A 56,306-nucleotide genomic window follows, 5' to 3' on the forward strand; every position below is an offset into this window, starting at 1 on the left:
GCATGGCGCCCAGCCAGACGATGGCGAGCAGGCTGGCAAGCAGGACTTTCAGGCGTGAGGCAGGCATGGGCGAACTTCGCAGGTGGGGCGCATAGCTTGCCACGCCACGCCGTACAGCTGAATATCAACGACCACCCCGCCGAACGCGCACAGAATCGATGACCAGCATGCCAAGCCCCACCTCAGAGCACTTCCAGGCCGAACGCCTGCGCAGCCACCTGCGACCCTTGGCCGCAGCATCGCAGCCGCTGAGTGCCGAGGAACAGGCCTACCAGCGTTATTACGGTCTCGACCTGGCCAGTAGCCGTACGGGGGTGCGCAGCCAGCTGGGTTGTTTCGAACTGGACGGCCTGCGTATCGTCACCCAGCTCTGGCTGCCCGCCGAGCCACAGGCCACGCTGGTGCTGCTGCACGGCTACTACGACCACATGGGTCTGTACCGGCATGTGATCGACTGGGCGCTGAGCCTGAACCTCGCCGTACTGGCATGCGACCTGCCCGGGCACGGGCTGTCCGCCGGGCCACGCGCCAGCATCGACGACTTCGCCACCTACCAGCACACCCTGCTTGGTCTGCTCGACCAGGCCGCCAGCCTCGACCTGCCGCAACCCTGGCACCTCTGCGGGCAAAGCACCGGCGGCGGCATCCTGCTCGACTACCTGCTCAACGGCACACCGCAACCACAACCCGGCGCCACCATCCTGCTGGCGCCACTGGTGCGGCCGCGCGCCTGGGGTCTGTCCAAGCTCAGCTACCACCTGCTCAGCCCGTTCAAGTCGGCCATTCCGCGACGTTTCTCGGACAATTCCAGCGACAGCGACTTCCTGCACTTCGTCGAGCACCGCGACCCGCTGCAGCCACGCACTCTGCCGACGGCCTGGGTCGGCGCCCTGGCCAAGTGGATTCCGCGCATCGAGTCGGCACCGCGCAGCACCCAGCGCCCGCTGATCGTGCAGGGCGAGAGCGACATGACGGTGGACTGGCAACACAACCTGGACGTGCTGCAGGACAAATTCGACCAGCCGGAGATCCTGCGCCTGTCGGGCGCGCGGCATCACCTGGTCAACGAAAGCGAAGCGCTGCGCCGGCAGTACTTCGCTTTTCTCGGCGAAAGGCTGCGCTAAAGATCCGATACTTGTAGGAGCCAGCTTGCTGGCGATTCCTGGCGTGAAGCGCATCGCCAGCAAGCTGGCTCCTACAAAAAATGCGTTCAGATGCCCTGCTGCGCCGGCTGCAGTTCAGCACCACTCTGCCCTACCGCCAACCCGGCCCGCAGGGCAGCCAGGGCCGCCTGGTAATAGGCCTGGCCTTCTGCGGACTGGGCGAAACCGACGAACTCATCCAGCTCCGGATCGGACAGCTCGCGGTAGACATGCAGCAGGGTGTTATCCAGATCGGCGCCGATCTGCTGCATCAGCTGTTCACGCTGGCTGCTGACCAGCGCCTCGGCCTGGCCGCCACCGAACAGGCCGGGCAGCATCTGGCTGAGGCTGTCGGCCGCCACGCCGGCCAGGGCCAGGCTGACTTCGGCACCGGCCTCCTTGGCCGGCAGGGCCTGGGCCAGGTGACGGATCAGCAGGCGACGGGTGGCGCTGGCCTCGCTGGGCGGCAGGCCGTTGGCGTGGGCGGCCAGTTGGTCGCGGCGGGTGGCCAGGGTCTCGGCGGCGATCACCTTGCGCCCCAGCGGCGATTCGAAGAACTGCAACGCCGGCTGCGGATTGGCCAGCTGCATGCGCAGGGCGGCCTGGGCGCGCTGATCCATGGCCTGTGGTTCGAAGCGCCGATTGCTGTTGTCGACCAGCGCCTGGTACACCGCCGGCGGCAGGGTATCGCGGTAACGTAGTTGCGCCGCCGCCAGGGCATCACTGAAATGCGCGCGCTGCTCCGGCCAGCCACCAGCCTGGTACAGGCGGGCATGCTCATCGGCAAGGGAAGTCAGGCTGCACAGCAGCAATACGAAGGCGAACACGACACGCATGGGGGGCTCCTAGTAGGGTCTGTTGACGTTTTGCCGCGGGACGCGTTGCTGCGCTAAATGGCGCCAGGCAAGGCGCGGGACGCAGGCAATGGTTATTCCCTTGCCAAGTCCCGCAACGCCGCATGGCGCCATTTGACGCGCAACCCGAAGGGACGGGCCGGTTTTTGCGCGGCGCGTCGTTACTCGTCGCTCATTTGGAATAACCAAACCTCACTCCTCGCGCCTAGCCCCGCGCAAAAACCGGCTCCGTCGCGGCCGTGGCAAAACGCCAACAGACCCTAAGCGCCGTCATTTTCCGGGGTGACGGCAAGCTTGTCGAGGCGCGACAGCAGCGCTGATAGAATCGCCGGCATGCCTACCGACCTCGATGTACAGCTGCTGCCCTCGATCATTGACGACCTCGCCCGCCAGGGTTGGTCGCGGCAGACCGCCGTCCTGCCAAACTCTCTGACCCGCGAACTGGCCGATGAGTGCCGTAGCCGTGGACAAAACGGCGCACTGAACCCGGCGGGCGTCGGCCGCGGTAGCGCCCTGGCGGTGCGCGAGGGCATCCGCGGTGACCAGATCCAGTGGCTGGAAGCCGGCCAGCAGCCGGCCTGTGATCGCTACTTGGCAGCCATGGACGAGCTGCGCCAGGCGCTCAACCAGGCCTTCTTCCTCGGTCTGGCCGACTACGAGAGCCACTTCGCCCTGTACCCGCCGGGCGCCTTCTACCAGAAGCATCTGGATCGTTTCCACGACGACGACCGCCGCACCCTGTCGGCGGTGTTCTACCTGAATGACGACTGGCAGCCCGAGCAGGGCGGCGCCCTGCGCATCTATCCGGCGGACGGTACCGCGCTCGACCTGCTGCCCGAGGCCGGCAGCCTGGTGCTGTTCATGTCTGCCGAGCTGCCCCACGAAGTCCTGCCCGCCAGCCGTGAGCGCCTGTCGCTGACCGGCTGGTTCCGCCGCCGATAAACATCCTCCCGGATTGCATCCGGGCTACGGGAGCCAGAGGAGGTGCCTGTGGAAAAACTGCTGGTCAGCCGCTGCCTGCTCGGCCACAAGGTGCGCTACGACGGTGGCGCCCACGGCCCGTTCGACCTGCTGCAGCGCTGGCAGGAGGAAGGCCGCATCGTCGCCCTGTGCCCGGAAGTGGCCGGCGGCCTGCCGACTCCGCGACCGCCGGCAGAGATCCCCGGAGGCCAGGGCGCCCAGGTGCTCGACGGCAGCCAACCGGTGCTGACCAACCTGGGCGAAGACGTTACTGCAGCCTTCGTCGCCGGCGCCGAGATCGCCCTGCAGCTGGTCCGCCAGCATGGCCTGCGGGTCGCCGTGCTTAAGGCGCGCAGCCCGTCCTGTGGCAACACGCACAACTACGACGGCAGCTTCAGCGGCACGCTGGTCGACGGCGAAGGCGTCACCGCCGCCCTGCTGCGCCGCGCCGGGGTCAGGGTGTTCAATGAAAGCCAACTGGCCGAGGCGGCTGCCGAGCTGACACGCCTGGAGCGGCACGACGGCTGACCGGGCAGAACCCGCCGCATCGCCTAAGGTCAGTGCTGGACACCCGCAAAAGGAGCATCCGCATGAATCCTTCCCTGCGCACCCTGGGCCTTGCCGCCCTGCTTTGCGCCAGCCCCCTGCCGACCCTGAGCGCAGCAGAAGCGCCGCAACTGCCAGCGCCCGATGGCGCCCAGGTGTACTTCATCGAGCCGGCCGATGGCGCTACCGTCGGCCAGACCTTCACCGTCAAGTTCGGCCTCAAGGGCATGGGCGTGGCCCCGGCCGGCGTCGACTTCCCGGCCACCGGCCATCACCACCTGCTGGTGGATGTCAGCAGCATGCCTCTACTGGACAGCGCACTGCCGATGAGCGAGCAGATCCGCCACTTCGGCAAGGGTCAGACCGAGACCGAGCTCACCTTACCGCCCGGCCAGCACAGCCTGCGCCTGCTGTTTGCCGACAAGAACCACGTACCCTTCGATCCGCCGGTGATATCCGAGCCGATCAGCATTACCGTGGAGTAAGCGGACGGAAACGAAAAAAGGGAGGCCGAAGCCTCCCTTTTTCTTGCAACGCACGACGCTTAGAAGAGCACGCGGCTGCGGATGGTGCCGGTGACGTGCTGCAGCTTTTCCAGGGCCAGGTCGGAGTAGTCGGCGTCGACGTCGATCACCACGTAGCCGACCTTCTCGTTGGTCTGCAGGAACTGGCCGGAGATGTTGATGCCGTTGTCGGCGAACACCTTGTTGATTTCGCTCATCACGCCCGGCACGTTCTCGTGGATGTGCAGCAGGCGATGCTTGCCAGGGTGAGCCGGCAAGGCCACTTCCGGGAAGTTGACGGACGAAACCGAAGTACCGTTGTCGCTGTACTTGACCAGCTTCTCGGCCACTTCCAGACCAATGTTGGCCTGCGCTTCGGCAGTCGAACCACCGATGTGCGGGGTGAGGATCACGCGATCCAGGCCACGCAGCGGGCTTTCGAACTCTTCGTCGTTGGACTTCGGCTCGACCGGGAATACGTCGATGGCGGCGCCGATCAGGTGCTCGTCCTTGATCGCCTCAGCCAGCGCTTCCAGCACCACCACGGTGCCACGGGCGGCGTTGATCAGGATGCCGCCCTTCTTCATGGCGCGGATTTCCTTCTCGCCGATCATCCACTGAGTGGAAGCCAGCTCCGGCACATGCAGGGAAACGATGTCGGCCATGCCCAGCAGCTCGTGCAGGTTGCCGACCTGAGTGGCGTTGCCCAGCGGCAGCTTGGTCACGGTGTCATAGAAGAACACCTGCATGCCGAGTGCTTCGGCGAGTACCGAGAGCTGGGTGCCGATCGAGCCGTAACCGACGATACCCAGCTTCTTGCCGCGGATTTCGAAGGAGTTGGCCGCCGACTTGATCCAGCCACCACGGTGGCAGGAGGCGTTCTTCTCGGGGATGCCGCGCAGCAGCAGGATGGCCTGGGCCAGCACCAGCTCGGCGACCGAGCGGGTGTTGGAGAACGGTGCGTTGAATACGGCAATGCCGCGCTCGCGGGCCGCGTTCAGGTCGACCTGGTTGGTGCCGATGCAGAAGCAACCGACGGCGACCAGGCGCTTGGCGCAGTCGAACACCTCGGCGGTCAGCTGGGTGCGCGAGCGGATGCCGATGAAGTGGGCGTCGGCGATCTTTTCTTTCAGCTCGTCGTCGGACAACGCGCCTTTGAGGTACTCGATGTTGCTGTAGCCGGCGGCCTTCAGGGTGTCGACGGCATTCTGGTGCACGCCTTCCAGCAGAAGGAACTTGATCTTGCTCTTGTCGAGAGAGGTCTTGCTCATCGGAGTACCTGTTGTCCCACGAATAGTGTCAGGAGAAGCGTCAGCAGCGTTGCTGACCGGGCCCGCAGATCGGCGCGGGGGCACGATTCACGGGGGGCGTATGCTAGCATACGAGCCCCGCGAAACACCCACCCCTGGCCGATGAAGCGTGCTCAGGGTGACCATGAATTGTTTGAGAGTTCCCCAGATGACCAATCCTGCCCTGATTGAAGCGCTGAAGACCCTGGTCGAGCCCGGCAAGGTGCTTACCGACGCCGACTCCCTCAATGCCTACGGCAAGGACTGGACCAAACATTTCGCCCCGGCACCCAGCGCCATCGTGTTCCCCAAGACCACCGAGCAGGTGCAGGCCATCGTCCGCTGGGCCAACGAGCACAAGGTCGCCCTGGTCCCGTCGGGCGGCCGCACCGGCCTGTCCGCTGCCGCCGTAGCGGCCAATGGCGAAGTGGTAGTGGCCTTCGACTACATGAACCAGATCGTCGATTTCAACGAATTCGACCGCACCGTGGTCTGCCAGCCGGGCGTGGTGACCAAGCAACTGCAGCTGTTCGCCGAGGACAAGGGCCTGTACTACCCGGTGGACTTCGCCTCCGCCGGTTCCAGCCAACTTGGCGGCAATATCGGCACCAATGCCGGCGGGATCAAGGTCATTCGCTACGGCATGACCCGCAACTGGGTGGCCGGCCTGAAAGTCGTCACCGGCACCGGCGAACTGCTCGAGCTGAACCGCGACCTGATCAAGAACGCCACCGGCTACGACATGCGCCAGCTGTTTATCGGCGCCGAGGGTACGCTCGGATTTGTCGTCGAAGCCACCATGCGCCTGGAACGCGCGCCGAAGAACCTCACCGCGATGGTCCTCGGCACCCCGGACTTCGACTCGATCATGCCGGTGCTGCACGCCTTCCAGAACAAGCTCGACCTGACCGCCTTCGAATTCTTCTCGGACAAGGCCCTGGCCAAGATCATGGCCCGCGGTGACGTGCCGCCGGCGTTCGACACCGATTGCCCGTTCTATGCCCTGCTGGAATTCGAAGCCAGCACCGAGGAAGTCGCCGAGCAGGCCCTGGCCACCTTCGAGCATTGCGTCGAGCAGGGTTGGGTGCTGGACGGCGTGATGAGCCAGAGCGAGCAGCAGCTGCAGAACCTGTGGAAGCTGCGCGAGTACATCTCCGAGACCATCAGCCACTGGACGCCGTACAAGAACGACATCTCGGTCACCGTCGGCAAAGTCCCGGCCTTCCTCCACGATATCGACCGTATCGTCGGGGAAAACTACCCGGACTTCGAAGTGATCTGGTTCGGCCATATCGGCGACGGCAACCTGCACCTGAACATCCTCAAGCCGGAGAGCCTGTCCAAGGACGAGTTCTTCGCCAAGTGCGCCATCGTCAACAAGTGGGTATTCGAGACCGTGCAGAAGTACAACGGCTCGATCAGCGCCGAACACGGCGTCGGCATGACCAAGCGCGACTACCTGCACTACAGCCGTTCGGAAGCCGAGATCGGCTACATGAAGGCGATCAAGGCGGTGTTTGATCCGAACGGGATCATGAACCCCGGCAAAATCTTCCCCGTCTGAAGCTACTGCGGGCTACGCGCGCCATGCTGCGTTGGCGAAGCCGGGAAAAATGCTCATTGGCACTAGCCAACTCCGCTTTTTCCCGACTCCGCCGCCTTGCCTGACCTTCGCTCGTGACGCTTCATAAGCATTTGATTCGGAGAAAAGCGGATGAGCTACCAGCACCAGTACACCGATGGCACGCCGATCCACTTCCCGCTGGGCAAGGTGGTCTGCGTCGGGCGCAACTACGCCGAGCATGCTGCCGAGCTGAACAACCCGATCCCGAGCGAGCCGCTGCTGTTCATCAAGCCGGGCAGCTGCACGGTGGCGCTGAACGACAGCTTCGCCATTCCGCAGGATCGCGGCGTGGTGCACTACGAGGCGGAAATCGCCGTGCTGATCGGCAAGCCGCTGTCGAAGAAACCCTCGGTAGAAGAAGTGCGCGACGCCATTTCCGGCTTCGCCCCGGCACTGGACCTGACCCTGCGCGACGTGCAGGCCAAGCTCAAGGAAAAGGGCCTGCCGTGGGAGCTGGCCAAGTCCTTCGACGGCGCCTATGTGCTGGCGCCGTTCGTTGCCGGTGACGCCTACCCGGATCTAGCCGATATCGGCATCCGCCTGTCGATCAATGGCGAGCTGCGCCAGGACGGCAACAGCAGCGCCATGCTCAACCCGATCATCGGCCTGATCCAGCACATCGCCGGGCATTTCAGCCTGCAGCCGGGTGACGTGATCTCCACTGGCACCCCCGCCGGCGTCGGCCCGTTGGCCAGCGGCAACCAGCTGGAAATAGCCCTGGGTGGGCACGCCGCCTTCAGTACGCGGGTACTCTGAAACCACGCACCGGTCTTGCCGGTGCAGCCAGGTGTAGGCGTACTGGCACGACTTTCACCTGCGCTTCACAGAACTTTCATCGCCACCGCGTAGTCTCAGGGGCTCGATCCAGTCGAGCAGCCCCCGATGCAGTCCCTCGCCCTTCCCCGCCGCCCCTGGCTGTCACTGGCCCTGGCCGGCAGCCTGGCCGCCACCGTTGCCGCCATCAATTTCCTGCACTGGGATGACCGCACCCTGCTCTGGCTCAAGGAGCACAACCTGCCCAGCGCCGAGCGCGCCGCCAGCATCTGGCTGCCCGGCTACCGCGCCACCCTGCAGGGCAAGGCACTGGCCGGCCTGGAAGCCGGAGAAACCTCGGACCTGGCCTACAACCCGGTCACCGGCACCCTGTTCACCGTTACCGGCAAGCAACCTACCCTGGTGGAGATCAGCCGCGAGGGCGAGGTGCTGCGACGCATCACCCTGAAGGGTTTTGCCAACCCAGAAGGCGTGGCAGTGCTGGAAAACGGCAACGTCGCGGTGATCGACGAGCGCCGGCGCAACCTGTCGATCTTCGAACTGAACCCGCTGACCCGCGAACTCGACCTGGCCGACGGCAAGCCGTTCGACCTCGGCTACCCGGACGCCGGCAACAAGGGCTTCGAAGGGATCGCCTGGGACCCGACCCAGCAGCGCCTGCTGCTGGGCAAGGAGCGCAACCCGATTGCCATGTTCAGCCTGGCCAGCAACGGCAAGCAGCTGCTGTCCTCGGTCCTGCAACTACTGCCCGACCATGGCCTGGACATGCGCAACCTTTCGGCCCTTAGCGTCGACCCGCAGACCGGGCACATCCTGGCGCTGTCGGCGCAGTCCAACCTGTTGCTGGAGCTGGACGAGCACGGCCAGGCACTCAGCTTCATCAGCCTGCTGGGCGGTATGAACGGCCTGGACCAGCGCATCCCGCGCGCCGAAGGGGTAGCCATGGACCAGGACGGCACCATCTATATGGTCAGTGAGCCGAACCTGTTCTATGTGTTCAACAAGGATGGCCAAGCCAAGGCCGACAAGGGCTAAGCCACGCCGCGCTGCCGGATTAGCCGTAGGGCGGGTGAAACCCGCGGGTTTCACCCGCCCTACGGCGTGACCTCAACGGGTCACTGGGTCGGTCAGACGGCAGTCACGCTGTCGAAGCCCTGCAACACGTTGATCGCATTGATGCCGATCTCTTCCACCGCATAGCCGCCTTCCATGACGAACAGGGTCTGCACGCCGAGCTTGCCGATGATTTCGCCCATGCGCAGGTAGTCCGGGCTATCGAGCTTGAACTGCGAGATCGGGTCTTCCTTGAAAGTGTCCACACCCAGCGACACCACCAGCACATCCGGCGCGTAGGCGGCGATCTGCCGGCAGGCGGCGGCCAGCGCCAGGCTCCATACGGCCCAGTCGCTGCCGGCGGCCAGCGGGTAGTTGAAGTTGAAGCCCTGGCCGACGCCCACGCCCTTCTCGTCGGCATAACCGAGGAAGAACGGGTACTCGAAGCGCGGGTCGCCGTGGATCGAGGTGAACAGCACGTCGGCGCGATCGTAGAAAATGTCCTGGGTGCCGTTGCCGTGGTGGTAGTCGACGTCGAGAATGGCCACCCGCGCGGCGCCCTGGTCCAGGCAGGCCTGGGCGGCGATGGCGGCATTGTTCAGGTAGCAGTAACCGCCCATGTAGTCGGCAGCGGCGTGGTGACCCGGCGGCCGGCACAGCGAGAACACCCCGCGCGCGCCCTTGGCCAGCTCGGCCTGGCCGGTCAGGGCGACGTTGGCCGAGGCGCTGATGGCCTGCCAGCTGCCAGCGGTGATCGGCACGCCGGCGTCGAAGCTGTAGTAGCCGAGCTTGCCGTCGATGCAGTCCGGAATGGTCTGGCGCAGGCGCCGGTTGGGCCAGGTGAAAGGCAGCATGTCGTGGCTGCGGCCGAGGGCCGACCACTCGCTCCAGGCGTTACGCAAAAAGTGCACGAAACCTTCGTCATGCACCCGCAACACCGGGTCCAGACCGAACTCGCGTGGCTTGGCCACTTCACCCAGCTGCACCGCCTGGGCGCGCGCGAGGACCATGTCGGCACGACTGGGCTTCTCGAAACAGGGGGTGAGCTGGCCATCGATCAGCTCGTATTTGCCGTGGTGCAGATGATGGTCGTCGCTGTAAATCGTCAGCATAAGAGGCTCCCCGGACTCGCAAGGGTCCGTTCTGTGGTGGGGATTTCGAGAGCGTCGCGAGCGCAGCTCAGGCAAGGCGGCGGGGGCGGGGAAAAGCGCAGTTGGCAACTGCCAATGAGCACTTTTCCCGTCACCGCCAACGCCGCATGAGCCAGCGCAGCAGCTATCGGCTTACTTCTTCAGCTTGGTCCACACCTTGCTGCGCAGGCTCAGCGCCTTCGGCGAGCAGAGCTGGAAGGAGCGTAGGCGGTCGAGCTTGTCGGCCGGGGTATTGATCGCCGGATCATCGAACAGCGCCTTGTCCATGAACTTCTCGGCGCCGGCCACGGCGTTGTTGTACTTGGCGAAGTTGGAGGCGGCGGCGATGTTCTCTGGCTGCATCATCCAGTTGATGAACACATGGGCCTCGGCGACGTTGGTGGCGCCCTTGGGAATCACGAAATTGTCGATGAAGGTGGCGATGCCTTCCTTCGGGTAGACGTAGGTCAGGCTGGCGCGCTGCTCCTTGGCGCGGTGGAAGGCACCGTTCCATTGCTGGTGCATGGCCACTTCGCCGGCGGCCATGCGCTCGATGGTGCCATCGCTGTTGTACATGGCCAGCATGGGTTTCTGCTTGAGCAGCAGCTCCATCACCTTCTTCACGTCTTCGGGGTTCTCGGTGCAGCGGTCGACGCCCAGGTAGAAGGCCGCCGGCGGAAACAGGTCGTCCATCGAGTTGAGCGCCACCACTTTGCCCTTCAGCTCGGCCGGCGGCTCGAAGAACGGCCCCCAGCTTTCGTCGAGCTTGCCGCCCGGCACCTGGGCGCTGTCGTAGCTGTAGCCGGTGGTGCCCCACAGGTACGGCACGCTGTAGTCATGGGCCGGGTCGAAGTCGAGCTTCTGGAAGGTCGGCGCCAGGTTCGCCAGGTTGGGCAGCTTGCTCTTGTCGAACTTCTGCAGCAGGTCTTCCTGCACCATGATCTGGATGAAGCTGTCCGACGGCACCACCACGTCGTAGTTGCCACCGCCGGCCTTGAGCTTGGCCAGCAGGGTTTCGTTGGAGTCGTAGGCGTCGAGAGTGGCCTTGATGCCGGTGTCGGCCTCGAACTTCTTCAGCAGCTCCGGCGGGTAGTAGTCCGACCAGTTGGCGAAGTTCAGCGTGCCGGCGGCCTGGGCGGCGCCGGACAGGCCCATGGCGAACACAACGGAAAGCGCGAGCGGGGTGCGACGGATCATTCTTGTTGCTCCTTGCGACAGTTGTGGGCTCAGCGCTTGCGCTGGCCGATGTAGTACGACAGTGCGACGAAAAGAATGGAAAGCACGAGCATGATCGAAGAAATCGCATTGATCTTCGGCGATATGCCCATGCGAATGGAGCTGAAGATGTACACCGGCAGGGTGGTCGAGCCGGCCCCGGCGACGAAGTAGGTGATGACGAAGTCGTCCATCGAAATGATGAAGGCCAGCATCGCCCCGGAGAGGATGCCCGGCAGCAGCAGCGGGAAGCTGACCCGCCAGAACACCCGCCACGGCGAGGCGTACAGGTCGGCGGCAGCCTCCAGCAGCTGCGGATTCATGCCCTGCAGGCGAGCGCGGATCGGCAGATAGGCGAACGGCGTGCAGAACACCACATGGGCGATGAGGATGGTCAGCAGTGACAGCTTGAGGCCGATAAAGGCGAAGAACATCAGGATCGCCACGGCACAGACGATATCCGGCACCAGCAACGGCAGGCCGAGTACCCCATGGATCACGCCCTGGCCGCGAAAGCGCCGGCCGTGCATGCCCAGCGCCGCCAGGGTCGCCAGGCTGGTGGAGATCAGCGTGGCGCAGGTCGCGACGATCAGCGAGTTCTTCGCCGCGCGGAGGATTTCCGCATCCGCCGCCACCACGCCGTACCACTTCAGGCTGAAACCCTGCCACAGGGTGGCCGACTGACCGGCGTTGAAGCTCAGCAGCACCAGCACGATGATCGGGATATACAGGAAGGCGAAGAACACCCAGGCGGCCGGCCGCACACCGCTGAAGCGCCACAGCGGACCCTGCAGGTTCATGCGCGCACCTCCCCGCCACGCTGGCGCAAGCCGTTGAACAGCAGGGCCAGCAGCACCAGGCTGAACAGGGCGAAGGCCAGCGCCGAACCCAGCGGCCAGTTGTGTCCGGATCCGAACTGCAGCTGGATCAGGTTGCCGATCATCAGCGCCTTACCGCCACCGAGCAGCTCGGGAATGATGTAGTTGCCCAGCGCCGGGATGAACACCAGGGTGGCGCCGGCCAGCATGCCCGGCAGGGCCAGCGGCAGGATCACCCGCCTGAGCGCCTGCCAACGGTTGGCACCCAGGTCGAAGGCGGCTTCCACCAGGCGCCAGTCGAGCTTCTCCAGGCTGGTGTAGATCGGCAGCACCATGAACGGCAGGAAGGTGTAGAGCAGGCCGATCATCACCGCCACATCGCTGTACAGCAGGCTGACCGTGCCTTCCGGGATACCGAAGAAACCGAGCAGGCCATCCACCAGGCCGCCGTTGCGCAGCAGCAGGATCCAGGCGTAGACGCGCACCAGCAGGTTGGTCCAGAACGGCACGGTGACCAGGAACAGCAGCAGGTTGCGCTTCTTCTCGCTCTGCAGCGCCAGGTACAACGCGGTGGGAAAACCGATCAGCAGGCAACCCAGGGTGGTGGTCACGGCCAGCCAGAAGGAGCGCTGGAAGATGCCCAGGTAATCGGTGTTGAACACCAGGCTGTCGTCGAAGTCGCGCTCGTAGAGGAAGTTGACGTAGGCGTCGACCGAATACTGCCCCCACTTCACCCCGCCGTAGTCGCCGGACTGCAGGAACGACACCAGCAGCATGATCGCCAGCGGCGCGACCAGGAACACCGCCAGCACCAGCATGCTCGGGCTGATCAGCCCCAACCGACGCAGCAGTTGGCGGCGATCAGCCAGTTCGCGCGGGGTACTCATTCGACCAGCACCCGCACCGCGGCGGCCGGCACATCAAGGCGCACCTGGGCGCCACGCGCCAGGCTCTGCAGGGCCCCGCCGCGGTTCTGCTGGCGCACGCGGAAGCCTGACTGGCCGGCGACCTTGAGCAGGTACAGGGTGTCGGTGCCGATATACACCACCTCCTCCACCTCGGCGGTGAGATTGCCCGACTCGCTCAGCGCCACCCGCTCCGGGCGAATGGCCAGGGTCACCGGAGTGGTCTGGCTACACGGCACGCTGAGCAGCTGGCCATCGGCCAGGCGCACGCCACCGCTGAACGGGTCGCCGGTGAGGAAATTGGTCTCGCCGATAAAGTCGGCCACGGTGCGGTTGACCGGGCTCTCGTAGATCTCGCTGGGCGTGCCGATCTGCAGGATGCGCCCCTGGCTCATCACCGCGATGCGGTCGCTCATGGTCAGCGCTTCTTCCTGGTCATGGGTGACGAAGATGAAGGTGATGCCGGTCTCGGCTTGCAGGCGCTTGAGCTCGATCTGCATTTCCTTGCGCAGCTTCTGGTCCAGCGCCGACAGCGACTCGTCGAGCAGCAGCACCCGCGGCCGACTGGCCAGGGCGCGAGCCAGGGCGATGCGTTGCTGCTGGCCGCCGGAGAGCTGGTCGGCGCGGCGATTGCCGACGTCCGGTAGCTTGACCAGCGCCAGCATGCGCTCGACGGTGGCGGCGATCTCGGCCTTGGGCTTGCCCTGCATCTCCAGGCCGAAGCCGATGTTCTGCGCCACCGTCATGTGCGGGAACAGCGCATAGCTCTGGAACACCGTGTTGACCGGGCGGCGGAATGGCGGCAGGTCCTGCATCGGTTCGCCATACAGGCGGATCACCCCGGCGCTGGGCTGCTCGAAACCGGCGATCAAGCGCAGCAGGGTGGTCTTGCCGCAGCCGGAAGGGCCGAGCAGGGTGAAGAACTCGTTGTCGCCGATCTCCAGGGAGACCTCGTCCAGGGCCTTCATGCCATGGCCCGGGGCGCCGAACTCCATGCTCAGGGTTTCGATCGAAATCGCGCAAGTCATCCGCAAACAACTCCCAACCAATTGTTTTTATTGGTTTTTTATAATCGCATCGAGACCCGAGGGGCGCTTTCGAGTGATTCTGTCAGCGGCCCTGGATGGGCAGAACGATAGTTCCGGTCAAAAGGGGATAATTGCGGCCAAGTTGCGCTCGGCACCCAAGGTAGCCCGGACTTCAGTTCGGGAATGCTGGACTGCGGTGTTTGGACTCCCGGACTGAAGTCCGGGCTACGGCGGCTAGCGGCGGAAGTCGCTCGGCGCCAGGCCGCTCCAGCGCTGGAAGGCGTGGCGGAAGCTGGCCGCTTCGCTGTAGCCGAGCTGTTCGGCGATCAGGTAGATCGGTAGGTCGGTCTGCTGCAGCAGCTGGCGCGCCTTGTCGTAGCGCACCTCGTCGAGCAGGTGCTGGAAGCTGGTGTTGAGCTGTTGCAGATGACGGCGCAGGGTGCGCGCGGAGCGGTGCAGGCGGCCCGCCACCTGCTCCAGGCTAGCGCAGCCGGCCAGGTCGCCATTGAGTTGCTGGCGGATCTGCTCGCACAGGTCCTGGCGGCTGTGGAACTGGGTTTCCAACTGCAGGCACTGCTGCAGGCCGTGCTGATGACTGACCGGGTCGGCCAGCGGCAGAGGCCGTTCGAGCAGCGCGGGATTGAAGCACAGGGCATTGCTGCCGGCGCCGAATTCCACCGGGCAACCGAGTTTCTCGCCATAGCTGGCGCCATGTGGCGGGCTGCGGTAGGCCAGCAGCAGACGGCGCGGGCGTACCGACTCGCCGAGCAGGTCCTGCACCACGGTGAGCAGCGAGGCCAGGCACAGCTCGGTATTGAACACCTCCATTTGCGAGGCGTAGCGGTAGCCGGCAGCGGTCAGCCGGACTTCGTCATCGGCTGCCAGCAGATTGAGCTGAAAATAGGTGCCGAGCAGCGCCGGGTGGGCGATGGCCAGGCGCAACGCCTCGCCCAGGGTGCGACTGGCGAGCATGGTGTAACCGAGGATGCCGTAGGCCGAAACGTGCATGCGTTTGCCCAGGCTCAGGCCCAGCGCCGGGTCGCGGTTATACGCACAGGCATTAGCCAGCACGCGCAGTTCCTGGGCATGGCTGATCAGGCGCGCCGGGTTGTCCAGCTCACCGGCGGTGATGCCACTGCCGTCCAGCACCAGCTCGGCCGCGACGCCGCCATGACCGAGGGCCTGCACGGCCAGCGCCACGGTGTGCAGGGTGGTGAGAACGCGCTGTTCGGGTAACACTGACATGCCTGCGGGTTCCATGCCGGTAGACTTCGGTAACTCTCTTTAAGCTTGAATTCAGCTGGCCCGTGCTATTGATAGCGGCCCCGATCGACTAGGTGACCCCATGCGACGCCTGACCCAAGCCCGCTTCTTCGTGCCGGCGCTACTGCTGGCCGCTCTGCTGCTCGCTGCAGTGGCCGCCCAGTATTTTCGCCTGTTCGAAAGAGGCTGGTTTCTAGTGCAAGAATGGCGCCATGCCGCCGAGTGGCGTGAACAGTCGATCTGGCTGCCGGACTATGTCGCCACCTTGCAGGCGCAACCGATCATTGGCCTGGACGCCGATGTCTCGGCGCTGACCTACGATCCGGATCGCCGCAGCCTGTTCACCGTAACCAACAAAAAATCCGAGATCATCGAGCTGAGCCTCGACGGTCGGGTCCTGCGGCGTGTGCCCATCGTCGGCTTCGGCGACCCGGAAGCGATCGAGTACATCAGCCCCGGCATCTACGTAGTCACCGACGAGCGCGAGCAGCGCCTGTTCCGCGTGCACCTCAGCGAGGACACCGCTTTCGTCGACGCCGCCGACTCCGAACAGCTGTCTCTGGGCATCGGTCGCAACGGCAACAAGGGTTTCGAGGGGCTGGCCTACGACGCGACCAACCAGCGTCTGTTCGCCGCCAAGGAACGCGACCCGGTGCAGATCTTCGAGATCCACGGTTTCCCCCACAGCAACCCGGACAAGCCCTTCGCCGTGCATGTGGTCGACGACCCCGAGCGCGATGCAGGGCTGTTTGTGCGTGACCTGTCCAGCCTGCAATACGACGAGCGCAGCGGCCACCTGCTGGCGCTGTCCGACGAATCGCGTCTGGTGCTGGAGCTGAATGTCGACGGCAAGCCGATCAGCATGCTGTCCCTGGTCGGCGGCCGGCACGACCTCAAGAAGGGGGTGCCGCAGGCCGAGGGTGTGGCCATGGACGACGATGGCAACCTGTACGTGGTGAGCGAGCCGAACCTGTTTTACGTGTTCAAGAAACAGGCGGCGCAATAACGTGGATATGTAGGGCGGGGGCAACCCGCGTGACGCACAACGCGGGTTATACCCACCCTACGGCGCCTCAAGCCTCGTCCTGCAAACTCGCTTCCGGCGCACTCTTCCTCACCGAGTCGCAACCGCCTTCTGCGCCGGCCTCGCTGGCGTACATCTGGCTCTGGCCGATCACCTGGCCATTGCTGGCCTTGAGCACGAAGTGGAACTTGCCGCCGGCGGCGGCCTTGACCTCGAAGGCGCCCTCGCGCTGGGCGTTCTTGCGCACCGACTCGATACCGTCCAGGGCCGACTGCTTGGCCTTGTACTGCTCGCTATTGAGGATGATCTCGCCGTTGCCGGCATGCAGATTGAAGTGGAACTGACCATTGCTGGCGGTCTTCAGAACGAACTTGCTGGCCATGGGCTGACTCCTGTCGTGGGGGAAGTCCGCTAAGACTAGACGCTCGCCCGCCTCCCGGCAGAGGCGTGGTAGCCCGGACTTCAGTCCGGGAAAACCGTCCGGCCCCGCAGGCGCCTGATTCCCGAACGCCAATCCCCGGACTGAAGTCCGGGCTACGTGAGCAGTGGCCTAGGCCGGATTGAGCTGGGCCCGCAGCAGGTCACGGAAGGTCTGGATCAGCGGTTCGCGCCCGCGCCCGCGGCGCTGCACCAGGGAGAACGGCGCCTGGTAGCCGAAGGTGGTGGGCAGCAGCACCTTGAGCCGGCCCTGCTCGACCCAGGGCTGCGCGTAGTGCTCCGGCAGGTAGCCGATATAGGCGCCGGACAGCACCAGGATCAGCTGCGCCTCCATCGACTCCACCGTCGCCGCGCTGTGCTTGAAGCCATGCCGGGCCAGTTCGCTCTGGCTCCAGTAGCCACGACCGACCATGCGCTGTTGGGTGATCACCTCGGCGGGAATGCGCCGCTGCTCGAACAGCGCATGGCGATCACTGCAGTACAGCCAGTGCTGCTCGCGGTACAGCGCCTGGTAGACCAGGCCGTTCATCCGCGTGTAGAAGGCGCCGATGGCCAGGTCCAGGCGATTCTCCAGCACCGCCAGCTGCAGCTCGGCCGGGCTCATCACCGCCAGGTGCAGGTGCACCGCCGGGTGTTCCTGACTGTGCGCGCCGATCACCTCGGCCAGCGGCAGCGCTGGGTCGCTCACCGTGGAGTCGAGCACGCCGAGGTTGAGGGTGCCGCGCAGCTCGCCCTTGAGCGCCGCCGAGTAACGCTCGAAACCTTCCAGCTCGGCCAGCAGGCGCAAGGCTTCCTGGTGGAACAGCTCGCCCTTGCTGGTCAGGCTGAAACCGCCGCGGCCGCGGTGGCACAGGCTCAGGCCCAGCTGGGTTTCCAGCTGGCTCATGTAGGTGCTGATCGCCGAGGTCGACAAGTTGAGCTCCTGCTGGGCGGCGGCAAAACCCTGGCAGCGCACCACGGTGGCGAAGATGCGCAGCAGCTTGATATCGGGCAGGGCGAGGGTCATCGGGGCTCCATGTCGTGCTGTGTAGCGTCGCGCATCCTGCGGGCGGCGGTTTATGTAGGGTGGACGGCGCTTCAGCCGTCCACCGTGCGGGGCTGTGGTGGATGGGTGAAGCGTCATCCACCCTACGACTCTCACCGGCTAGTGCGCACCACTGAGATCAACCCACTGTAAGCCAGAGCCTTTTAGTTTAGAAATTTCTGAACTAATTATTTCACCGCAGCGATTCTTCCCGCCGCGATTCGGCAGAAGAATCCGGCCCACGCCTTGGCCACGGGGCTCGATCCTCGTGGCTCCAATTACAACCACAACACCGTGAGGCCACCCCGTGGACAAGATCCTCCACCAGCCCCTGGGCGGCAATGAAATGCCCCGTTTCGGCGGCATCGCCACCATGATGCGTCTGCCACACATCCAGAGCACTGAAGAGAAGCGCCAACTCGATGCGGCCTTCGTCGGCATCCCCCTGGATATCGGCACCTCGCTGCGCTCCGGGACCCGCTTCGGCCCGCGTGAAATCCGCGCCCAGTCGGTGATGATCCGCCCGTACAACATGGCCACCGGTGCCGCACCGTTCGACTCGCTGAACGTGGCCGACATCGGCGACGTGGCGATCAACACCTTCAACCTGCTTGATGCCGTGCGCATCATCGAAGAGGCCTACGACGAGATCGTCGAACTCGACATCAAGCCGTTGACCCTGGGCGGCGACCACACCATCACCCTGCCGATCCTGCGCGCCCTGCACAAGAAGTACGGCAAGATCGGCCTGGTGCATATCGACGCGCATGCCGATGTGAACGACCACATGTTCGGCGAGAAGATCGCCCACGGCACCACCTTCCGCCGCGCCCAGGAGGAAGGCCTGCTCGACAGCGAGCGCGTGGTGCAGATCGGCCTGCGCGCCCAGGGCTACACCGCCGAGGACTTCAACTGGAGCCGCAAGCAGGGCTTCCGCGTGGTTCAGGCTGAAGAGTGCTGGCACAAATCGCTGGAGCCGCTGATGGCTGAAGTACGCGAAAAAGTCGGCGGCGGCCCGGTGTACCTGTCGTTCGACATCGACGGCATCGACCCAGCCTGGGCGCCCGGTACTGGCACCCCGGAAATCGGCGGACTGACCACCATCCAGGCCATGGAAATCATCCGCGGCTGCCAGGGCCTGGACATCATCGGCGGTGACCTGGTCGAGGTCTCCCCGCCCTACGACACCACCGGCAACACCTCGCTGCTGGGCGCCAACCTGCTCTATGAAATGCTCTGCGTGCTGCCGGGTGTGACGCGCAAATGAGTGCAGCACAACAGGTTCTGCAGGCCGCCGAACAGCTGGTGGCGGCCTTCGCCCGCAACGACACGGCCGCCTACTTCGCCGCCTTCAGCGAGGACGCCAGCTTCGTCTTCCACACCTGCGCGCAGCCACTGCTGTCACGCGCCGCCTACCAGGCGCTGTGGCAGGAATGGCAGGCCGATGGTTTCGAAGTACTGGCTTGCACCTCGAGCAACCCGGTCGTCAGCCTGCAAGGCGAGCTGGCGATCTTCATCCACGACGTGGCTACCCGCCTGCGTCTGGGCAACGAGGAAGTCGCAAGCCTGGAGCGCGAGACCATCGTGTTCCGCCAACAACAAGAACAGGGCCGTTGGCTGGCCTGTCATGAGCATTTGTCGGCCATGCCGCAGCAGCTGCCGCCAACCTGATACGCCCCGGAGAACACAATGCATAACAACAATAAGCCGCACGCCATTACACAGATAGAAGCCTTCGGGGTCGAACAGATCCCCGCTGGCGAACGCACGGCCAAACCCTTCGACCTGTTCCGCCTGATCTTCGGCGGCGCCAACACCTTCTCCACCGCGGTACTGGGCAGCTTTCCGGTGATTTTCGGCCTGTCGTTCCAGGCCGGCGCCTGGGCGATCCTGCTTGGTGTGCTGGTCGGCTCGATCATCCTCGCGCCGATGGGCCTGTTCGGTTCGCTCAACGGCACCAACAACGCGGTGTCGTCCGGTGCCCACTTCGGCGTGCACGGACGCATCGTCGGCTCGTTCCTCTCGCTGCTCACCGCCATCGCCTTCTTCTCGCTGTCGGTGTGGAGCTCGGGCGATGCCCTGGTCGGCGGCGCCAAGCGCCTGGTCGGCCTGCCAGAAACCGACCTCAGCCTGGGCCTGGCCTACGGCCTGTTCGCCGTGCTGGTACTGGTGGTGTGCATCTACGGCTTCCGCTTCATGCTGTGGGTCAACAAGATCGCCGTGTGGGCCGCCAGCCTGCTGTTCCTGCTCGGCGCCGCGGCCTTCTTCGGCCCGTTCGACGCCACCTACGCCGGCAGCGTGCAACTCGGCCAACCGGGCTTCTGGGCCGCCTTTATCGGCGCGGCGCTGCTGGCCATGAGCAACCCGGTGTCGTTCGGCGCCTTCCTCGGCGACTGGTCGCGCTATATCCCACGCGAGACTTCGCAGAAACGCATCATGCTGGCGGTGATCGGCGCGCAGATCGGCACCCTGATCCCGTTCTTCTTCGGCCTGATCACCGCCACCATCGTCGCCCTGCGCGCACCGGACTACATCGCCAGCTACAACTACGTCGGCGGCCTGCTGGCCGTATCGCCGACCTGGTTCTTCCTGCCGGTATGCCTGATCGCGGTGATCGGCGGCATGTCCACCGGCACCACTGCGCTGTATGGCACCGGCCTGGACCTTTCCAGCGTGCTGCCGCGCCTGCTCAGCCGGGTGCAGGCCACCCTGCTGATCGGCGTGCTGTCGATCGCTTTCATCTTCGTCGGCCGCTTCGCCTTCAACCTGGTGCAGAGCGTGTCGACCTTCGCCGTGCTGATCATCACCTGCACCAGCCCGTGGATGGTGATCATGATCCTCGGTCTGCTGGTACGCCGCGGCTTCTACCTCCCGGATGACCTGCAGGTGTTCACCCGCGGCCAGCGTGGCGGTGCCTACTGGTTCCACAACGGCTGGAACTGGCGCGGCATGGGCGCCTGGATTCCCAGCGCGGTGATCGGCCTGTGCTTCGTCAACCTGCCGGGACAATTCGTCGGCCCGCTCGGCGAGCTGGCTGGAGGCATCGATATCAGCCTGCCAGTCACCCTCGGCCTGGCCGCAGTGCTCTACCTGCTGCTGCTCGTGCTGTTTCCGGAACCGGGCGAAGTCTATGGCCCGCAAGGCCCACGCTGGATCAAGGCGGGCAAGGTACTCAAGCAACCCATCACTCAGGGCACCCCTGAGGCTGCATAACAAGAAATGGCTTTTCCCACGTACTGCCAATAAACAATGCATCTAGCCTGGAGTTACCGATGAACAAGCACTCCCTGCAACTGGCCAGCGCTCTGCTGGCCGCCACCCTGAGCACCGGCCTGCTGGCCGCCGACAAGCCGTCCTTCGTCGCCGCGGGCAGCTTCCAGGTGTGTTCCGACCCGACCTACCCGCCGATGGAGTTCTTCGAGCAGGCCGGTGCCAAGGAGCCGAGCGGCTTCGACACCGACCTGATCCGCGCCCTGGCCAAGCACTGGGGCGTGCAACCACGCTTCATCGTCACCGAGTTCACCGGCCTGCTGCCGGGCCTCGACGCCAAACGTTGCGACGTGGTGATCAGCGGCGCCCTGATCACTCCCGAGCGCACCAAGAAACTCAACGCAGTGGGCTATCTGGCCACCGCCACCGTGGTCTTCGGCAGCGGCAAGAGCGAGCTCAAGCTGAACACCCTGGATGACCTCTCCGGCAAGGTCGTTGCCGTGCAGTCGGGCACCCAGTACGTGGCCATCATGGAGAAGCTCAACGCCGACCTGACCGCCGCTGGCAAGACCCCGGCCACTCTGCAGACCTACCCCAAGGGCAGCGACGTGGCCCAGCAGGTGCTGGTCGGCCGCGCCGCCGCCGGTCTGTCCCAGGACACCGAGCTGGCCTACCGCGAGCTGCAGACCCCGGGCCAGTTCAAGACCCTCTACAGCTTCCCGGAGAAGGACATCTTCGGCGCCTACTTCCGCCCGGATGTTGCCGACAAGGCCGCCGTACAGGCCGCCGTCGAGGCCCTGAACGCCGACGGCACGCTCAAGGCCATCGCTGAGAAGTGGAAGCTCGACCCGGCCAACCTGCAAACCGCGCAGTAAGCAACCCGGCGGGTGGATGACCGCGCGTCATCCACCCGCCACCTGCTCCGCCGTTGACCGCGCCCGGCCCTGCCCGGCGGGCGCTTGCTTCCTTTCATGCAGGACACGCACATGAACTTCGATGTTGCCGTCTTCTGGGACGCCCTGACGTCCTACCATTTCTTCAAGGGCGCCTGTATCACCCTGCTGCTGGCGCTGCTGGCGCACTCGGTGGGCATCCTTATCTCGATCCCCGCCGCCCTCGCCCTGGACGGCCCGAACAACCCGGCGCGCGCCACCCTGCGTGGCGTGCTCAGCGTGTTTCGTGGCGCACCGACCCTGTTGCAGCTGCTGTTCGTGTGGAACGCCCTGCCGCAGTTCTTCCCGGTTTTCCGCGAGGAATGGTTCACCCCGTTCTTCGCCGCCTGGATCGCCCTGTCGATCAACGAAGCGGCCTACCAGGTGGAGATCAACCGCGCCGCGCTGAAATCCGTGGATCGCGGCCAGTACGCCGCCGGCCATGCCCTGGGCCTGTCGCGCTGGCAGATCTTCCGCTACGTGATCATGCCGCAGGCCGCGCGCATCGCCATTCCGCCGACCTCCAACGAGTTCATCACCCTGCTCAAGATCACCTCGCTGGCCTCGGTGATTTCCCTGCAGGAACTGATGGCGGTGACCTCGCAGACGGTCTCCACCACCTTCCAGTTCTCCGAGTACTACGCCGTCGCCCTGGTCTACTACCTGGCCATGGTTTACACCCTGACCTGGCTGCAAGGCGGCCTGGAACGGCGCCTGTCGTGGGACTCGGTGGCCGTGGCCCCGGCCAGCCTGGTGCAACGTACCCTGGCGCGCATGCGCCGTATCTGAGGAGCCCGTCATGAGCGAAATCATCCGTCTGCACAACGTCGGCAAGCGCTACGACAGCTTCCAGGTGCTGCAGGGCATCGACCTCTCCGTCGAACAGGGCGAGAAGATCGTCATCTGCGGGCCTTCGGGTTCCGGCAAGTCGACCCTGATCCGCTGCATCAACCGCCTCAACCCGCACGACACCGGCAGCATCACAGTCGAAGGCCAGGACGTCTCGACCAAGGCCGGTGGCGACCACGTGCGCCGCGAAGTGGGCATGGTGTTTCAGAACTTCAACCTGTTCCCGCACCTGACCGTGCTGGACAACTGCACCCTGGCGCCGATGAAGGTGCGCGGCCTGTCGCGCAAGGCGGCCGAAGAGCTGGCGATGAAGTACCTGAGCCGCGTGCATATCGGCATCCAGGCGCACAAGAAACCCGGCCAGCTCTCCGGCGGCCAGCAGCAGCGGGTGGCCATCGCCCGTGCGCTGTGCATGAGCCCCAAGGTGATGCTGTTCGACGAGCCGACCTCGGCGCTCGACCCGGAAATGGTCGGTGAAGTGCTGGAAGTGATGACCGAGCTGGCCCAGGACGGCATGACCATGCTCTGCGTAACCCACGAGATGGGCTTTGCGCGCAAGGTCGCCGACCGCGTGGTGTTCATGGACGCCGGGCAGATAGTCGAGACCGCCAGCCCCGCCGAGTTCTTCGACAATCCGCAGCACCCGCGCAGCCGCGCCTTCCTGTCGCAGATCCGTCACTGATGGACATGCCCAGCGAAGCCATACTGCGCCGCGACCTGGCGGCGGCCTACCGCCTGGCCGCGCTGTTCGGCTGGGACGACACCATTTACACGCACTTCTCGCTGCGCCTGCCGGGTGTCGCCCCGCGCTTCCTGATCAACCCCTTCGGCCTGCTGTTCGAGGAAGTGCGCGCCAGCGACCTGATCGTGGTCGACATGGAAGGCCGCGTGCTGGAAGGCGAGGCCGACTACAACATCGCCGGCTTCACCATCCACAGCGCCGTGCACATGGCCCGTGGCGATGCCCACTGCGTGCTGCACACCCACACCCTGGCGGGCATGGCGGTGGCCGCGACGGACAACGGCCTGGCCCAGCTCAACCAGATCAGCGCCGAGTTCCACCGCCGCGTCGGCTACCACGGCTACGAAGGCATCGCCCTCGATCTGGGCGAGCGCGAACGCCTGGTCGCTTCGCTGGGCGACAACATTGCGCTGATCCTGCGGCACCACGGCCTGCTCAGCGTCGGCGCCAGCGTCGCCGATGCCTTCTACGTGATGTACTACCTGAACAAGGCCTGCGAGATCCAGCTGGCCGCCGCTACGCTCGACGGCGTGCGCGAGATGCCGGAAGCCCTCAGCCAGCACGCCTGCGGCCAGTTCCAGGGCTGTGAATGGCAGCGCCCGCTGCTGTGGCAGGCCTGGCTGCGCAAACTCGACCGCCTCGACCCCAGCTACAAGGACTGATGCCATGACCACCTGCGGCGAATTTCTCGTCAAACAACTGCAAGCCTGGGGCGTCGACACGGTGTTCGGCATCCCCGGCGTGCACACCGTGGAGCTGTACCGCGGCCTGCCCGGCAGCCAGATCCGCCATATCACCCCGCGCCACGAGCAGGGTGCCGGCTTTATGGCCGACGGTTACGCTCGCGTATCCGGCAAGCCGGGCGTGTGCTTCATCATCACCGGCCCGGGCATGACCAATATCCTCACCGCCATGGGCCAGGCCTACGCCGACTCGATCCCCATGCTGGTGATCTCCAGTGTCAACGAGCGCGCCCGCCTCGGCCACGGCAACGGCTACCTGCACGAGCTGCCCAACCAGAGCGCGATGGTCGCCGGCGTGTCCGCCTTCAGCCACACCCTGATGAGCGTCGAGGAGCTGCCGGCCGTGCTGGCCCGCGCCTTCGCCGTGTTCGAGGGCGAACGCCCGCGGCCGGTGCATATCGAGCTGCCGCTGGACATCATCACCGCCGACGCCAGCCACATGCGCGTGCAGCCCAAGCCGCGCCAGGCCCGCCCGGCGCCCAATCGCAGCCTGCTGCGCGAAGCCGCCGGCCTGCTCAAGGGCGCCCAGCACCCGCTGCTGCTGCTCGGTGGTGGCTGCGTCGAGGCCCAGGCCGAGGCCCGCGCCCTGGCTGCCGCGCTGGACGCACCGACCGCGCTGACCATCAACGCCAAGGGCCTGCTGCCGCCGGGTCATCCGCTGCTACTGGGCAGCAACCAGGCGCTGGTACCGGTGCGCGAACTGGCGCTGCAGGCCGACGTGGTGCTGGCGATCGGCACCGAACTGGGCGAGACCGATTACGACGTGGTGTTCGACGGCAATTTCAAATTGCCAGGGCGGCTGATCCGCATCGATATCGACCCGCAGCAGCTGCACCGCAACTTCCCCGCGACCCTGGCCATCCAGGGCGACGCGCGCCTGGCCATGCGCATGCTGCTGGCCGAGCTGCAACCGGGCGAGCTGCGCGCCAACAGCCCCGGCGCACAGCGCACCGCCGCCGTGCAGGCGCAGCTGGCCGAAGGCTTCAGCGGCTGGACGCACTACCGCGCGCTGTTCGACGCGGTGCTGCAGGTGTTGCCGGAGGCGCGCTTTGTCGGCGACTCGACGCAGACCGTGTACAGCGGCAACCACCTGGTCGAACTGGACGGCGCGCGGCGCTGGTTCAATGCCTCCACCGGCTACGGCACCCTCGGCTACGGCCTGCCGGCAGCGCTCGGCGCCAAGCTGGCCGAGCCAGCGCGCCCGGTGATCAGCCTGATGGGCGACGGCGGCATCCAGTTCACCCTGCCCGAACTGGCCAGCGCGGTGGAGGCCGGCATCGGCATCGTCGTGCTGCTGTGGAACAACTCGGGCTATGGCGAGATCAAGCGCTACATGGAACGGCGCGACATCACCCCGATCGGCGTGGATATCTACACCCCGGACTTCCTCGCCATCGCCCGCGGCTTCGGCTGCGCGGCGGAACGGGCGCGCGACCTGACGCATCTCAAGCAACTGCTAAAAGATGCGCCCAGCGATCGCCCGCTGATCATCGAGGTGCTGGAAGCGCCACCCTTCGCCCCCTGAAACGCAAAACCCGGCCTAGGCCGGGTTTTTCTTGGGCAACGGAAAGAGGTTTCAGGCCGTAGCCCGGACTTCAGTCCGGGACTGTCGGCAGCACGCGCCCCGGACTGAAGTCCGGGCTACAGGCTCGCCAGGCTCAAGCCTTGAGCGTCTTCACGCCATCCGGGGTGCCGAGCAGCAGCAGGTCGGCCGGGCGCGCGGCGAACAAGCCGTTGGTGACCACGCCGACGATGGCGTTGATCTCGCGCTCCAGGGTCACCGGATCGACGATGCTCATATTGAACACGTCGAGAATGATGTTGCCGTTGTCGGTCAGCACGCCCTCGCGGTACACCGGGTCGCCGCCCAGCTTGACCAGCTGGCGCGCCACATGGCTACGGGCCATGGGGATGACTTCCACCGGCAGCGGGAAGGCGCCGAGCACCGGCACCAGCTTGCTGGCGTCGGCGATGCAGATGAAGGTCTTGGCCACCGCCGCGACGATTTTCTCGCGGGTCAGCGCGGCACCGCCGCCCTTGATTAGGTTGAGGTGTTCGTCGCTCTCGTCGGCGCCGTCGATGTAGAACTCCAGCTCGCTGACGCTGTTCAGGTCGTACACCGGGATGCCATGGCCCTTGAGGCGCGCGGCGGTGGCTTCGGAGCTGGCCACGGCGCCGTCGAAGGCCATCTTGTGCTGGGCCAAGGCGTCGATGAAGCAGTTGGCGGTGGAGCCGGTGCCGACGCCGATCACGCTCTTGCTGTCGAGAAAGGGAAGGATATGGTCGACGGCGGCCTGGGCCACGGCCTGCTTGAGCTGATCCTGGGTCATCACGGGGTCTGCGCCTGGGGAATACGGGAAGGGGCGAATTATAGCCTCGTCACTCCCGCCGGCGGCTGCGTTTTATCGCCACGCCCTACTGTTCTGGGCTTTGCGCCGGTGGCCGCCGGTCGGAGCGCTGGGGTAGACTCCGGAATCCGTGAAAAGCCCGCCAGTGAAGCCGTGATGCTCGAACAGTACGTCAAGAAGATCCTCACCTCGCGCGTCTATGACGTCGCCGTGGAAACCCCGCTGCAACCTGCCCGCCAGCTTTCCGAGCGCACCGGCAACCAGATTCTGCTCAAGCGCGAAGATCTGCAGCCGGTGTACTCGTTCAAGATTCGTGGCGCCTACAACAAGCTGGCGCACCTCACGGCCGAGCAGCTGGCCTGTGGCGTGGTCACCGCCTCGGCCGGCAACCACGCCCAGGGCCTGGCCCTGGCCGCCAAGCACATGGGGGTCAAGGCCACCATCGTGATGCCCAAGACCACCCCGGAGATCAAGGTCAATGGCGTGCGCTCGCGTGGCGGCAAGGTGGTGCTGCACGGCGACAGCTTCCCCGAGGCCCTGGCCTATTCGCTGAAGCTGGTGGAAGAAAAGGGCTACGTCTATGTGCACCCCTATGACGACCCGGATACCATCGCCGGCCAGGGCACCGTGGCCATGGAGATCCTCCGTCAGCAGCCGGGCCAGCTGGACGCCATCTTCGTCCCGGTCGGTGGCGGCGGGCTGATCGCCGGCATCGCCGCCTACGTCAAATACCTGCGCCCGGATATCCGCGTGATCGGCGTCGAGCCGGACGACTCCAACTGCCTGCAGGCGGCGATGGCCGCCGGCTCGCGTGTGGTGCTGCCGAGCGTCGGGCTGTTCGCCGATGGCGTGGCGGTGGCGCAGATCGGCCAGCACACCTTCGATGTGTGCAAGGACTATGTCGACGAGGTGATCACCGTCAGCACCGACGAGATCTGCGCGGCGATCAAGGACATCTACGACGACACCCGCTCGATCACCGAACCGGCCGGCGCCCTCAGCGTCGCCGGGATCAAGAAGTACGTCGAGCGCGAAGGCTGCACGAATCAGGTACTGGTCGGCATCGACTCGGGCGCCAACGTCAACTTCGATCGCCTGCGCCACGTGGCCGAACGCGCCGAGCTGGGCGAAAAGCGCGAGGCGATCATCGCGGTGACCATCCCCGAGCAGCCGGGCAGCTTCAAGACCTTCTGCGAGGCAATCGGCAAACGCCAGATCACCGAGTTCAACTACCGCTACCACAGCGACGGCGAGGCGCACATCTTCGTCGGCGTGCAGACCCACCCGGAGAGCGACCCGCGCGCGGCCCTGGTGCAGGGCCTGCGCGACCAGGGCTTCCCGGTGCTGGACCTGACCGACAACGAACTGGCCAAGCTGCATATCCGCCACATGGTCGGTGGCCACGCGGCTGCGGTGCCGGACGAATGCGTGTTCCGCTTCGAGTTCCCGGAGCGTCCGGGGGCGCTGTTCAACTTCCTCAACAAGCTCGGCGGGCGCTGGAACATCAGCATGTTCCACTACCGCAACCACGGCGCCGCCGACGGCCGCGTACTGGCCGCCCTGCAAGTGCCGGTGAGCGAACGCCCGCTGATCCCGGCCACCCTGGACGCCATCGGCTACCCCTACTGGGACGAGAGCGACAACCCGGCCTACAAGCTGTTCCTCGGCAAATAACTCGAATAACGCGAATACAGGACATCCGTGATGGAACACTACCAGCTGCTGAAATACGCCCACCTGATTCCGGCCGTGCTGATCCTGGCCGGCTTCATTGCCCACTGCTTCATGCTGTGGAAAGCCCACAAGGGCGGCGATGCCGCCGTGCTGACGCGCAAGCTGCGCGTTACCCGCCTGTACAGCCTGCCGGCCCTCGGCGTGCTGGCCCTGAGCCTGCCAATCAGCGGCTGGTGGCTGGTGCACACGGTCGGCCTGCCGCTGGGCGCCAGCTGGCTGCTGTACAGCGCCATCCTGTTCGCCCTGCTGATGCTGTTCGGTCTGCTTCTGCACGGCCGCCTGGGCGCCTGGCAGGCGGCAGTCGGCGGCGCAGTGCCGGTCAAGCTGCTGCGTTTCGTCATCGCCTATGGCGTGCTGATGCTGGTCCTGCTGCTGGCGATCTTCGCCCTGATGGGGGCCAAGCCGGCCTGATGCGCATTCTGCTGGTAGGCGCCACCGGCTTTATCGGGCGCCATCTGCTCGATGCCCTGATTCAAGCAGGGCACCAGATCGTGGCGACCAGCCGACAGGTTGTCGAACGACCGCTACCCGGCGTCGAATGGCAACGCCTGGATCTGCGCGAGCTGGCTGACGAGCCGACGAGCTTCACCTGGCCACCCGCTATCGACTTGCTGATCAATGCCGCTGGCGAACTGTCCAGCGACCTGGCCGGCATGTGCCGGTTGCAGACCGCAGGCACGTGCGCCCTGTACGATCTGGCCAGCCAGCATGGCGCGCGCGTGCTGCAGATTTCTGCCCTCGGTGCAGGCACGCAGGCCGATGTACCTTTCCTCGCCAGCAAGGCACGAGCCGACGACTATCTGCTGCAACTCGGTCAATCCTCCGTGGTGCTGCGCCCGTCGCTGGTCCTGGGCCCAGGTGGAACCAGCAGTGCCTGGTTACAACGCCTGTCACCCTGGCCAGTGATACCTCTGCTGGACAACCGCGCGCAGCTGCAGCCGTTACATGTCGATGACCTCTGCAGCGCCGTGCTGGCGCTGCTGCGTAACTGGCCCGTGCAGTCGAGCGTGCTACCGCTGGTTGGCCCGCAGGCCATGACCCAGGGACAATTGCTCGACCAGTTAAGGCACGCCCAGGGTTGGCCAGCCGCACATTACTGGGCAGTGCCGGCAGCACTGTCCCAACTGGGCGCCGCTCTCGGCGAGCGCATGGGCTGGGCGGCGCTGAACCCACAGACCTGGCGCCTGGCGCAACGTGACAACCTGGCCAGTGGCGATGCCCTGACCAGTATCTGCGGCTTCCGCTGCGCGCCGCTGAGCAGTCGCCTGCACGACTGGCCACAGGCGGCACAGAGCTGCGCCATGGCCTTGCAACCCCTGGTGCTGGCAGTGTTGTTGCTGATCTGGCTGGGTACTGCGTTGGTGTGCCTAGGCCCCGGTTTCGACTGGGGTCTGCGCATCATGGCCGAAGCGGGTATCACCGGCTGGCCAGGCAAGCTGGCCGTCATCGGCGGGGCCCTGCTCGACGCCGCCCTGGGTTTCGGCCTACTGCTGCGACGCTGGCGGCAGCCCATACTGCGAGCCCAGATCGGGCTGATGCTGGCATACAGTCTGATCATCAGCCTGTGGTTACCGCACTACTGGTTTGACCCTTATATGGCCGTCGGCAAGAACTTCGCCGTGCTACTGCTCAGTCTCTGGCTGCTGTGGCTGTCCCCTTCACCTGACAAGAGACACGGATGAGCCTGTACCTGCTGCTCAAGACCCTGCATATCCTCTCCGCCACCCTGCTGTTTGGCACCGGCCTGGGCTCGGCCTACTACGCCCTGCGCGCCTGGCGCAGCGGTGAGTTGCCGGTGATTGCCACGACCTTCCGCCACCTGGTCACCGCCGACTGGCTGTTTATTGCCACCAGCGCGGTGTTCCAGCCACTCAGCGGCCTGGCCCTGGCGAAGATCGCGGGCTGGCCGCTGAGCCAGTTCTGGTTGCTGTGGAGCGCGGGCTTGTTCGTGTTCGCCGGGCTGTGCTGGCTGCCGGTGCTGTGGCTGCAGATCCGTGTACGCAACCTGGCGACCCAGGCCCTGCGCGACGGCACGCCACTACCGGAACTGGCCAACCGCTACATGCGCATCTGGTTCGTGCTGGGCTGGCCGGCGTTCCTGGCCTTTATCGCGATCTTCTGGCTGATGGTGGCCAAGCCGCTGTGATGGCGTAGGGCGGGTAAAAACCGCGTAACCATCTACGCGGGTTTCACCCGCCCTACAGGACACTCTTCAACGCAGCGAGAGCACCGACCAGCCGCGCTCACTGGCGATGGCGCGCAGGGTGTCGTCCGGGTCCACCGCTACCGGATGGGCCACCTGCTCCAGCAGCGGCAGGTCGTTGCGCGAGTCGCTGTAGAAATAGCTGTCGTCGAGGCTATGCCCGGTCTCTTGCAACCACTCGCCGAGGCGCACCACCTTGCCGCCCTGGTAACAGGGAACTCCGGTGATCTGCCCGCTGTAGCGGCCATCCTGCATGCCGCACTCGGTGGCCAGCAGGGTGTCGACGCCCAGGCGCGCGGCGATCGGCGCGGTGACGAAGCGGTTGGTGGCGGTGATGATCACCAGCTTGTCGCCGGCGGCGCGGTGCTGCGCCAGCAGCGCTTCACCCTTGGCCAGGATAATCGGCTCGATCACCTCACGCATGAATTCGGCGTGCCACTGCGCCAGTTGCGCCATGTCGGTACGGCCGAGAATCGCCTGACTGAAGTTCTGGTAGGCCACCACATCCAGCTTGCCGGCGCAGTAGTCGGCATAGAAGGCATCGTTGCGCGCCTGGTACGCCACGGCGTCGACCAGGCCGCGCTGGCAGAGGAATTCACCCCAGCTGTGGTCGCTGTCGCCGGCAAGCAGGGTGTTGTCGAGGTCGAAAAGGGCAAGGCGCACGTCGTTTCACCTGAATCTGGATAGCCGAAAAGGGCGCCAGAATAGCCGCTTTTGCCTCCAGTGCCCATTCGCCGAGCCGCGCGTTTGCTGCGCCCGCGGCCTTTGTGGAACAATGCGGAAACATGCGTTTGTAAGGTGTTATGTCGTGATCGATTCCGATGGTTTTCGCCCTAATGTCGGCATCATTCTGACCAACGATGTTGGCCAGGTGCTCTGGGCACGGCGGATCAACCAGGATGCCTGGCAGTTCCCGCAAGGCGGGATCAATCCGCAGGAGTCGCCGGAGCAGGCGCTGTACCGGGAACTGAATGAAGAAGTCGGTCTCGAAGAGCAGGATGTGAAGATTCTCGCCTGCACCCGGGGCTGGTTGCGTTATCGTCTACCGCAGCGTCTGGTGCGCACGCACAGCCAGCCGCTGTGCATTGGCCAGAAGCAAAAGTGGTTTCTCCTGCGCCTAACCGGCGACGAGAACCGGGTGCGTATGGATCTGACCGGCAAGCCGGAGTTCGACGGCTGGCGCTGGGTCAGCTACTGGTACCCGCTGGGTCAGGTGGTCACGTTCAAGCGCGAAGTCTATCGTCGCGCCCTCAAGGAATTAGCCCCGCGCCTGCTGGCGCGCGACTGACGGAAGCAAGCATGCTCAACACGCTGCGCAAGATCGTTCAGGAAGTGAACGCCGCCAAGGATCTCAAGGCGGCGCTGACGATTATTGTGCAGCGGGTGAAAGAGGCCATGGGCAGTCAGGTCTGCTCGGTCTACCTGCTCGACCCGGAGTCCAACCGCTTTGTGCTGATGGCCACCGAAGGCCTCAACAAGCGCTCCATCGGCAAGGTCAGCATGGCGCCCAATGAGGGCCTGGTCGGCCTGGTCGGCACCCGCGAGGAGCCGCTCAACCTCGAAAATGCCGCCGATCACCCACGCTATCGCTACTTCGCCGAGACCGGCGAGGAACGCTACGCCTCCTTCCTCGGCGCACCGATCATCCACCACCGCCGGGTGATGGGCGTGCTGGTGGTGCAGCAAAAGGAGCGCCGCCAGTTCGACGAGGGCGAGGAAGCCTTCCTGGTGACCATGAGCGCCCAGCTCGCCGGGGTTATCGCCCATGCCGAGGCCACCGGCTCGATCCGTGGCCTGGGCAAGCAGGGCAAGGGCATCCAGGAAGCGCGCTTCGTCGGTGTGCCGGGGGCGCCGGGCGCCGCCGTGGGTACCGCGGTGGTGGTGCTGCCGCCGGCCGACCTGGACGTGGTGCCGGACAAGGCCGTCGCTGACATCGAGGCCGAGCTCAAGCTGTTCAACAATGCCCTGGTCGGCGTGCGTGCCGACATGCATGCGCTGTCGGCCAAGCTCGCCACCCAGCTGCGCAAGGAAGAACGCGCGCTGTTCGATGTCTACCTGATGATGCTCGAAGACGCCGCCCTCGGCAGCGAAGTGACCACCATCATCAAGACCGGCCAGTGGGCCCAGGGCGCCCTGCGCCAGGTGGTCAACGAGCACGTCAACCGTTTCGAGCTGATGGACGACGCCTACCTGCGCGAGCGCGCCGCCGACGTACGCGACCTCGGCCGGCGCCTGCTCGCCTACCTGCAGGAAGAGCGCAAGCAGAGCCTGGTGTACCAGGACAACACCATTCTGGTCAGCGAGGAGCTGTCGCCGGCGATGCTCGGCGAAGTGCCGGAAGGCAAGCTGGTCGGCCTGATCTCGGTACAGGGCTCGGGCAACTCGCACGTCGCCATCCTCGCCCGCGCCATGGGTATTCCCACGGTCATGGGCGTGGTCGACCTGCCCTACTCCAAGGTCGACGGCATCCAGCTGATCGTCGACGGCTACCACGGCGAAGTCTTCACCAACCCCAGCGAACTGCTACGCAAGCAGTACGCCGAAGTGGTCGAGGAAGAACGCCAGCTGGCCCAGGGCCTGGATGCCCTCCGCGAACTGCCGTGCGAAACCCTCGACGGCCAGCGCATGCCGCTGTGGGTCAACACCGGTCTGCTGGCCGATGTGAAACGCGCCCAGGAGCGCGGCGCCGAAGGCGTCGGCCTGTACCGCACGGAAGTGCCGTTCATGAATGGCGAGCGCTTCCCCAGCGAGAAGGAACAGCTGGCCACCTACCGCGAGCAGCTGGCCGCCTTCCATCCGCTGCCGGTGACCATGCGCACTCTGGATATCGGCGGCGACAAGGCGCTGAGCTACTTCCCGATCAAGGAAGACAACCCCTTCCTCGGCTGGCGCGGCATCCGCATCACCCTCGACCACCCGGAAATCTTCCTGGTCCAGGTGCGCGCCATGCTCAAGGCCAGCGAGGGCCTGAACAACCTGCGCATCCTGCTGCCGATGATTTCCGGCATCCAGGAGCTGGAAGAGGCCCTGCACCTGATCCACCGCGCCTGGGGCGAAGTGCGTGACGAAGGTGTTGATGTCCCGCTGCCTCCAGTCGGCGTGATGATCGAGATTCCTGCCGCGGTCTACCAGGTGCGCGATCTGGCGCGCCAGGTCGACTTCCTCTCGGTGGGTTCGAATGACCTGACCCAGTACCTGCTGGCCGTGGACCGCAACAACCCGCGGGTCGCCGACCTCTACGACTTCCTCCACCCGGCGGTGCTGCATGCGCTGAAACTGGTAGTCGACGGCGCCCATGCCGAAGGCAAGCCGGTGAGCATCTGCGGCGAGATGGCCGGCGATCCGGCGTCTGCCGTGCTGCTGCTGGCGATGGGCTTCGACAGCCTGTCGATGAACGCCACCAACCTGCCGAAAGTGAAATGGCTGCTGCGCCAGGTCAGCATGAGCAAGGCCAGCGAGATCCTCGACCAACTGCTGCGCATGGACAACCCACAGGTGATCCACAGCACCCTGCACCTGGCTCTGCGCAACCTCGGCCTGGGTCGGGTGATCAATCCGGCGGCGACCATCCAGAGCTGATCCGCCGCGCTCCGAACAAGGACAGTTCATGCGCACTCTGTTGTTGTGCCTGGCACTCGCCGCACTGCCGGCCAGCGCCGGCGAAATCGTCAATGACGTCACCGGTCTCAATCCGATCGAGGTCGAGCGCGTGCTCGCCCCCACCGAACTGCAGCAGATCATCGACGCGGTGCGCCAGCACGCCGGCCCCATCAGCATCGCTGGCGGGCGCTACAGCATGGGCGGACAGACGGCCAGCGCCGGCGCGCTGCAGCTGGACATGCGCGACTTCGACGAGGTGCTGACGTTCTCCGCCGAACGCCGGGAAATTCGCGTACAGACCGGTATCAGCTGGCGCGAGATCCTCGAGTACATCGACCCGTACGACTTGTCGCCGCAGATCATGCAGTCCTACGCCAACTTCAGCGTCGGCGGCTCGCTGTCGGTCAACGTGCATGGCCGCTACGTCGGCGAAGGGCCGCTGGTGGGCTCGGTGCGCGCCCTGCGCCTGGTACTGGCCGACGGCAGCCTGGTCGAGGCCACGCCGAGCCACAACCGCGAGCTGTTCTATGGCGCCATCGGCGGCTATGGCGGCCTCGGCGTGATAGTCGAGGCCACCCTCGGCCTGGCCGAAAACAGCCGCATCGCCCGCGAGAGCCGAGTCATGCCGCTGGCCGAGTACCGTCCCTGGTTCCAGCGCGAAGTGCAGGGCCAGGCGGATCTGGTGCTGCACAACGGCATTCTTTACCCGGACGATTTCGACACGGTGCGTGCGGTGTCCTACCGGCACAGCGAGCAGCCGCTGAGCGAGACTGCGCGCCTGACGCCAAGCGACCGCAGCTATCGCCTGCAGCAGACCGCTATCCGCCTGAGCAGCAGCGGCGAGGCCGGAATCAAGCTGCGCGAAGCAGCCATCGACCCGCTGCTGTTTCGCGGCGCCAAGGTGCAGTGGCGCAACCACGAGGCCAGCCTGGATGTGCGCGAGCTGCAGCCGCTTTCCGGGGCGGACTTCAGCTATGTGCTGCAGGAGTACTTCGTGCCGCCGGCGCAGCTGGAGCGCTTCGTCGGCGAGCTGGCGCGGCTGACCGACGAGCACCAGGCCAACCTGCTCAATGTCTCGATCCGCCACGCCAAGGCCGACCCCGGCACCCTGCTGGCCTGGGCCCCGGAGGAAGTCTTCGCCCTGGTGCTGTACTACCGCCAGGGCACCTCCACTGCAGAACGCGAACGCGCCGCCGCCTGGACCCGCGCCCTGATCGACGCCGCCCTGGCCTGCGGCGGGCGCTACTACCTGCCCTACCAGATCCACGCCAGCCGCGAGCAATTCCTTGCCGCCTACCCGCGCGCGCCCGAGTTCTTTGCCCTCAAGCAGCGATTTGATCCCGGCTACAAGTTCCGCAATGCACTGTGGGATGCCTACTACCCAGCCACCAGACCCTGAACACCGCATGCAGAAAAGCAAAAGGGCCACCGAAGTGACCCTTTTGCACTGTTACCGCTAGCGGTTACTGACGCATTGATACAGCTGAGCACGCGCTGCCAAGCCATCGGTCCAATCGATATCTGCAACAGCACGCCCACCCATCTCAACGATGAAATGCTCAACATCCAGCATCGTGTTCAGCGCCGCTTCAATGTTCGGCACTGTCAGGGCGATCGCACCGGCCGGAATACTCGGTACCGAAAAATTCAACGCGTTCACCGGCTGCGGTTGATACTTCGACTGTTTAAGCGTCACCGCTACAGTTTGCGTGTTCGATGGCCTAGGAATATCTGCGCTCCAGAAGATCAGCATACCGCCCTGATAGGCTTTTCCGGGACCGACAATACTGACCGCGCCACCATCCTTGTTCCACATGGCAACGCAATTTTCTCCGGGTGCCGAATCCTTCTTACCCTGAAAGATTTTCCATTCACCCTGCTTGTAGCGCTGGTATTGCGGATCCGCTTCCAGCTTTTGCAGGTTTGCTTCGGCTTCCAGCATTTGCTTTTGGACTTCTGCGTTTCTGGCCGCCTGCTCATTGATGGCGATGCTCATGGCGTCGTAACTGGGCGGGCCGGGATCGGCAAAAATATTGCAGCCGTCACATCTATAGCCAGCATACCCACCGCCAGCGCTATCAGCCCCTCCACCGGTTTCCACACACAGAGGAACAGCGGCAATTCCATGCGAACCACCACCAACGCCGATTTGCTGTTCACCAGGCCCAGGGCCACCCGGGCACGGATAGTTCGCCAATGCTGGTTGCGCGATCAAACCAACCGCGGCAAACACAAAAAATACAAAAAATTTCATCGTCTATTTAAGATTCCATTCATTTTGAGGGGCTGTTGCAGGAGCTGAGTGCAACAGGGTTATTCAATTGAAGCGGGTGCAGCATGCTGCCAGGGCCTCCTGCATCCCTTGAAGAATAATCAAAGGGAACGATTTATTTATCGGAAAGCCATCAACTAAAAAATCAATCTGCCCCCTTTCCCCGACGAGCTGGCGCGGCTGACCGACGAACACCAAGCCCAGCTGATCAATATCTCCATCCGCTATGCCAAGGCCGCCCCCGGCACCCTGCTGGCCTGGATCCCGGTTACAAGTTCCGCAAACGGCTGTGGGATGCCTACTACCCGGTTACCCCCGCTGAGCAGCTAAACCCAGAAAAGCAAAAGGGCCACCGAAGTGACCCTTTTGCAGTATTGCCGGCGAGACTCAGGCGGCTTTGGCCGACCAGGTTTCGCTGGTGGTTTCTTCCATGGCCTGCTGGATCGCACGCTTGCGCTTTTCCTCGGCGCGGCGGGCGAAGTACCAGGCGAAGAAGGTGAAGATCGACACGGTCAGCAGGATCAGGCTGGCCACCGCGTTGATTTCCGGCTTCACGCCCAGGCGCACGGCGGAGAACACTTCCATCGGCAGGGTGGTCGACCCCGGGCCGGAGACGAAGCTGGCCAGTACCAGGTCGTCCAGCGACAAGGCGAAGGACATCATGCCGCCCGCCGCCAGCGATGGCGCGATCATCGGGATGGTGATCAGGAAGAACACCTTCCACGGCTTGGCACCGAGGTCCATGGCCGCCTCTTCGATGGACAGGTCCAGCTCACGCAGACGCGCCGACACCACCACCGCCACATAGGCCGAGCAGAAGGTAGTGTGGGCGATCCAGATGGTCAGCACGCCACGCTCGGCCGGCCAGCCGATCAGTTGGGCCATCGCCACGAACAGCAGCAACAGCGACAGACCGGTGATCACTTCCGGCATCACCAGCGGTGCGGTGACCAGGCCACCGAACAGGGTGCGGCCCTTGAAGCGGGTGACCCGGGTCAGCACGAAGGCCGCCACAGTGCCCAGCGCCACCGCGGCGATCGCCGTGTAGCAGGCGATCTCCAGGGAGCGCATCACCGAGCCCATCAACTGGTTGTTGTCGAGCAGGCCGGCATACCACTTCAGCGACCAGCCGCCCCACACCGTCACCAGCTTGGAGGCGTTGAAGGAGTAGATGACCATGATCAGCATGGGCAGGTAGATGAAGGCCAGGCCGGCCCAGAGCATGAAGTTGGAGAAGCTGAAGCGTTTCATGCGCGGCCCTCCATCTCTTTAGCTTGGTTACGGTTGAACAGAATAATGGGCACGATCAGGATCGCCAGCATGACCACTGCCAGGGCGGACGCCACCGGCCAGTCGCGGTTATTGAAGAATTCCTGCCACAACACCTTGCCGATCATCAGGGTCTCCGGGCCGCCGAGCAGCTCGGGAATGACGAACTCGCCGACCACCGGGATGAACACCAGCATGCTGCCGGCGACGATGCCGTTCTTCGACAGTGGCACGGTGATCTTCCAGAAGCTGTTGAAGGTGCTCGAACCCAGGTCCGAGGCCGCTTCCAGCAGGCTGTGGTCGTGCTTCACCAGGTTGGCGTAGAGCGGCAGGATCATGAACGGCAGGTACGAATAGACCACGCCGATATACACCGCCAGGTTGGTGTTAAGGATCTGCAGCGGCTCGTTGATGACCCCGAGCATTTGCAGGAAGCCATTGAGCAGGCCGTTGTTGCTGAGAATGCCCATCCAGGCATAGACGCGGATCAGGATCGCGGTCCAGGTCGGCATCATGATCAGCAGCAGCAGGGTGGTCTGCATTTCCTTGCTGGCGCGAGCGATGGCATAGGCCATCGGATAGCCGATCAGCAGGCAGAGTAGCGTGCTGATGGTGGCCATCTTCAGCGAGCCCAGGTAGGCCGCCAGGTACAGTTCATCCTCGCTGAGGAAGATGTAGTTACCCAGGTTGAGCACGATCTGCAGCTGGTTTTCCGCCCAGCTGTAGATTTCCGTGTAGGGCGGAATGGCCACGTCGGCTTCGGCGAAGCTGATCTTCAGAACGATGAAGAACGGCAGCAGGAAGAACAGGAACAGCCAGAGAAACGGCACGCCGATCACGACATGCCGCCCTCTGGGCAGATAGCGTTTCAGTTTGCCGATTTTCATGATTGCAGTACCACGCCGCTGTCGTCTTCCCAATACACCACCACGGCGTCGTCCCAGGTCGGACGCTTGCCGCGGCGCTCGGCGTTGGCGATGAAGCACTGCACGATCTGCCCGGAGGTCAGTTTGACGTGGTACACCGAGTGGCCGCCGAGGTAGGCGATGTCATGCACGGTGCCGTTGCACCAGTTGTATTCCGGGTGCTCGTGGTCGGCCGGCAGGGTGGTCGCCATCAGCAGTTTTTCCGGACGCAGGGCGTAGCTGACCTTCTTGTCTTCGGCGCGGGTGGTCACGCCGTGGCCGATGTAGATCGGCTTGTCCAGCTGCGGGCAGTTGATGATGGCGTGGTCGGTTTCGTCGGTGGTGATCACCCCGTCGAACAGGTTGACGTTGCCGATGAACTCGCAGACCAGGCGGCTGGCCGGGGTCTCGTAGATGTCGATCGGGCTGCCGGTCTGGGCGATCCAGCCGAGGTGCATGATGGAAATGCGCTGGGCCATGGTCATGGCCTCTTCCTGGTCGTGGGTCACCATGACGCAGGTTACGCCGACCCGCTCGATGATCTCGACAAGCTCAAGCTGCATCTGCGAACGCAGCTTCTTGTCCAGCGCGCCCATCGGTTCGTCGAGCAGCAGCAGCTTGGGACGCTTGGCCAGCGAGCGGGCCAGGGCCACGCGCTGGCGCTGGCCACCGGACAGCTGATGCGGCTTGCGCCGGGCGTACTGGCTCATGTGCACCAGCTTGAGCATCTCGGCCACACGGGCGTCGATCTCGGCCTTGGGCAGGCCATCCTGCTTGAGGCCGAAGGCGATGTTCTGCGCCACGGTCATGTGCGGGAACAGCGCGTAGGACTGGAACATCATGTTGATCGGCCGCTCGTAGGGCGGCATGTCGGTGATGTCCACGCCATCGAGCAGGATGCGCCCCTCGGTCGGCCGTTCGAAACCGGCGAGCATGCGCAGCAGGGTCGACTTGCCGGAGCCGGAGCCGCCGAGCAGGGCGAAGATCTCGCCTTTGTTGATAGTCAGCGAGACGTCGTCGACGGCGATGGTTTCGTCGAACTTCTTCGTGACGCGATCGATTTTAACCAGCACTTCTTTCGGTTGCTGGTTGCCCTCGAGGGCTTTCTTGTAGGCGCTGGAGGCAACGGCCATTTGCAAAACTCCTGGAACATTGGAACCCGGCCACGCGGGCCGGGCTAAAGACTCACTTACCGGATTTGACCTTGGTCCAGCTACGGGTCATCAGGCGCTGTACTTTCGGCGGCAGCTCGGCCTGGATGAACAAATTATCCAGAACGGCCTGCGGCGGGTAAACGGACTCGTCGTTACGCACTTCCTGATCCATCAGCGCGCCGGCCTTGGGGTTGGGGTTGGCATAGCCGACATAGTCGCTGACCTTGGCAATCACCGCCGGCTCGAGCATGTAGTTGATGAAGGCGTGGGCTTCCTTGACGTTCTTCGCGTCGGCCGGGATGGCCATCATGTCGAACCACAGGTTGGAGCCTTCCTTGGGAATGCTGTAGGCGATCTGCACGCCCTTGCCGGCTTCGTCGGCACGGTCGGCGGCCTGCATGATGTCGCCCGAGTAGCCGACGGCTACGCAGATGTCACCGTTGGCCAGGTCACCGATGTACTTGGAGGAGTGGAAGTAGGTCACGTACGGGCGTACGGCCATCAGCTTCGCTTCTGCCTGCTTGTAGTCATCGGGGTTGGTGCTGCTGGCGGGCAGGCCCATGTACTTGAGCACGGCCGGGATCATTTCATCGCCGGAGTCGAGGAAGGCGACGCCACAGGCGCTGAGTTTCTTGATGTTTTCCGGCTCGAAGACGGTGGCCCAGGAATCGATTGTGTCGACGCCCAGCACAGCCTTGATCTTCTCGACGTTGTAGCCGATGCCATTGGTGCCCCACAGGTAGGGGACGGAATACTGATTGCCTGGATCGTTGGTTTCCAGCTGCTTGAGCAGCAGGGGATCGAGGTTCTGCCAGTTGGGCAGCAGCGAGCGGTCAAGCTTCTGGAACGCGCCAGCCTTGATCTGCTTGCCGAGGAAATGGTTGGACGGCACCACCAGGTCGTAACCGGAGCGGCCGGCGAGCAACTTGCCTTCCAGGGTTTCGTTGGAGTCGAACACGTCGTAGCCCGGCTCGATGCCCGTGGCGGCCTTGAAGTCGGCCAGGGTGGTCTCGCCGATGTAGTCGCTCCAGTTGTAGATATGCACGGTCGGTGCAGCCTGGGCGGCACCGGCGATGCCCAGGGCAACCGCTGCGGTGATCAGGGTTTTGCGGAAGGATACTCGCACACGTCAGTCCTCTTTATTGTTGCTATTCAGGTCGTTACGCACGACCAGGGGCTTGAAAATTGTTCTGCCAATCCCTGACAACTGTTCCCTGAAAGCTGCGGCCAATCGCCCAGCCGAACGCGCACGGAGCTGTGTGGGGCTCGTGTGTAACGGTAGACGGAAATGGCACATGAGCCTCCTGGCGGGTCTCCGGCGGGAGCACCCGCCGGAGGGTGTCGCTGTTGTTGCTTACTTGCCGGACTTGATGGTGGTCCAGCTACGAGTCATGGTGCGTTGTACCTTGGCCGGCAGATCCGGGAAGGTGTAGATCTTGGCCATGGTCGCGGCATCCGGGTAGATGCCTGGGTCGTTGCGGATCGCCTCGTCAACCAGCGGGGTAGCCGCCGCGTTGCCGTTGGGGAACTGCACGAAGTTGGTGATCTCGGCCATGATTTCCGGCTTCATCAGGAAGTTCAGGAAGGCATGGGCACCCTCGACGTTCTTCGCGTCAGTCGGTACGGCGAGCATGTCGAAGAAGCTGCCGGCACCTTCTTTCGGGATGCTGTAGAGGATGTTCACGCCGTTCTTGGCTTCTTCGGCGCGCGACTTGGACTGGTACAGGTCACCGGAGTAGCCGATGGCTACGCAGATGTTGCCGTTGGCCAGGTCGCCGATGTACTTGGAGCTGTGGAAGTAGCCGGTGGAGGAACGCACCGACATGAACAGTTCTTCGGCTTTCTTCAGCTCGCCCGCATCGGTGCTATCCGGCTTGAAGCCCAGGTAGTTGAGCGCGGCCGGGAGAATTTCGGTCGGCGAATCGAGGAAGGACACGCCACAGCCTTTGAGCTTTTCCATGTTCTCCGGCTTGAACACCAGGTCCCAGGAATCCACCGGCGGGTTGTCACCCAGGGCCGCCTTGACCTTGTCGACGTTGTAGCCGATGCCGATGGTGCCCCACATGTAGGGAATCGAGTACTGGTTGCCCGGATCGCTCGGATCCAGCGCGGTCAGCAGGTTGGTATCGAGGTTTTTCCAGTTGGGCAGCTTGGACTTGTCCAGCTTCTGGAACACGCCCGCCTTGATCTGTTTAGCCAGGAACGGGTTGGACGGTACGACGATGTCGTAACCGGAGCTGCCAGCCAGCAGCTTGGCTTCCAGCACTTCGTTACTGTCGAACACGTCGTAGACGACCTTGATGCCGGTTTCCTTGGTGAACTTGTCCAGGGTTTCCGGGGCGATGTAGTCCGACCAGTTGTAAACGTGCAATACCTTGTCGTCAGCCTGCGCCATGCCGGCCACGGCGCCTGCCAGGGTCATGGCAAGCAAAGTTTTACCGAAGGTCTTGATCATGCGGGTTAGCTCCATTGTCGTTTGAAGTATCCGGGGCTGCGTCACCTTAGCGACGCACCCTCCGGTGAGCCTGGCCTACGCACCATGCAGTCTGGCAAGGTCTGGCGTGTCGCTCAAGCCTCAGACCAATACTGCACGTGCGGTGAGATCGAGGCACTTGCGTGCTTTTTCGATCAGCTCATCGATCTCACTTTTGCTGATTACCAATGGCGGCGCGATGATCATGGTGTCGCCAACGGCGCGCATGATCAGTCCGTTCTCGAAGCAATGGGTGCGACAGATCATGCCAACACCGGTCTCGCTCGGGAAACGCTCACGGGTCTGCTTGTTCTTTGCCAATTCGATGGCGCCGAGCATGCCCACACCGCGGACTTCGCCCACCAGCGGATGATCCGCCAGCTCACGCAGACGCTTTTGCAAGTATGGTGCCGTTTCTGCTTTTACCCGCTCGATGATCTTTTCTTCGCGCAGGATGCGGATGTTTTCCAGGCCGACGGCTGCCGCCACCGGGTGCCCGGAATAGGTGAAGCCGTGGTTGAAGTCGCCACCGGCGTTGATCGTCTGGAACACCTTGTCACCGACGATCAGGCCACCCATGGGCACGTAACCGCTGGTGAGACCCTTGGCGATGGTCATCAGGTCCGGCTTGTTACCGAAGTAATCGCTACCGAACCACTCGCCGGTGCGGCCGAAGCCACAGATCACTTCGTCAGCCACGAACAGAATGTCGTACTTGGCGAGGATCTCGCGGATGCGCGGCCAGTAGGTTTCCGGCGGAATGATCACGCCGCCCGCGCCCTGGATCGGCTCGGCGATAAAGGCGGCGACATTGTCTTCGCCGACTTCGAGAATTTTCTTTTCCAGCTGATCGGCGGCCCAGATACCGAACTCGTCCGGGCTCATGTCGCCACCCTCGCCGAACCAGTACGGTTGCGGGATGTGCACGATGCCGGGGATCGGCAGGTCGCCCTGCTCATGCATGTATTTCATGCCGCCCAGACTGGCACCGGCCACGGTGGAACCGTGGTAGCCGTTGTGGCGACTGATGATGACTTTCTTGTTCGGCTGACCCTTGCACGCCCAGTAGTGGCGAACCATGCGCAGCATGGTGTCGTTGCCTTCGGAACCTGAACCGGTGAAGAACACATGGTTCATGCCTTCCGGCGCGATCGCGGCGATCGCCTTGGCCAGTTCCAGCACCGGCGGGTGCGCGGTCATAAAGAAGGTGTTGTAGAACGGCAGCTCACGCATCTGCTTGGCTGCAGCCTCGACCAGCTCTTCGCGGCCGTAACCGACGGCAACGCACCAGAGGCCGGCCATGCCGTCGAGAATCTTGTTGCCTTCGCTGTCCCAGAGGTAGACACCGTCGGCCTTGGTCACAATGCGCGGGCCCTTTTCGTGCAGCTGCTGGTAGTCGCTGAACGGCGCGAGGTGGTGCTCACGGCTCATGGCCTGCCACTCACGGGTTTTCGGGTTATTCGCTTGATTCGTCATCATTCACCTCAGGTTGCGCAATCGGCAGGGTGTCGACGGCTGAGCCGCCGACACCCGACCCGATCAGACGGAGAGCAGCAGGAACTCGCGTTCCCAGGAGCTGATCACCCGCTTAAAGTTTTCATGCTCGGCACGCTTGACCGCGACATAGCCGCGGACAAACTTCGCGCCCAGGTATTTCTCGGCGTCCTTGCAGGCCTCCATACGCTCCAGGGCGCTTTCGATGGTCACCGGCAGGGCCAGGTTGCGGCGCTCGTAGCCACGCCCTTTGACCGGCGCACTCGGATTGATGCCTTCAACCATGCCGATGTAGCCACACAGCAAGGAGGCAGCCAGTACCAGGTACGGGTTGGCGTCGGCACCGGCCAGGCGGTTTTCCACGCGACGGTTCTGTGGCCCGGCTTCCGGTACGCGCAGGCCCACGGTGCGGTTCTCTTCGCCCCACTCGACGTTCACCGGCGCCGAGGTATCCGGCAGGAAGCGGCGGAACGAATTGACGTTCGGCGCGAACAGCGGCAGTACCTCGGGAATGTATTTCTGCAGGCCACCGATGTGGTGCAGGAACAGTTCACTCATGGTCCCGTCTTCGTTGGAGAACAGGTTCTTGCCGGTATTCACGTCCACCACACTCTGGTGGATGTGCATGGCGCTGCCCGGCTGATCGGTGATCGGCTTGGCCATAAAGGTGGCCGCCACGTCATGCTTGAGCGCGGCTTCGCGCATGGTGCGCTTGAACACGGTGATCTGGTCGGCCAGGTGCAGGGCATCGCCGTGACGGAAGTTGATTTCCATCTGCGCCGGGCCGTCTTCGTGGATCAGCGTGTCGAGATCCAGGGTCTGCAGTTCGCACCAGTCGTAAACGTCTTCGAACAGCGGATCGAATTCGTTGGCCGCGTCGATGGAGAACGACTGGCGACCCACTTCCGGGCGACCGGAGCGGCCCATCGGCGCCACCAGCGGGAAGTCCGGGTCGCTGTTGCGCTTGGTCAGGTAGAACTCCATCTCCGGCGCGACGATCGGCTTCCAACCCTTGGCTGCGTACAGCTTGAGGATGTTCTTGAGGATGTTGCGCGGCGACAGCTCGATCGGGTTGCCCTGCTTGTCGAAGGTGTCGTGGATCACCATCGCAGTGGGCTCGATGGCCCAGGGCACGAGGAACACGGCGTTCTCGTCCGGACGGCAGAACATGTCGATGTCCGCCTCGTCGAGCAGCTCGTAATAGATGTCGTCCTCGACGTAGTCGCCGGTCACGGTCTGCAGCAGCACACTCTCGGGGAGGCGCATGCCCTTTTCGTCGAGGAACTTGTTGGTCGGCGAAATCTTGCCACGGGCAATCCCGGTAAGATCGCTGATCATGCATTCAACTTCGGTGATTTTGCGTTCTTTCAACCAGCTTGTGAGCTGGTCCAGCTTGGTAGTCATAAAGACCTCAGGGTTGTAGAGCGGCTTCTGCGGACCGGTTAAAGCCTAGCGAAACCTCCCAGTTTCGCCTGCCGGTTGCCTCACCTACTCAGCGTTGCCCCGCCCTCTTCCTGCAAGCCTCACCAAAGGCCTGGAAGATGGCGAGATAATTCGGGTTGGATCGTACCTGCCACTCCGGGTGGAATTGCACCCCGAGCGCGAAGCTTGGCGCACCTTCGACGGAGAAGGCTTCGATCAACCCGTCAGGCGCCAGTGCTTCTACGCGAAGGCCCGGCGCCAGACGCTGAACGCCCTGGCCATGAATGGAATTGACTTGAATCTCGTCCGGCAAGCCGAGGCCGGCGAGGAGACCGCCCGGCTGCACCTGCAGCGGGTGGCGTTGAGCGTACTGCACCTCGACCGGCTGCTCGGCCGGCTCGCGGTGATCCATCATCCCGGCAACCTCGTGCACTTTCTGGTGCAAAGTGCCGCCAAACGCCACGTTCATTTCCTGGAAGCCGCGGCAAATGCCGAGCACCGGTATACCGGCCGCCACTGCATCACGAATCAGTGGCAGGGTGGTCTGGTCGCGATAGGGATCATGGGGCGTGCCGGGCTCACTGGCCGGGCCGCTATAGTGATGAGGTTCGACGTTCGACGGCGAGCCGGTAAACAGCAGGCCGTCTAGACTGGCTAGCAGAGTCGGCTGATCGATCAGTTCGCCAAGCGATGGAATCACCAGCGGCAAACCGCCAGCACCGACAGCAACGGCGCGAACATATTTGTCGCCCGCGATGTGGTTGAGATGTAGGCCTACCTGCTTGGTGCAGGCGGTTACGCCGATTAACGGCAGGCGCGACATGGGACACCTGTTTTATAGCTGTTATTAGGTTGAGGCCGAGATTAGCCTTGTTCGATTTTTTACACAATAGGGCTGTAAAAAATTGAACACAGGCCACTGAGCACGGCGCCAGGCAAGGCCAAAAACAAGCTACACAAGCCCTGAAACGCCCCAAAACTGGCCATAAGGCCCCATTTCAGGGCAGAATGGTCAACTATTGACAGCACAGGGTGTTTAAGATTGACTCACACCTGTGCGAACGCATGATTGAAATTTTTAACAAAAAAGGTGTTGCATCATGTCGGTACCCCCGCGTGCCGTTCAGCTCAACGAAGCGAACGCGTTCCTTAAGGAACATCCTGAGGTCCTGTTCGTCGACCTTCTTATTGCAGACATGAACGGCGTGGTACGCGGCAAGCGTATCGACCGTAACAGCCTGCATAAAGTGTACGAAAAGGGCATCAACCTGCCCGCTTCTCTATTTGCCCTCGATATCAACGGTTCCACTGTCGAAAGCTCCGGCCTTGGCCTGGACATCGGCGACGCCGACCGCATCTGTTTCCCGATTCCCAATACCCTGTGCAACGAGCCCTGGCAGAAGCGCCCCACCGCGCAGCTGCTGATGACCATGCACGAACTCGATGGCCGCCCGTTCTTCGCCGACCCGCGCGAAGTGCTGCGCCAGGTAGTGGCCAAGTTCGACGAGATGAACCTGACCATCTGTGCCGCCTTCGAGCTGGAGTTCTACCTGATCGACCAGGAGAACGTGAACGGCCGTCCGCAGCCGCCACGCTCGCCGCTTTCCGGTAAGCGCCCGATCTCCACCCAGGTGTACCTGATCGACGACCTCGACGAATACGTCGACTGCCTGCAGGACATGCTGGAAGCGGCCAAGGAACAAGACATCCCGGCCGATGCCATCGTCAAGGAAAGCGCCCCGGCGCAGTTCGAAGTCAACCTGCATCACACCAACGACGCGATTAAGGCCTGCGACTACGCCCTGCTGCTCAAGCGCCTGATCAAGAACATCGCCTACGACCATGAAATGGACACCACCTTCATGGCCAAGCCCTATCCGGGCCAGGCGGGCAATGGTCTGCACGTGCACATCTCGCTGCTCGACAAGACCACCGGCAAGAACATCTTCACCACCGACGACCCTCTGCAAAGCGACCTGCTGCGTCACGCCATCGGCGGCATCCTGGAAACCATGCCGGCCTCGATGGCGTTCCTCTGCCCCAACGTCAACTCGTACCGCCGCTTCGGCGCACAGTTCTATGTGCCCAACGCGCCGAGCTGGGGTATCGACAACCGTACCGTGGCCGTCCGCGTTCCCAATGGCAGCCCGGACTCGGTGCGCATCGAACACCGCGTCGCCGGTGCCGATGCCAACCCGTATCTGATGATGGCGTCGATCCTCGCCGGCATTCACCACGGCCTGACCAACAAGGTCGAGCCGGGCGAGCCGATCGAGGGCAACTCCTACGAGCAACTGGAACAGAGCCTGCCGAACAACCTGCGCGATGCCCTGCGCGAACTGGACGACAGTGCAGTGCTGAACCAGTACATCAGCCCGGATTACATCGACATCTTCGTCGCCTGTAAGGAAGCCGAGTTGGAAGAGTTCGAGACCACCATCTCCGACCTCGAATACAACTGGTATTTGCACACCGTATAAGCACCATCCCCGACGCCGGCTCTAGCCGGCGTCGTTTTATCCGCTGCCCGTGTTGCCCCGATTACGCCACTCCCCGTACGTGGTCTGGCGAAGCTTTGCCCGCTGCATTGCCACATCACACCAAGGAGGTCGTCATGTTCCGCATTCTTGCTCCGCTGCTGCTGACGTTATCCCCCGGACTGGCGGCTGCTGCCGACAGCATCCGGGTCTACAACTGGAACGATTACATCGCGCCCCAGGTACTGGTCGACTTCACCAAGGAAACCGGGATCGAAGTCGAGTACCACACCTTCAGCACCGACGAAGAACTCGACCAGGCACTGGCCAGCGATACCGCCATCGATATCGCCGTGCCCTCCCACGACGAGCTGCCGGCACTGATTCGCGCTGGCAAGCTGCAGCCTCTGGACCTCGCCCGCCTGGGCAACCGCAAGCACCTCGACAAGCAACTGCTCAACAAGCTGGCCGCCGTCGACCCCAACAACCGCTATGCCGTGCCCTACCTGTGGGGCGCCGTCGGCCTGGCCATCAACACCCCGCAGGCCACCGCCGCGCTGGGCGGCACACTGCCGCACAGCTGGAGCCTGCTGTTCGATCCGGCCCAGAGCAGCAAGCTGGCCGCCTGCGGTGTCAGCATGCTGGATGCCCCGGATGAAGTGCTCTACGGCCTGATGAACTATCAGGGACGCAGCCTCAGCAACAGCTCGCCGGGGCGCATCCGCAAGGCCGGCGCGATCCTCGACGGCCTGCGCCCGAACCTGCGCTACGTCGACAGCGAGCGCTATATCGACGACCTCAACCAGGGCAAGCTGTGCGTCGCCCTGGCCTGGGTCGGCGATGCCCTGGCGGCGGCCGATGCCGGCCAGCCCGTGCAGTTCGTGGTGCCGGAGGAAGGCTCCTCGCTGTTCATCGACAACCTGGTAATCCCCAGCAGCGCACGCCGCGCCGACCTCGCGCACAAGTTCATCGACTACCTGATGCAACCGCAGGTGGCGGCGAAGATCACCGAGGAAACCCTCTACCCGAGTGCCAACGCCGATGCCCGCGAGTTCCTCGACCCGGCCCTGCGCGACCAGCCCGGCCTGTACCCGGATCGCGACACCAAGCGCCGCCTGTTCGCCCTGGTACCGCTGCCGGACAAGCTGAAAAGCACCCGCGACGAGGTCTGGACGCGCTTCCGCGATGGCCCGGCGGCAGCCGCCCCGCTGTAATCCGCTGCGCGAGCGGGGCCTTGTCGCCCCGCTTGCACCACCCGTGACTTGCCTCCCCTGTCCGTCTGGCGTCCAATAGCGCCTCCCCAGGACAGGAGTCCGGCATGACCCGCACCGCCAGCCCCCGCAAACCCCGCGCCAGCAGCCAGGCGCGCATCGCCCTGATCCTCGACGCCGCGCGCGCGCTGCTCAGCGAGCAGGGCTTCAACGGCCTGTCGATCTACAGCGTGGCCGAACGCGCGGAGATTCCGCCGTCCTCCGTCTACCACTTCTTCGCCAGCGTGCCGGCGCTGCTCGAAGCCCTCACCGCCGACATCCACGCGGCCTTCCGCGACTGCCTGCTGCAACCAGTGGCGCATGCCGAGCTGCATGATTGGCGCGACCTGTCGCGTATCGTCGAGCAGCGCATGCTGGCCATCTACGCCCGCGACAGCGCCGCGCGCCAGCTGATCCTGGCCCAACACGGCCTGGCCGAAGTGGTACAGGCCGACCGCCAGCACGACCTGGAACTGGGTCGCCTGATGCAGGCCCTGTTCGAGCGGCATTTCCCCCTGCCGCAACTGCCGGAAGATATCGATGTGTTTGCCCTGGCCATGGAACTGGGCGACCGCGTCTACGCCCGCTCGGTGCAACTGCATGGCGTGATCACCCCACGCCTGGCCGAGGAAGGCATGCGCGTATTCGATGCCTACCTCGGCCTGTACCTGCCGCCCGCCCTGCCCAAGCGCCGCCTGCCGCTGAGCTGAAGCGACACCGCGCACGCCACCCGCCGCCGAACCTGCCGCCAGTGCCTGGGAATGGCTTGGCTCGCCCTCTAATCCGGATTTAATTCGATATAAATCGACTAAATCTGCCTTTAAAGGCTAAAAACAACTTCCTAAGCCGATTTTTATCGGATATAAATTGGCCATCCACTGCCAGATGGCGATGCAACGCCACGGCACAGTCACAGGTTGCTGCAGGCTGCAGACGACCTTCTCAAGCGCTCTACGAGGTGTTTCATGTCGCGTATCGTTACCGTCGCCGCTACCCAGATGGCCTGTTCCTGGGACAGCGCCGCGAATATCGCCAATGCCGAGAAACTGGTGCGCCAGGCTGCCGCCGAAGGCGCGCAGATCATCCTGATCCAGGAACTGTTCGAGACCCCGTATTTCTGCCAGAAGCCCAACCCGGACTACCTGCAGCTGGCCACCCCGGCGGAAGAGAACCCGGCCATCCGGCACTTCCAGCAAGTCGCCAAAGAACTGCAGGTGGTGCTGCCGATCAGCTTCTTCGAGCGGGCCGGACGCGCCCGTTTCAACAGCATCGCGATCATCGATGCCGACGGCAGCAACCTCGGTATTTATCGGAAAAGCCACATCCCGGACGGCCCCGGCTACCATGAGAAGTACTACTTCAACCCGGGCGATACCGGCTTCAAAGTGTGGAACACCCGCTACGCCAAGATCGGCGTGGGCATCTGCTGGGACCAGTGGTTCCCCGAGTGCGCGCGCAGCATGGCCCTGCTCGGCGCGGAGATCCTGTTCTACCCGACCGCCATCGGCACCGAGCCGCATGACCCGAGCATCAGCTCGCGCGACCACTGGCAGCGCGTGCAACAAGGTCACGCTGGCGCCAACCTGATGCCGCTGGTAGCGTCCAACCGTATCGGTCGCGAAGACCAGGACGGTTACCACATCAACTTCTACGGTTCCTCCTTCATCGCCGACCAGTTCGGTAAGAAAGTCGAGGAGCTGAACGAGACCGAGGAAGGCATCCTGGTGCACCGCTTCGATCTGGACCAGCTGGAACATATCCGCAGCGCCTGGGGCAGCTTCCGCGACCGTCGCCCGAACCTGTACGGCCCGTTGAAAACCCTCGACGGCACCCTGGAATCCTGAGGCATAGCCTCTACGCCATACCCGTAGCCCGGATGCAATCCGGGAGGCCCCCGAACCAAGACCCCCGGATTGCATCCGGGCTACAGGAGCAAGACATGAGCACTCTCACCAGCACCCCACGCGCCGACGGCTTCTACATGCCCGCCGAGTGGGCACCGCAGAGCCAGGCCTGGATGGTCTGGCCCGAGCGCCCGGACAACTGGCGCCTCGGCGGCAAGCCGGCACAGGCCGCCTTCACCGCGGTGGCCAAGGCCATCGCCGAATTCGAACCGGTGACCGTGTGCGTGTCGGCCGGCCAGTACGAGAACGCCCGTGCGCGCCTCGACCAGGGCAATATCCGCCTGGTGGAAATCACTACCGACGACGCCTGGGTGCGCGACACCGGGCCGACCTTCGTGATCAACGACCAGGGCGGCGTGCGCGGCGTGGATTGGGGTTTCAACGCCTGGGGCGGCTTCGACGGCGGCCTCTATGCGCCGTGGCAGCGCGACGACCAGGTGGCCAGCAAGATCCTCGAAATCGAGCGCGTCGACCGCTACCGTACCGAAGGCTTCGTGCTCGAAGGCGGCTCGATCCATGTTGACGGCGAAGGCACCCTGATCACCACCGAGGAATGCCTGCTCAATCGCAACCGCAACCCGCACCTGAGCCGCGAGCAGATCGAGGACATGCTGCGCACGCACCTGGCCATCGACACGGTGATCTGGCTGCCGGACGGTCTGTACAACGACGAGACCGACGGCCACGTCGACAACTTCTGCTGCTACGTGCGCCCCGGCGAAGTGCTGCTGGCCTGGACCGACGATGCCACCGATCCCAACTACCCGCGCTGCCAGGCCGCCATGCGCGTGCTGGAAAACGCCCGGGACGCCAAGGGCCGCGCGTTCGTCGTGCACAAGATGCCGATTCCCGGCCCGCTGTATGCGACCGAGGAAGAGTGCGCCGGCGTCGATCTGGTCGCCGGCACCCAGGAGCGCAGCCCCGCGGTGCGCCTGGCCGGCTCCTACGTCAACTTCCTGATCGTCAACGGCGGCATCATTGCGCCGAGCTTCAACGACCCCAAGGACGAAGAAGCCCGCGCCATCCTGCAGCGCCTGTTCCCCGAGCACCGCGTGGTGATGGTGCCGGGCCGCGAGATCCTCCTCGGCGGCGGCAATATCCACTGCATCACCCAGCAGCAGCCGGCCGGCTGATTACCTGCAGAGCTCCGCACCGAGCTCGATACCTCCCCTCTCCCACTTGTGGGAGACGACTGCAGGGATGCAGGAGGTAGGGCCGCGCCCGCTCCCGGCGGGCCTGCGGCATTCACCACATCCCTGTGGATCGTGACGCAGGAAGCCAAAACCGAGGGGCCGGGGGAGAGGGCAACCGCCACATGCAGGGCAATAGTAGCGACTTGATCTAGGCTTGCCGGTTCAACAACCGAGCAAGGATGCTCAAGATGCCACGCTGGATCGCATTGTCCCTCTATTGCCTCGCCTGCCCGCTGCTCGCCGCTCCCTGCCCCGACTGGTCCGCCAGCCGTGCCGGTGCCGAGCTGAAAACTCTGCAGCAACAGCTCAAAAACTGGGACCAGGCCTACCACCAACAGGGCCGCTCGCCGGTCAGCGACGAACTCTATGACCAGGCCCGCGAGCGCCTGCAGGACTGGCAGCAGTGCTTCCCGCAGCAGGCACCGAGCGACCTGCGCGCCGACCTCGGCCCACCCGGCAGCCAACCCCATCCCATCGCCCACACCGGCCTGCACAAGCTGCGCGACGAAGCGGCCGTGCAGCAGTGGCTGCAGGGCCGCAGCGAGCTGTGGATCCAGCCCAAGGTGGATGGCGTGGCGGTAACCCTGCACTACCGCGACGGCCGCCTGCAGCGGGCGATCAGCCGTGGTGACGGACAACGTGGCCAGGACTGGACCGCCCAGGCGCGGCTGATCTCTGCCATCCCGCAACAGCTGCCACGCAACGATGAACTGATCCTGCAGGGCGAGCTGTACTGGCGCCTGTCCGGCCATGTGCAGGCTCAAGGAGGCACCGGCACCGCCCGCAACCAGGTAGCCGGTGCGATGAATCGCCAGCAGCTGGACGCCACCACCGCCGCACAGATCGGCCTGTTCGTCTGGGACTGGGCCAATGGCCCGAGCGGCATGAGCGAACGCCTGCAAGGCTTGCGTGCCCTCGGATTCACCGACAGCGCCGAGCTGACCCTGGCCATCGCCAACCTGCAGCAAGCCCGTCACTGGCGCGCGCACTGGTACCGCAGCCCACTGCCGTTCGCCAGTGACGGCGTGGTGCTGCGCCAGGGTAAACGTCCGCCCGCCAGCAGCTGGGCCGCCGAACCGCCGCAGTGGGCGGCGGCCTGGAAATATCCGCCCAGCCAGACCCTGGCCCAGGTGCGCGACGTGCACTTCCAGATCGGCCGCAGCGGGCGCATCACCCCGGTACTGCAGCTGCAGCCGGTACACCTGGAGCAACGTCGCATCCAGCGGGTCAGCCTCGGCTCGCTGCAGCGCTGGCAGGCCCTGGATATCCGCCCCGGCGACCAGGTGGCGATCACCCTCGCCGGCCTGACCATTCCGCGCCTGGACGGCGTGGTCTGGCGCAGCGCCGAGCGACCGGCGCTGCGCGCGCCCGATCCTGCCGCCTACCACGCCCTGAGTTGCTGGCAGCCCAGCCCTGACTGCGCCAGCCAGTTCAGCGCCCGCCTGGTCTGGCTCAGTGGCAGGCAAGGGCTGCAGTTAGCGGGCGTCGGGCCAGGCACCTGGGCCAAGCTGCAACAGGCAGGAAAGCTGCCCGATCTGCTCGCCTGGCTCGATCTGGACGAAACCGAACTGGCCCGCACACCGGGCTTCGGTGCACGCAGTGCGAGCCAGCTGCAGCAGAGTTTCGCCAGCGCCCGGCACCGACCCTTCGCCCAGTGGCTCAAAGCCCTCGGCCTGCCCGCCAGCGGCGCGGCGCCGTTGGGTACTGACTGGGACACACTGGCCGCGCGCGATGCGCAGGCCTGGGACGCGTTCAACGGTATTGGCGCGCAGCGTGCGGCACAGCTGGTGGCGTTCTTCCAGCACCCGGACGTGCAGGCTCTGCGTCAGCGTCTGCACGCGGCCGGGGTGGCGGGGTTCTGAATCAGTAAGCGCGAAATGCCTTGTGGCAGGCCTCGCAGCTGTCTTCCACGCGCTGCACCAGCGGCGCCACGGCCTGCGCCGTCAGCGGCTGTTGCGTGCTGGCCGTGCGCAATGCCGCGGTGGCCGCCTCCAGCTCACGGGCCAGCTGCTGGAAGCGTTGCTGCTCCTGCCACACCTCGGGCTTGGCGCTGCTGCGCTCGTTTTCGGCAATCTGCGGGAAGTGCTGCCAGGGCTGGCGCGACAGTTCATCGAGCTGCTGCGCGCCCTGGGCAAAGCGCGGCGCGTCGAACTTCAGGCGCCCGCGCAGCATGCCACCGAGGTCTTCGCTGGTTTTCAGCATCTGCTTGAACAGGGTCTGACGTTTGCCCTGCGGCGAATCGGGATCGACACCGCCACAAGCGGCGAGCAGGGCACACAGACACAGCAGCAACAGGCTTTTGGCTTTCATGGTGAACGCAAACAGGCTGAAAGAAGGGCCGCCAGTATCGCCACACGCCAGGCCGCGGCCAAGTAGGGCAATTGCCGCAGGATGCTACGCCCCCCCGAGTAAGCGACGGAAAGCCTTGGGCTTGCTCGCACAGCTGGCTATAATCGCCAAGCTTCACGCGGCCGGCACAGCTCCGGTCGCTCCCGCCACCTGTCCGAGGGGCGCTGCAGCATGCTCTCAACCATAGAGAATATGTCAGGCTCGGACAGGGCGTTAACCATACGCATCAACGGCGCCCATTCGCAGACAACGAATGGAGAGCTATTGCATGAGCGCTGCTTTTAATGACTTCAAAGTCGCCGACATTTCCCTGGCTGCCTGGGGCCGTCGTGAACTGATCATCGCCGAATCGGAAATGCCTGCCCTGATGGGCCTGCGCAGCAAGTACGCCGGCGAACAGCCGCTGAAAGGCGCGAAGATCATCGGCTGCATCCACATGACCATCCAGACCGGCGTGCTGATCGAGACCCTGATCGCCCTCGGTGCCGAAGTGCGCTGGTCGTCCTGCAACATCTTCTCGACCCAGGATCAGGCCGCTGCTGCCATCGCCGCTGCCGGTATCCCGGTCTACGCCTGGAAAGGCGAGACCGAGGAAGAGTATGAGTGGTGCATCGAGCAGACCATCCTCAAGGATGGCCAGCCGTGGGACGCCAACATGATCCTCGACGACGGCGGCGACCTGACCCAGATCATCCACGAGCGCTACCCGGCCATGCTGGACAAGATCCACGGCGTGACCGAGGAAACCACCACCGGCGTGCATCGCCTGCTCGACATGCTCAAAGCCGGCACCCTGAAAATCCCGGCGATCAACGTCAACGACTCGGTGACCAAGAGCAAGAACGACAACAAGTACGGCTGCCGTCACAGCCTCAACGACGCCATCAAACGCGGCGTCGACCACCTGCTGTCGGGCAAGCAGGCCCTGGTTATCGGCTACGGCGACGTGGGCAAGGGCTCCGCGCAGTCGCTGCGTCAGGAAGGCATGATCGTCAAGGTCTCCGAGATCGACCCGATCTGCGCCATGCAGGCCTGCATGGACGGTTTCGAAGTCGCCTCGCCGTACCTCAACGGTCTGAACGACGGCAGCGAAGCTAGCATCGACAAGGCCCTGCTGGGCAAGATCGACCTGATCGTCACCACCACCGGTAACGTCAACGTCTGCGACGCCAACATGCTCAAGGCCCTGAAGAAGCGCGCCGTGGTGTGCAACATCGGTCACTTCGACAACGAGATCGACACCGCCTTCATGCGCAAGACCTGGGCCTGGGAAGAGGTCAAGCCGCAGGTGCACAAGATCCACCGCACCGGCGCGGGCAGCTTCGACGCGCGCAACGACGACTACCTGATCCTGCTGGCCGAAGGCCGCCTGGTCAACCTGGGCAACGCCACCGGCCACCCGAGCCGGATCATGGACGGCTCCTTCGCCAACCAGGTGCTGGCGCAGATCTTCCTCTATGGCCAGAAGTTCGCCAACCTGCCAGCCGCGCAGAAAGCCGAGCGCCTGACCGTGGAAGTGCTGCCGAAGAAGCTCGACGAAGAAGTGGCCCTGGAAATGGTCCGCGGCTTCGGCGGCGTGGTCACCCAGCTGACCCCCAAGCAGGCCGAGTACATCGGCGTGACCGTGGAAGGCCCGTTCAAGCCGGAAGCCTACCGCTACTAAGCAGCCGCATGCTGTGAGCCTCAGGCCGCCAGTGCCCCGCGCACTGGCGGCCTGCCGCTAAAGGGAATCTGCAATGAGTCAAGAACGCCGTTACAGCTTCGAGTTCTTCCCCACCAAGACCGAAGCCGGGCATGAAAAGCTGATGACGGTCGCCCGTCAGTTGGCGACCTACAACCCCGATTTCTTCTCCTGCACCTACGGTGCCGGTGGTTCCACCCGCGATCGCACCCTCAACACCGTGCTGCAACTGGACGGCGATGTGAAAGTGCCGACCGCGCCGCACCTGTCCTGCGTCGGTGACAGCAAGGACGAGCTGCGCAGCCTGCTGCAGCAGTACAAGAACTCCGGCATCCGCCGCATCGTCGCCCTGCGTGGCGACCTGCCGTCGGGCATGGGCATGGCCAGTGGCGAACTGCGCTACGCCAACGAGCTGGTCGAATTCATCCGCACGGAAACCGGCGATCACTTCCATATCGAAGTCGCCGCCTACCCGGAAGTGCATCCGCAGGCACGCAGCTTCGAGGACGACC

54 protein-coding genes and 1 riboswitch (2 of these 55 cut by a window edge) are annotated in these 56,306 nt (G+C 64.3%); of the genes, 31 read left to right on the forward strand and 23 right to left on the reverse strand.

The annotated features are described in order from the left end of the window. Nucleotides 1–67, reverse strand: the start of a protein-coding gene (locus LRS11_RS03855) for a DUF6436 domain-containing protein (RefSeq protein WP_260495596.1). It extends 515 nt beyond the left edge of the window; 67 of the gene's 582 nt are visible here — the first part of the coding sequence; it begins with the start codon at nt 65–67; its stop codon lies beyond the left edge, outside the window. Between the two features lie 100 nt (nt 68–167). Here LRS11_RS03855 and LRS11_RS03860 point away from each other — a divergent pair, with 100 nt between their 5' ends. Then, nucleotides 168–1,124, forward strand: a complete 957-nt coding sequence (locus LRS11_RS03860) for an alpha/beta hydrolase (protein WP_260495597.1) — start codon at nt 168–170, stop codon at nt 1,122–1,124. A gap of 86 nt (nt 1,125–1,210) precedes the next feature. On the opposite strand, the gene LRS11_RS03865 is transcribed toward LRS11_RS03860, so the two are convergent. Continuing rightward, nucleotides 1,211–1,978: a hypothetical protein gene (locus LRS11_RS03865; protein WP_260495598.1), complete on the reverse strand. Its 768-nt coding sequence runs from the start codon at nt 1,976–1,978 to the stop codon at nt 1,211–1,213. 351 nt (nt 1,979–2,329) lie between these two features. On the opposite strand from LRS11_RS03865, the gene LRS11_RS03870 reads away from it, so the two are divergent. The 3 genes from LRS11_RS03870 (at nt 2,330) to LRS11_RS03880 (ending at nt 3,987) form a co-directional block, all read left to right on the forward strand. Next, nucleotides 2,330–2,938, forward strand: a complete 609-nt coding sequence (locus LRS11_RS03870) for a 2OG-Fe(II) oxygenase (protein ID WP_260495599.1) — start codon at nt 2,330–2,332, stop codon at nt 2,936–2,938. Between the two features lie 48 nt (nt 2,939–2,986). Next, nucleotides 2,987–3,484: a DUF523 domain-containing protein gene (locus tag LRS11_RS03875; RefSeq protein WP_260495600.1), complete on the forward strand. Its 498-nt coding sequence runs from the start codon at nt 2,987–2,989 to the stop codon at nt 3,482–3,484. A 62-nt stretch (nt 3,485–3,546) separates the two neighbouring features. Continuing rightward, nucleotides 3,547–3,987, forward strand: coding sequence for a DUF4399 domain-containing protein (locus LRS11_RS03880; protein WP_260495601.1), 441 nt, complete (start codon nt 3,547–3,549; stop codon nt 3,985–3,987). A gap of 59 nt (nt 3,988–4,046) precedes the next feature. On the opposite strand, the gene serA is transcribed toward LRS11_RS03880, so the two are convergent. Next, a complete protein-coding gene (gene serA / locus LRS11_RS03885) occupies nt 4,047–5,276 on the reverse strand; it encodes a phosphoglycerate dehydrogenase (RefSeq protein ID WP_260495602.1) in 1,230 nt (409 codons plus the stop codon). A gap of 187 nt (nt 5,277–5,463) precedes the next feature. Here serA and LRS11_RS03890 point away from each other — a divergent pair, with 187 nt between their 5' ends. From LRS11_RS03890 to LRS11_RS03900, 3 genes are all read left to right on the forward strand, one after another. After that, nucleotides 5,464–6,858, forward strand: a complete 1,395-nt coding sequence (locus tag LRS11_RS03890) for an FAD-binding oxidoreductase (protein ID WP_260495603.1) — start codon at nt 5,464–5,466, stop codon at nt 6,856–6,858. 150 nt (nt 6,859–7,008) lie between these two features. After that, the gene (locus tag LRS11_RS03895) at nt 7,009–7,674 is read left to right on the forward strand and encodes a fumarylacetoacetate hydrolase family protein (protein WP_260495604.1); all 666 of its coding nucleotides are present in this window, start codon (nt 7,009–7,011) and stop codon (nt 7,672–7,674) included. 126 nt (nt 7,675–7,800) lie between these two features. After that, nucleotides 7,801–8,727: an SdiA-regulated domain-containing protein gene (locus tag LRS11_RS03900; protein WP_260495605.1), complete on the forward strand. Its 927-nt coding sequence runs from the start codon at nt 7,801–7,803 to the stop codon at nt 8,725–8,727. Between the two features lie 92 nt (nt 8,728–8,819). Here the strand turns inward: LRS11_RS03900 and LRS11_RS03905 are convergent, their stop codons facing one another. The 6 genes from LRS11_RS03905 to LRS11_RS03930 all read right to left on the reverse strand — a co-directional run bounded on the left by LRS11_RS03905 (nt 8,820) and on the right by LRS11_RS03930 (nt 15,086). Next, entirely contained in the window at nt 8,820–9,857 is a 1,038-nt protein-coding gene (locus LRS11_RS03905; RefSeq protein ID WP_260495606.1) for a histone deacetylase family protein, read from the reverse strand. A gap of 171 nt (nt 9,858–10,028) precedes the next feature. Continuing rightward, on the reverse strand, nt 10,029–11,072 hold the full coding sequence (locus tag LRS11_RS03910; protein ID WP_260495607.1) for an extracellular solute-binding protein: 1,044 nt from the start codon (nt 11,070–11,072) through the stop codon (nt 10,029–10,031). A 29-nt stretch (nt 11,073–11,101) separates the two neighbouring features. Further along, the gene (locus LRS11_RS03915; RefSeq protein ID WP_260495608.1) at nt 11,102–11,890 is read right to left on the reverse strand and encodes an ABC transporter permease; all 789 of its coding nucleotides are present in this window, start codon (nt 11,888–11,890) and stop codon (nt 11,102–11,104) included. Next, the gene (locus LRS11_RS03920; protein WP_260495609.1) at nt 11,887–12,795 is read right to left on the reverse strand and encodes an ABC transporter permease; all 909 of its coding nucleotides are present in this window, start codon (nt 12,793–12,795) and stop codon (nt 11,887–11,889) included. The genes LRS11_RS03915 and LRS11_RS03920 overlap by 4 nt, the downstream gene beginning before the upstream one ends. Further along, the gene (locus LRS11_RS03925) at nt 12,792–13,841 is read right to left on the reverse strand and encodes an ABC transporter ATP-binding protein (protein WP_260495610.1); all 1,050 of its coding nucleotides are present in this window, start codon (nt 13,839–13,841) and stop codon (nt 12,792–12,794) included. Before LRS11_RS03925 ends, LRS11_RS03920 begins: the two co-directional genes overlap by 4 nt. 234 nt (nt 13,842–14,075) lie before the next feature. Further along, the gene (locus LRS11_RS03930) at nt 14,076–15,086 is read right to left on the reverse strand and encodes an AraC family transcriptional regulator (protein ID WP_260495611.1); all 1,011 of its coding nucleotides are present in this window, start codon (nt 15,084–15,086) and stop codon (nt 14,076–14,078) included. 100 nt (nt 15,087–15,186) lie between these two features. On the opposite strand from LRS11_RS03930, the gene LRS11_RS03935 reads away from it, so the two are divergent. Beyond that, nucleotides 15,187–16,110: an SdiA-regulated domain-containing protein gene (locus LRS11_RS03935; protein ID WP_260495612.1), complete on the forward strand. Its 924-nt coding sequence runs from the start codon at nt 15,187–15,189 to the stop codon at nt 16,108–16,110. Nucleotides 16,111–16,177: 67 nt separating this feature from the next. Here LRS11_RS03935 and LRS11_RS03940 read toward each other — a convergent pair whose 3' ends face one another. Both LRS11_RS03940 and LRS11_RS03945 read right to left on the reverse strand, forming a co-directional pair. Further along, nucleotides 16,178–16,510 (reverse strand): YegP family protein, encoded by a 333-nt coding sequence (locus LRS11_RS03940; RefSeq protein ID WP_260495613.1) that lies wholly within the window; start codon nt 16,508–16,510, stop codon nt 16,178–16,180. A 168-nt stretch (nt 16,511–16,678) separates the two neighbouring features. After that, a complete protein-coding gene (locus LRS11_RS03945; protein ID WP_260495614.1) occupies nt 16,679–17,572 on the reverse strand; it encodes a LysR family transcriptional regulator in 894 nt (297 codons plus the stop codon). A 325-nt stretch (nt 17,573–17,897) separates the two neighbouring features. Here LRS11_RS03945 and speB point away from each other — a divergent pair, with 325 nt between their 5' ends. The 8 genes from speB (at nt 17,898) to LRS11_RS03985 (ending at nt 25,591) form a co-directional block, all read left to right on the forward strand. Then, a complete protein-coding gene (gene speB, locus LRS11_RS03950; RefSeq protein ID WP_260495615.1) occupies nt 17,898–18,857 on the forward strand; it encodes an agmatinase in 960 nt (319 codons plus the stop codon). Continuing rightward, a complete protein-coding gene (locus LRS11_RS03955; RefSeq protein ID WP_260495616.1) occupies nt 18,854–19,261 on the forward strand; it encodes a nuclear transport factor 2 family protein in 408 nt (135 codons plus the stop codon). Before speB ends, LRS11_RS03955 begins: the two co-directional genes overlap by 4 nt. Before the next feature lie 18 nt (nt 19,262–19,279). Then, nucleotides 19,280–20,803, forward strand: coding sequence for a cytosine permease (locus LRS11_RS03960; protein WP_260495617.1), 1,524 nt, complete (start codon nt 19,280–19,282; stop codon nt 20,801–20,803). A 59-nt stretch (nt 20,804–20,862) separates the two neighbouring features. Beyond that, nucleotides 20,863–21,675 carry an ABC transporter substrate-binding protein gene (locus LRS11_RS03965; RefSeq protein WP_260495618.1) on the forward strand — a complete coding sequence of 271 codons (813 nt, stop codon included), beginning with the start codon at nt 20,863–20,865 and terminating at the stop codon, nt 21,673–21,675. A gap of 111 nt (nt 21,676–21,786) precedes the next feature. Continuing rightward, a complete protein-coding gene (locus LRS11_RS03970) occupies nt 21,787–22,521 on the forward strand; it encodes an amino acid ABC transporter permease (protein WP_260495619.1) in 735 nt (244 codons plus the stop codon). A 10-nt stretch (nt 22,522–22,531) separates the two neighbouring features. Beyond that, a complete protein-coding gene (locus LRS11_RS03975; RefSeq protein ID WP_260495620.1) occupies nt 22,532–23,263 on the forward strand; it encodes an amino acid ABC transporter ATP-binding protein in 732 nt (243 codons plus the stop codon). Continuing rightward, nucleotides 23,263–23,985, forward strand: a complete 723-nt coding sequence (locus tag LRS11_RS03980) for a class II aldolase/adducin family protein (RefSeq protein WP_260495621.1) — start codon at nt 23,263–23,265, stop codon at nt 23,983–23,985. The genes LRS11_RS03975 and LRS11_RS03980 overlap by 1 nt, the downstream gene beginning before the upstream one ends. Nucleotides 23,986–23,989: 4 nt before the next feature. After that, nucleotides 23,990–25,591: a 5-guanidino-2-oxopentanoate decarboxylase gene (locus tag LRS11_RS03985; protein ID WP_260495622.1), complete on the forward strand. Its 1,602-nt coding sequence runs from the start codon at nt 23,990–23,992 to the stop codon at nt 25,589–25,591. Nucleotides 25,592–25,724: 133 nt separating this feature from the next. Here LRS11_RS03985 and rpiA read toward each other — a convergent pair whose 3' ends face one another. After that, complete coding sequence (gene rpiA / locus LRS11_RS03990) at nt 25,725–26,396, reverse strand: ribose-5-phosphate isomerase RpiA (RefSeq protein WP_260495623.1); 672 nt, start codon at nt 26,394–26,396, stop codon at nt 25,725–25,727. Between the two features lie 144 nt (nt 26,397–26,540). On the opposite strand from rpiA, the gene ilvA reads away from it, so the two are divergent. The 4 genes from ilvA to LRS11_RS04010 are packed head-to-tail and all read left to right on the forward strand — an operon-like array spanning nt 26,541 to nt 30,294. Beyond that, the gene (ilvA, locus tag LRS11_RS03995; RefSeq protein ID WP_260496856.1) at nt 26,541–28,088 is read left to right on the forward strand and encodes a threonine ammonia-lyase, biosynthetic; all 1,548 of its coding nucleotides are present in this window, start codon (nt 26,541–26,543) and stop codon (nt 28,086–28,088) included. A 30-nt stretch (nt 28,089–28,118) separates the two neighbouring features. Continuing rightward, a complete protein-coding gene (locus LRS11_RS04000) occupies nt 28,119–28,559 on the forward strand; it encodes a DUF2269 domain-containing protein (protein ID WP_260495624.1) in 441 nt (146 codons plus the stop codon). After that, nucleotides 28,559–29,830 (forward strand): SDR family oxidoreductase, encoded by a 1,272-nt coding sequence (locus LRS11_RS04005; protein ID WP_260495625.1) that lies wholly within the window; start codon nt 28,559–28,561, stop codon nt 29,828–29,830. Before LRS11_RS04000 ends, LRS11_RS04005 begins: the two co-directional genes overlap by 1 nt. Then, nucleotides 29,827–30,294, forward strand: coding sequence for a DUF2269 family protein (locus LRS11_RS04010; RefSeq protein WP_260495626.1), 468 nt, complete (start codon nt 29,827–29,829; stop codon nt 30,292–30,294). Before LRS11_RS04005 ends, LRS11_RS04010 begins: the two co-directional genes overlap by 4 nt. 66 nt (nt 30,295–30,360) lie before the next feature. Here LRS11_RS04010 and LRS11_RS04015 read toward each other — a convergent pair whose 3' ends face one another. Further along, on the reverse strand, nt 30,361–31,014 hold the full coding sequence (locus LRS11_RS04015) for an HAD family hydrolase (protein WP_260495627.1): 654 nt from the start codon (nt 31,012–31,014) through the stop codon (nt 30,361–30,363). A 145-nt stretch (nt 31,015–31,159) separates the two neighbouring features. Here LRS11_RS04015 and LRS11_RS04020 point away from each other — a divergent pair, with 145 nt between their 5' ends. The 3 genes from LRS11_RS04020 to LRS11_RS04030 are packed head-to-tail and all read left to right on the forward strand — an operon-like array spanning nt 31,160 to nt 35,350. After that, the gene (locus LRS11_RS04020; protein ID WP_173211207.1) at nt 31,160–31,639 is read left to right on the forward strand and encodes an RNA pyrophosphohydrolase; all 480 of its coding nucleotides are present in this window, start codon (nt 31,160–31,162) and stop codon (nt 31,637–31,639) included. Nucleotides 31,640–31,650: 11 nt separating this feature from the next. After that, nucleotides 31,651–33,930 (forward strand): phosphoenolpyruvate--protein phosphotransferase, encoded by a 2,280-nt coding sequence (ptsP, locus tag LRS11_RS04025; protein ID WP_260495628.1) that lies wholly within the window; start codon nt 31,651–31,653, stop codon nt 33,928–33,930. Between the two features lie 28 nt (nt 33,931–33,958). After that, the gene (locus LRS11_RS04030; RefSeq protein ID WP_260495629.1) at nt 33,959–35,350 is read left to right on the forward strand and encodes an FAD-binding protein; all 1,392 of its coding nucleotides are present in this window, start codon (nt 33,959–33,961) and stop codon (nt 35,348–35,350) included. A 57-nt stretch (nt 35,351–35,407) separates the two neighbouring features. On the opposite strand, the gene LRS11_RS04035 is transcribed toward LRS11_RS04030, so the two are convergent. The 9 genes from LRS11_RS04035 to LRS11_RS04075 all read right to left on the reverse strand — a co-directional run bounded on the left by LRS11_RS04035 (nt 35,408) and on the right by LRS11_RS04075 (nt 45,763). Continuing rightward, nucleotides 35,408–36,205: a hypothetical protein gene (locus LRS11_RS04035; protein WP_260495630.1), complete on the reverse strand. Its 798-nt coding sequence runs from the start codon at nt 36,203–36,205 to the stop codon at nt 35,408–35,410. A gap of 405 nt (nt 36,206–36,610) precedes the next feature. Continuing rightward, a complete protein-coding gene (locus tag LRS11_RS04040) occupies nt 36,611–37,474 on the reverse strand; it encodes an ABC transporter permease subunit (RefSeq protein ID WP_260495631.1) in 864 nt (287 codons plus the stop codon). Further along, on the reverse strand, nt 37,471–38,352 hold the full coding sequence (locus tag LRS11_RS04045; RefSeq protein ID WP_173211749.1) for an ABC transporter permease subunit: 882 nt from the start codon (nt 38,350–38,352) through the stop codon (nt 37,471–37,473). The genes LRS11_RS04040 and LRS11_RS04045 overlap by 4 nt, the downstream gene beginning before the upstream one ends. 23 nt (nt 38,353–38,375) lie before the next feature. Next, a complete protein-coding gene (gene potA, locus LRS11_RS04050; protein WP_260495632.1) occupies nt 38,376–39,530 on the reverse strand; it encodes a polyamine ABC transporter ATP-binding protein in 1,155 nt (384 codons plus the stop codon). A 52-nt stretch (nt 39,531–39,582) separates the two neighbouring features. Then, nucleotides 39,583–40,677: a polyamine ABC transporter substrate-binding protein gene (locus LRS11_RS04055; protein ID WP_260495633.1), complete on the reverse strand. Its 1,095-nt coding sequence runs from the start codon at nt 40,675–40,677 to the stop codon at nt 39,583–39,585. Nucleotides 40,678–40,905: 228 nt separating this feature from the next. After that, a complete protein-coding gene (locus LRS11_RS04060) occupies nt 40,906–42,006 on the reverse strand; it encodes an extracellular solute-binding protein (RefSeq protein WP_260495634.1) in 1,101 nt (366 codons plus the stop codon). 120 nt (nt 42,007–42,126) lie between these two features. Next, nucleotides 42,127–43,500: an aspartate aminotransferase family protein gene (locus LRS11_RS04065; RefSeq protein WP_260496857.1), complete on the reverse strand. Its 1,374-nt coding sequence runs from the start codon at nt 43,498–43,500 to the stop codon at nt 42,127–42,129. A 63-nt stretch (nt 43,501–43,563) separates the two neighbouring features. After that, a complete protein-coding gene (locus LRS11_RS04070; protein WP_260495635.1) occupies nt 43,564–44,922 on the reverse strand; it encodes a glutamine synthetase family protein in 1,359 nt (452 codons plus the stop codon). Nucleotides 44,923–45,010: 88 nt separating this feature from the next. Further along, nucleotides 45,011–45,763 carry a gamma-glutamyl-gamma-aminobutyrate hydrolase family protein gene (locus tag LRS11_RS04075; protein ID WP_260495636.1) on the reverse strand — a complete coding sequence of 251 codons (753 nt, stop codon included), beginning with the start codon at nt 45,761–45,763 and terminating at the stop codon, nt 45,011–45,013. A gap of 277 nt (nt 45,764–46,040) precedes the next feature. Between LRS11_RS04075 and LRS11_RS04080 the strand changes: the two genes are divergently transcribed. From LRS11_RS04080 to ligB, 6 genes are all read left to right on the forward strand, one after another. Next, complete coding sequence (locus LRS11_RS04080) at nt 46,041–47,420, forward strand: glutamine synthetase family protein (protein ID WP_260495637.1); 1,380 nt, start codon at nt 46,041–46,043, stop codon at nt 47,418–47,420. Nucleotides 47,421–47,554: 134 nt separating this feature from the next. Then, a complete protein-coding gene (locus LRS11_RS04085) occupies nt 47,555–48,631 on the forward strand; it encodes an extracellular solute-binding protein (RefSeq protein WP_260495638.1) in 1,077 nt (358 codons plus the stop codon). A gap of 104 nt (nt 48,632–48,735) precedes the next feature. Beyond that, nucleotides 48,736–49,377, forward strand: coding sequence for a TetR/AcrR family transcriptional regulator (locus LRS11_RS04090; RefSeq protein WP_260495639.1), 642 nt, complete (start codon nt 48,736–48,738; stop codon nt 49,375–49,377). Between the two features lie 255 nt (nt 49,378–49,632). After that, nucleotides 49,633–50,511 carry an N-carbamoylputrescine amidase gene (aguB, locus tag LRS11_RS04095; protein WP_260495640.1) on the forward strand — a complete coding sequence of 293 codons (879 nt, stop codon included), beginning with the start codon at nt 49,633–49,635 and terminating at the stop codon, nt 50,509–50,511. 95 nt (nt 50,512–50,606) lie between these two features. After that, on the forward strand, nt 50,607–51,704 hold the full coding sequence (aguA, locus tag LRS11_RS04100) for an agmatine deiminase (protein WP_260495641.1): 1,098 nt from the start codon (nt 50,607–50,609) through the stop codon (nt 51,702–51,704). Nucleotides 51,705–51,952: 248 nt separating this feature from the next. Continuing rightward, the gene (gene ligB / locus LRS11_RS04105; RefSeq protein WP_260495642.1) at nt 51,953–53,626 is read left to right on the forward strand and encodes an NAD-dependent DNA ligase LigB; all 1,674 of its coding nucleotides are present in this window, start codon (nt 51,953–51,955) and stop codon (nt 53,624–53,626) included. 1 nt (nt 53,627) lies between these two features. Here the strand turns inward: ligB and LRS11_RS04110 are convergent, their stop codons facing one another. Further along, a complete protein-coding gene (locus LRS11_RS04110; protein WP_260495643.1) occupies nt 53,628–54,074 on the reverse strand; it encodes a cytochrome c in 447 nt (148 codons plus the stop codon). 189 nt (nt 54,075–54,263) lie between these two features. Next, nucleotides 54,264–54,358: riboswitch (S-adenosyl-L-homocysteine riboswitch) on the forward strand. Nucleotides 54,359–54,366: 8 nt separating this feature from the next. Here LRS11_RS04110 and ahcY point away from each other — a divergent pair. Beyond that, nucleotides 54,367–55,776 (forward strand): adenosylhomocysteinase, encoded by a 1,410-nt coding sequence (gene ahcY, locus LRS11_RS04115; RefSeq protein ID WP_260495644.1) that lies wholly within the window; start codon nt 54,367–54,369, stop codon nt 55,774–55,776. Between the two features lie 73 nt (nt 55,777–55,849). Beyond that, nucleotides 55,850–56,306: the 5' portion of a methylenetetrahydrofolate reductase [NAD(P)H] gene (gene metF / locus LRS11_RS04120; RefSeq protein WP_260495645.1), read on the forward strand. Its footprint extends 389 nt past the window's final position; the window shows 457 of its 846 coding nt (coding positions 1–457); the start codon lies at nt 55,850–55,852; its stop codon lies off the right edge, out of view.

The organism is Pseudomonas sp. J452, assembly GCF_024666525.1.
Classification (GTDB): domain Bacteria; phylum Pseudomonadota; class Gammaproteobacteria; order Pseudomonadales; family Pseudomonadaceae; genus Aquipseudomonas.

Bases quoted from the DNA above. Each gene is read 5' to 3' on its own strand.
- LRS11_RS03860 (WP_260495597.1), top strand. From the start codon at position 168: ATGCCAAGCCCCACCTCAGAGCACTTCCAGGCCGAACGCCTGCGCAGC.
- LRS11_RS03865 (WP_260495598.1), bottom strand. From the start codon at position 1,978: ATGCGTGTCGTGTTCGCCTTCGTATTGCTGCTGTGCAGCCTGACTTCC.
- LRS11_RS03870 (WP_260495599.1), top strand. From the start codon at position 2,330: ATGCCTACCGACCTCGATGTACAGCTGCTGCCCTCGATCATTGACGAC.
- LRS11_RS03880 (WP_260495601.1), top strand. From the start codon at position 3,547: ATGAATCCTTCCCTGCGCACCCTGGGCCTTGCCGCCCTGCTTTGCGCC.
- serA (WP_260495602.1), bottom strand. From the start codon at position 5,276: ATGAGCAAGACCTCTCTCGACAAGAGCAAGATCAAGTTCCTTCTGCTG.
- LRS11_RS03890 (WP_260495603.1), top strand. From the start codon at position 5,464: ATGACCAATCCTGCCCTGATTGAAGCGCTGAAGACCCTGGTCGAGCCC.
- LRS11_RS03895 (WP_260495604.1), top strand. From the start codon at position 7,009: ATGAGCTACCAGCACCAGTACACCGATGGCACGCCGATCCACTTCCCG.
- LRS11_RS03900 (WP_260495605.1), top strand. From the start codon at position 7,801: ATGCAGTCCCTCGCCCTTCCCCGCCGCCCCTGGCTGTCACTGGCCCTG.
- LRS11_RS03905 (WP_260495606.1), bottom strand. From the start codon at position 9,857: ATGCTGACGATTTACAGCGACGACCATCATCTGCACCACGGCAAATAC.
- LRS11_RS03910 (WP_260495607.1), bottom strand. From the start codon at position 11,072: ATGATCCGTCGCACCCCGCTCGCGCTTTCCGTTGTGTTCGCCATGGGC.
- LRS11_RS03915 (WP_260495608.1), bottom strand. From the start codon at position 11,890: ATGAACCTGCAGGGTCCGCTGTGGCGCTTCAGCGGTGTGCGGCCGGCC.
- LRS11_RS03920 (WP_260495609.1), bottom strand. From the start codon at position 12,795: ATGAGTACCCCGCGCGAACTGGCTGATCGCCGCCAACTGCTGCGTCGG.
- LRS11_RS03925 (WP_260495610.1), bottom strand. From the start codon at position 13,841: ATGACTTGCGCGATTTCGATCGAAACCCTGAGCATGGAGTTCGGCGCC.
- LRS11_RS03930 (WP_260495611.1), bottom strand. From the start codon at position 15,086: ATGTCAGTGTTACCCGAACAGCGCGTTCTCACCACCCTGCACACCGTG.
- LRS11_RS03935 (WP_260495612.1), top strand. From the start codon at position 15,187: ATGCGACGCCTGACCCAAGCCCGCTTCTTCGTGCCGGCGCTACTGCTG.
- LRS11_RS03940 (WP_260495613.1), bottom strand. From the start codon at position 16,510: ATGGCCAGCAAGTTCGTTCTGAAGACCGCCAGCAATGGTCAGTTCCAC.
- LRS11_RS03945 (WP_260495614.1), bottom strand. From the start codon at position 17,572: ATGACCCTCGCCCTGCCCGATATCAAGCTGCTGCGCATCTTCGCCACC.
- LRS11_RS03955 (WP_260495616.1), top strand. From the start codon at position 18,854: ATGAGTGCAGCACAACAGGTTCTGCAGGCCGCCGAACAGCTGGTGGCG.
- LRS11_RS03960 (WP_260495617.1), top strand. From the start codon at position 19,280: ATGCATAACAACAATAAGCCGCACGCCATTACACAGATAGAAGCCTTC.
- LRS11_RS03965 (WP_260495618.1), top strand. From the start codon at position 20,863: ATGAACAAGCACTCCCTGCAACTGGCCAGCGCTCTGCTGGCCGCCACC.
- LRS11_RS03970 (WP_260495619.1), top strand. From the start codon at position 21,787: ATGAACTTCGATGTTGCCGTCTTCTGGGACGCCCTGACGTCCTACCAT.
- LRS11_RS03975 (WP_260495620.1), top strand. From the start codon at position 22,532: ATGAGCGAAATCATCCGTCTGCACAACGTCGGCAAGCGCTACGACAGC.
- LRS11_RS03980 (WP_260495621.1), top strand. From the start codon at position 23,263: ATGGACATGCCCAGCGAAGCCATACTGCGCCGCGACCTGGCGGCGGCC.
- LRS11_RS03985 (WP_260495622.1), top strand. From the start codon at position 23,990: ATGACCACCTGCGGCGAATTTCTCGTCAAACAACTGCAAGCCTGGGGC.
- rpiA (WP_260495623.1), bottom strand. From the start codon at position 26,396: ATGACCCAGGATCAGCTCAAGCAGGCCGTGGCCCAGGCCGCCGTCGAC.
- LRS11_RS04000 (WP_260495624.1), top strand. From the start codon at position 28,119: ATGGAACACTACCAGCTGCTGAAATACGCCCACCTGATTCCGGCCGTG.
- LRS11_RS04005 (WP_260495625.1), top strand. From the start codon at position 28,559: ATGCGCATTCTGCTGGTAGGCGCCACCGGCTTTATCGGGCGCCATCTG.
- LRS11_RS04010 (WP_260495626.1), top strand. From the start codon at position 29,827: ATGAGCCTGTACCTGCTGCTCAAGACCCTGCATATCCTCTCCGCCACC.
- ptsP (WP_260495628.1), top strand. From the start codon at position 31,651: ATGCTCAACACGCTGCGCAAGATCGTTCAGGAAGTGAACGCCGCCAAG.
- LRS11_RS04030 (WP_260495629.1), top strand. From the start codon at position 33,959: ATGCGCACTCTGTTGTTGTGCCTGGCACTCGCCGCACTGCCGGCCAGC.
- LRS11_RS04035 (WP_260495630.1), bottom strand. From the start codon at position 36,205: ATGAAATTTTTTGTATTTTTTGTGTTTGCCGCGGTTGGTTTGATCGCG.
- LRS11_RS04040 (WP_260495631.1), bottom strand. From the start codon at position 37,474: ATGAAACGCTTCAGCTTCTCCAACTTCATGCTCTGGGCCGGCCTGGCC.
- potA (WP_260495632.1), bottom strand. From the start codon at position 39,530: ATGGCCGTTGCCTCCAGCGCCTACAAGAAAGCCCTCGAGGGCAACCAG.
- LRS11_RS04060 (WP_260495634.1), bottom strand. From the start codon at position 42,006: ATGATCAAGACCTTCGGTAAAACTTTGCTTGCCATGACCCTGGCAGGC.
- LRS11_RS04065 (WP_260496857.1), bottom strand. From the start codon at position 43,500: ATGACGAATCAAGCGAATAACCCGAAAACCCGTGAGTGGCAGGCCATG.
- LRS11_RS04070 (WP_260495635.1), bottom strand. From the start codon at position 44,922: ATGACTACCAAGCTGGACCAGCTCACAAGCTGGTTGAAAGAACGCAAA.
- LRS11_RS04075 (WP_260495636.1), bottom strand. From the start codon at position 45,763: ATGTCGCGCCTGCCGTTAATCGGCGTAACCGCCTGCACCAAGCAGGTA.
- LRS11_RS04080 (WP_260495637.1), top strand. From the start codon at position 46,041: ATGTCGGTACCCCCGCGTGCCGTTCAGCTCAACGAAGCGAACGCGTTC.
- LRS11_RS04085 (WP_260495638.1), top strand. From the start codon at position 47,555: ATGTTCCGCATTCTTGCTCCGCTGCTGCTGACGTTATCCCCCGGACTG.
- LRS11_RS04090 (WP_260495639.1), top strand. From the start codon at position 48,736: ATGACCCGCACCGCCAGCCCCCGCAAACCCCGCGCCAGCAGCCAGGCG.
- aguB (WP_260495640.1), top strand. From the start codon at position 49,633: ATGTCGCGTATCGTTACCGTCGCCGCTACCCAGATGGCCTGTTCCTGG.
- aguA (WP_260495641.1), top strand. From the start codon at position 50,607: ATGAGCACTCTCACCAGCACCCCACGCGCCGACGGCTTCTACATGCCC.
- ligB (WP_260495642.1), top strand. From the start codon at position 51,953: ATGCCACGCTGGATCGCATTGTCCCTCTATTGCCTCGCCTGCCCGCTG.
- LRS11_RS04110 (WP_260495643.1), bottom strand. From the start codon at position 54,074: ATGAAAGCCAAAAGCCTGTTGCTGCTGTGTCTGTGTGCCCTGCTCGCC.
- ahcY (WP_260495644.1), top strand. From the start codon at position 54,367: ATGGAGAGCTATTGCATGAGCGCTGCTTTTAATGACTTCAAAGTCGCC.